51 protein-coding genes and 1 pseudogene (2 of these 52 only partly in view) are annotated in these 57,154 nt (G+C 63.7%); 41 read left to right on the forward strand and 11 right to left on the reverse strand.

What is annotated here, in order from left to right; genetic code table 11:
* The 3 genes from SOP95_RS13375 to cysD all read right to left on the reverse strand — a co-directional run.
* Positions 1–656, reverse strand: partial view of a DUF1214 domain-containing protein gene (locus SOP95_RS13375; protein WP_274074659.1) — the 5' portion only. 457 nt of this gene lie to the left of the window's left edge; the window shows 656 of its 1,113 coding nt (coding positions 1–656); its start codon is at positions 654–656; its stop codon lies off the left edge, out of view.
* Positions 657–725: 69 nt separating this feature from the next.
* A complete protein-coding gene (gene cysN / locus SOP95_RS13380; protein WP_274074660.1) occupies positions 726–2,639 on the reverse strand; it encodes a sulfate adenylyltransferase subunit CysN in 1,914 nt (637 codons plus the stop codon).
* Positions 2,639–4,231 carry a sulfate adenylyltransferase subunit CysD gene (cysD, locus tag SOP95_RS13385; RefSeq protein WP_323607353.1) on the reverse strand — a complete coding sequence of 531 codons (1,593 nt, stop codon included), beginning with the start codon at positions 4,229–4,231 and terminating at the stop codon, positions 2,639–2,641. Before cysD ends, cysN begins: the two co-directional genes overlap by 1 nt.
* A 438-nt stretch (positions 4,232–4,669) precedes the next feature.
* Here cysD and cysQ point away from each other — a divergent pair, with 438 nt between their 5' ends.
* Positions 4,670–5,434: a 3'(2'),5'-bisphosphate nucleotidase CysQ gene (gene cysQ / locus SOP95_RS13390; RefSeq protein ID WP_323607345.1), complete on the forward strand. Its 765-nt coding sequence runs from the start codon at positions 4,670–4,672 to the stop codon at positions 5,432–5,434.
* Positions 5,435–5,505: 71 nt separating this feature from the next.
* Here cysQ and SOP95_RS13395 read toward each other — a convergent pair whose 3' ends face one another.
* Positions 5,506–5,940, reverse strand: a complete 435-nt coding sequence (locus SOP95_RS13395; RefSeq protein WP_274074662.1) for a nuclear transport factor 2 family protein — start codon at positions 5,938–5,940, stop codon at positions 5,506–5,508.
* Positions 5,941–6,429: 489 nt separating this feature from the next.
* Positions 6,430–7,758 carry a spinster family MFS transporter gene (locus SOP95_RS13405; RefSeq protein ID WP_274074663.1) on the reverse strand — a complete coding sequence of 443 codons (1,329 nt, stop codon included), beginning with the start codon at positions 7,756–7,758 and terminating at the stop codon, positions 6,430–6,432.
* Positions 7,759–8,012: 254 nt separating this feature from the next.
* On the opposite strand from SOP95_RS13405, the gene SOP95_RS13410 reads away from it, so the two are divergent.
* The 11 genes from SOP95_RS13410 to SOP95_RS13460 all read left to right on the forward strand — a co-directional run bounded on the left by SOP95_RS13410 (position 8,013) and on the right by SOP95_RS13460 (position 22,911).
* Complete coding sequence (locus SOP95_RS13410; protein ID WP_274074664.1) at positions 8,013–9,098, forward strand: alkene reductase; 1,086 nt, start codon at positions 8,013–8,015, stop codon at positions 9,096–9,098.
* Positions 9,095–10,948, forward strand: coding sequence for a long-chain-acyl-CoA synthetase (locus tag SOP95_RS13415; RefSeq protein ID WP_274074665.1), 1,854 nt, complete (start codon positions 9,095–9,097; stop codon positions 10,946–10,948). The genes SOP95_RS13410 and SOP95_RS13415 overlap by 4 nt, the downstream gene beginning before the upstream one ends.
* Entirely contained in the window at positions 10,941–12,026 is a 1,086-nt protein-coding gene (locus SOP95_RS13420; protein WP_274074666.1) for an MBL fold metallo-hydrolase, read from the forward strand. The genes SOP95_RS13415 and SOP95_RS13420 overlap by 8 nt, the downstream gene beginning before the upstream one ends.
* A 67-nt stretch (positions 12,027–12,093) precedes the next feature.
* Positions 12,094–13,761, forward strand: coding sequence for a DUF1302 domain-containing protein (locus SOP95_RS13425; protein WP_274074667.1), 1,668 nt, complete (start codon positions 12,094–12,096; stop codon positions 13,759–13,761).
* Positions 13,762–13,854: 93 nt separating this feature from the next.
* On the forward strand, positions 13,855–15,066 hold the full coding sequence (locus SOP95_RS13430) for a thiolase family protein (RefSeq protein WP_274074668.1): 1,212 nt from the start codon (positions 13,855–13,857) through the stop codon (positions 15,064–15,066).
* Positions 15,067–15,070: 4 nt separating this feature from the next.
* The gene (locus tag SOP95_RS13435) at positions 15,071–16,021 is read left to right on the forward strand and encodes a bifunctional OB-fold nucleic acid binding domain-containing protein/MaoC family dehydratase (protein ID WP_274074669.1); all 951 of its coding nucleotides are present in this window, start codon (positions 15,071–15,073) and stop codon (positions 16,019–16,021) included.
* Between the two features lie 324 nt (positions 16,022–16,345).
* A complete protein-coding gene (locus SOP95_RS13440) occupies positions 16,346–17,332 on the forward strand; it encodes a WD40/YVTN/BNR-like repeat-containing protein (RefSeq protein ID WP_274074670.1) in 987 nt (328 codons plus the stop codon).
* Positions 17,333–17,347: 15 nt separating this feature from the next.
* Positions 17,348–19,780: an efflux RND transporter permease subunit gene (locus SOP95_RS13445; RefSeq protein ID WP_274074671.1), complete on the forward strand. Its 2,433-nt coding sequence runs from the start codon at positions 17,348–17,350 to the stop codon at positions 19,778–19,780.
* Between the two features lie 148 nt (positions 19,781–19,928).
* Entirely contained in the window at positions 19,929–21,164 is a 1,236-nt protein-coding gene (locus SOP95_RS13450) for a helix-turn-helix transcriptional regulator (RefSeq protein ID WP_274074672.1), read from the forward strand.
* Positions 21,165–21,297: 133 nt separating this feature from the next.
* Positions 21,298–22,065, forward strand: coding sequence for an SDR family oxidoreductase (locus SOP95_RS13455; RefSeq protein ID WP_323607346.1), 768 nt, complete (start codon positions 21,298–21,300; stop codon positions 22,063–22,065).
* A 12-nt stretch (positions 22,066–22,077) separates the two neighbouring features.
* On the forward strand, positions 22,078–22,911 hold the full coding sequence (locus tag SOP95_RS13460) for an SDR family NAD(P)-dependent oxidoreductase (RefSeq protein ID WP_274074674.1): 834 nt from the start codon (positions 22,078–22,080) through the stop codon (positions 22,909–22,911).
* Between the two features lie 148 nt (positions 22,912–23,059).
* Here the strand turns inward: SOP95_RS13460 and dmpG are convergent, their stop codons facing one another.
* The 4 genes from dmpG to SOP95_RS13480 all read right to left on the reverse strand — a co-directional run bounded on the left by dmpG (position 23,060) and on the right by SOP95_RS13480 (position 26,697).
* On the reverse strand, positions 23,060–24,088 hold the full coding sequence (dmpG, locus tag SOP95_RS13465; protein WP_274074675.1) for a 4-hydroxy-2-oxovalerate aldolase: 1,029 nt from the start codon (positions 24,086–24,088) through the stop codon (positions 23,060–23,062).
* Positions 24,089–24,098: 10 nt separating this feature from the next.
* Positions 24,099–25,025, reverse strand: a complete 927-nt coding sequence (locus SOP95_RS13470) for an acetaldehyde dehydrogenase (acetylating) (protein WP_274074676.1) — start codon at positions 25,023–25,025, stop codon at positions 24,099–24,101.
* 31 nt (positions 25,026–25,056) lie between these two features.
* On the reverse strand, positions 25,057–25,848 hold the full coding sequence (locus tag SOP95_RS13475) for a fumarylacetoacetate hydrolase family protein (protein WP_274074677.1): 792 nt from the start codon (positions 25,846–25,848) through the stop codon (positions 25,057–25,059).
* 75 nt (positions 25,849–25,923) lie between these two features.
* On the reverse strand, positions 25,924–26,697 hold the full coding sequence (locus SOP95_RS13480) for a glucose 1-dehydrogenase (RefSeq protein ID WP_323607347.1): 774 nt from the start codon (positions 26,695–26,697) through the stop codon (positions 25,924–25,926).
* 416 nt (positions 26,698–27,113) lie between these two features.
* Here SOP95_RS13480 and SOP95_RS13485 point away from each other — a divergent pair, with 416 nt between their 5' ends.
* The 5 genes from SOP95_RS13485 (at position 27,114) to SOP95_RS13505 (ending at position 34,052) form a co-directional block, all read left to right on the forward strand.
* A complete protein-coding gene (locus SOP95_RS13485; RefSeq protein WP_274074679.1) occupies positions 27,114–28,301 on the forward strand; it encodes an acyl-CoA dehydrogenase family protein in 1,188 nt (395 codons plus the stop codon).
* A gap of 78 nt (positions 28,302–28,379) precedes the next feature.
* Positions 28,380–29,402, forward strand: coding sequence for a ferredoxin--NADP reductase (locus SOP95_RS13490; protein ID WP_274074680.1), 1,023 nt, complete (start codon positions 28,380–28,382; stop codon positions 29,400–29,402).
* A gap of 31 nt (positions 29,403–29,433) precedes the next feature.
* Positions 29,434–31,050 (forward strand): FadD3 family acyl-CoA ligase, encoded by a 1,617-nt coding sequence (locus SOP95_RS13495; protein WP_274074681.1) that lies wholly within the window; start codon positions 29,434–29,436, stop codon positions 31,048–31,050.
* 51 nt (positions 31,051–31,101) lie between these two features.
* Positions 31,102–32,748, forward strand: coding sequence for a DUF1302 domain-containing protein (locus SOP95_RS13500; RefSeq protein WP_274074682.1), 1,647 nt, complete (start codon positions 31,102–31,104; stop codon positions 32,746–32,748).
* Positions 32,749–32,822: 74 nt separating this feature from the next.
* Positions 32,823–34,052 (forward strand): NADH:flavin oxidoreductase, encoded by a 1,230-nt coding sequence (locus SOP95_RS13505; protein WP_274074683.1) that lies wholly within the window; start codon positions 32,823–32,825, stop codon positions 34,050–34,052.
* A 557-nt stretch (positions 34,053–34,609) separates the two neighbouring features.
* On the opposite strand, the gene SOP95_RS13510 is transcribed toward SOP95_RS13505, so the two are convergent.
* Positions 34,610–35,443, reverse strand: coding sequence for an alpha/beta fold hydrolase (locus tag SOP95_RS13510; protein ID WP_274074684.1), 834 nt, complete (start codon positions 35,441–35,443; stop codon positions 34,610–34,612).
* Between the two features lie 266 nt (positions 35,444–35,709).
* Here SOP95_RS13510 and SOP95_RS13515 point away from each other — a divergent pair, with 266 nt between their 5' ends.
* From SOP95_RS13515 to SOP95_RS13620, 21 genes and pseudogenes are all read left to right on the forward strand, one after another.
* The gene (locus tag SOP95_RS13515; protein ID WP_274074685.1) at positions 35,710–36,444 is read left to right on the forward strand and encodes an SDR family NAD(P)-dependent oxidoreductase; all 735 of its coding nucleotides are present in this window, start codon (positions 35,710–35,712) and stop codon (positions 36,442–36,444) included.
* 14 nt (positions 36,445–36,458) lie between these two features.
* Positions 36,459–37,232, forward strand: coding sequence for an SDR family NAD(P)-dependent oxidoreductase (locus SOP95_RS13520; protein WP_274074686.1), 774 nt, complete (start codon positions 36,459–36,461; stop codon positions 37,230–37,232).
* Positions 37,232–37,867 (forward strand): nuclear transport factor 2 family protein, encoded by a 636-nt coding sequence (locus tag SOP95_RS13525; protein WP_274074687.1) that lies wholly within the window; start codon positions 37,232–37,234, stop codon positions 37,865–37,867. The genes SOP95_RS13520 and SOP95_RS13525 overlap by 1 nt, the downstream gene beginning before the upstream one ends.
* Before the next feature lie 228 nt (positions 37,868–38,095).
* Positions 38,096–38,986 (forward strand): VOC family protein, encoded by an 891-nt coding sequence (locus SOP95_RS13530; protein WP_274074688.1) that lies wholly within the window; start codon positions 38,096–38,098, stop codon positions 38,984–38,986.
* 12 nt (positions 38,987–38,998) lie between these two features.
* Positions 38,999–39,874: a CoA transferase subunit A gene (locus SOP95_RS13535; RefSeq protein ID WP_274074798.1), complete on the forward strand. Its 876-nt coding sequence runs from the start codon at positions 38,999–39,001 to the stop codon at positions 39,872–39,874.
* A 12-nt stretch (positions 39,875–39,886) separates the two neighbouring features.
* Positions 39,887–40,684, forward strand: a complete 798-nt coding sequence (locus tag SOP95_RS13540) for a CoA-transferase subunit beta (protein ID WP_274074689.1) — start codon at positions 39,887–39,889, stop codon at positions 40,682–40,684.
* Positions 40,685–40,700: 16 nt separating this feature from the next.
* A complete protein-coding gene (locus tag SOP95_RS13545) occupies positions 40,701–41,609 on the forward strand; it encodes an enoyl-CoA hydratase (RefSeq protein ID WP_274074690.1) in 909 nt (302 codons plus the stop codon).
* Entirely contained in the window at positions 41,606–42,718 is a 1,113-nt protein-coding gene (locus SOP95_RS13550; protein ID WP_323607348.1) for an NAD(P)H-dependent flavin oxidoreductase, read from the forward strand. The genes SOP95_RS13545 and SOP95_RS13550 overlap by 4 nt, the downstream gene beginning before the upstream one ends.
* On the forward strand, positions 42,715–43,467 hold the full coding sequence (locus SOP95_RS13555; RefSeq protein WP_274074692.1) for an enoyl-CoA hydratase family protein: 753 nt from the start codon (positions 42,715–42,717) through the stop codon (positions 43,465–43,467). The genes SOP95_RS13550 and SOP95_RS13555 overlap by 4 nt, the downstream gene beginning before the upstream one ends.
* Positions 43,468–43,476: 9 nt before the next feature.
* A complete protein-coding gene (locus SOP95_RS13560; RefSeq protein ID WP_274074693.1) occupies positions 43,477–44,640 on the forward strand; it encodes an acyl-CoA dehydrogenase family protein in 1,164 nt (387 codons plus the stop codon).
* A 9-nt stretch (positions 44,641–44,649) separates the two neighbouring features.
* Positions 44,650–45,708, forward strand: a complete 1,059-nt coding sequence (locus SOP95_RS13565; protein ID WP_274074694.1) for an acyl-CoA dehydrogenase family protein — start codon at positions 44,650–44,652, stop codon at positions 45,706–45,708.
* A 3-nt stretch (positions 45,709–45,711) separates the two neighbouring features.
* Entirely contained in the window at positions 45,712–46,863 is a 1,152-nt protein-coding gene (locus SOP95_RS13570) for an acetyl-CoA C-acetyltransferase (protein ID WP_274074695.1), read from the forward strand.
* A gap of 61 nt (positions 46,864–46,924) precedes the next feature.
* Positions 46,925–47,803, forward strand: a complete 879-nt coding sequence (locus SOP95_RS13575) for an SDR family oxidoreductase (RefSeq protein WP_274074696.1) — start codon at positions 46,925–46,927, stop codon at positions 47,801–47,803.
* A gap of 117 nt (positions 47,804–47,920) precedes the next feature.
* Positions 47,921–47,998: pseudogene (locus tag SOP95_RS13580) on the forward strand (outer membrane lipoprotein carrier protein LolA); the annotation flags it as partial.
* 258 nt (positions 47,999–48,256) lie between these two features.
* The gene (locus SOP95_RS13590) at positions 48,257–49,042 is read left to right on the forward strand and encodes an SDR family oxidoreductase (RefSeq protein ID WP_274074799.1); all 786 of its coding nucleotides are present in this window, start codon (positions 48,257–48,259) and stop codon (positions 49,040–49,042) included.
* Positions 49,043–49,052: 10 nt separating this feature from the next.
* Positions 49,053–49,523: a MaoC family dehydratase gene (locus SOP95_RS13595; RefSeq protein ID WP_274074697.1), complete on the forward strand. Its 471-nt coding sequence runs from the start codon at positions 49,053–49,055 to the stop codon at positions 49,521–49,523.
* A 7-nt stretch (positions 49,524–49,530) separates the two neighbouring features.
* Positions 49,531–50,739 carry an acetyl-CoA C-acyltransferase gene (locus SOP95_RS13600; protein ID WP_323607349.1) on the forward strand — a complete coding sequence of 403 codons (1,209 nt, stop codon included), beginning with the start codon at positions 49,531–49,533 and terminating at the stop codon, positions 50,737–50,739.
* Positions 50,740–50,814: 75 nt separating this feature from the next.
* The gene (locus SOP95_RS13605) at positions 50,815–52,017 is read left to right on the forward strand and encodes a helix-turn-helix transcriptional regulator (protein WP_274074699.1); all 1,203 of its coding nucleotides are present in this window, start codon (positions 50,815–50,817) and stop codon (positions 52,015–52,017) included.
* 101 nt (positions 52,018–52,118) lie between these two features.
* Complete coding sequence (locus tag SOP95_RS13610; RefSeq protein ID WP_274074700.1) at positions 52,119–53,492, forward strand: DUF1329 domain-containing protein; 1,374 nt, start codon at positions 52,119–52,121, stop codon at positions 53,490–53,492.
* Positions 53,493–53,668: 176 nt separating this feature from the next.
* A complete protein-coding gene (locus SOP95_RS13615) occupies positions 53,669–54,709 on the forward strand; it encodes a Rieske 2Fe-2S domain-containing protein (RefSeq protein ID WP_274074701.1) in 1,041 nt (346 codons plus the stop codon).
* 93 nt (positions 54,710–54,802) lie between these two features.
* The gene (locus SOP95_RS13620) at positions 54,803–54,976 is read left to right on the forward strand and encodes a hypothetical protein (RefSeq protein ID WP_274074702.1); all 174 of its coding nucleotides are present in this window, start codon (positions 54,803–54,805) and stop codon (positions 54,974–54,976) included.
* Here the strand turns inward: SOP95_RS13620 and SOP95_RS13625 are convergent.
* The gene (locus SOP95_RS13625; protein ID WP_274074703.1) at positions 54,963–55,124 is read right to left on the reverse strand and encodes a DUF2986 domain-containing protein; all 162 of its coding nucleotides are present in this window, start codon (positions 55,122–55,124) and stop codon (positions 54,963–54,965) included. The genes SOP95_RS13620 and SOP95_RS13625 overlap by 14 nt on opposite strands.
* A gap of 161 nt (positions 55,125–55,285) precedes the next feature.
* Between SOP95_RS13625 and SOP95_RS13630 the strand changes: the two genes are divergently transcribed.
* From SOP95_RS13630 to SOP95_RS13640, 3 genes are all read left to right on the forward strand, one after another.
* Positions 55,286–55,807, forward strand: a complete 522-nt coding sequence (locus SOP95_RS13630) for a sigma-70 family RNA polymerase sigma factor (protein WP_046817094.1) — start codon at positions 55,286–55,288, stop codon at positions 55,805–55,807.
* On the forward strand, positions 55,804–56,763 hold the full coding sequence (locus tag SOP95_RS13635; RefSeq protein WP_323607350.1) for a FecR domain-containing protein: 960 nt from the start codon (positions 55,804–55,806) through the stop codon (positions 56,761–56,763). The genes SOP95_RS13630 and SOP95_RS13635 overlap by 4 nt, the downstream gene beginning before the upstream one ends.
* A gap of 96 nt (positions 56,764–56,859) precedes the next feature.
* Positions 56,860–57,154: the start of a TonB-dependent siderophore receptor gene (locus tag SOP95_RS13640; protein WP_323607351.1), read on the forward strand. 2,186 nt of this gene lie beyond the right edge of the window; the window shows 295 of its 2,481 coding nt (coding positions 1–295); its start codon is at positions 56,860–56,862; its stop codon lies off the right edge, out of view.

The following is a 57,154-nucleotide window of genomic DNA, read 5'->3' on the forward strand; positions in this document are numbered from 1 at the left end:
TCGACGAAGCTCGATACCCGCGCCAGGCCTTGTTGGAACGTCGCCGGGTCAAGGGCCAGTGGCTTGGCATCGGTGCCGATGCGTTCAATGCTCAACTTGGCCGGCACTTCGCTGCGACGGTCCAGAAACGTCTGGCGGACGATCAAGGCGTTGGTGGCGCCTTCCATTTTCAACCAGTTGCCCGCTTGCGGTTCGCGGCTGAGGATGATTTCGAAGTTGCCCTGGTCATCGAGTTGTAACTGGCTGGCATCGATGAAGCCGGTCTGGATCAGGGTGCCGTCGGTTTCATAACCGCCTTTCTGGGTGCCAAAGCTCAGGTAGGCGACACTGCCGCGCTGGCCTGTGATGCGATAGTCCAGCGAGCCGTCCAGGCGCGAGTACTCGTAGAGATTGTCCGGGTTGTCGGCACCGATCTTCGCGGTCTCGTGGGAGGTCTTGAAGAAACTGGGAAACGCCGGGTCGGCAAACTCGATGTGCATCTCCAGGCCGATGCGCAGCAGGCGTGTGAGGTAGCGGAAGCCTTCGGCGCGGGTGGCCGCATCGGCAGGTGCTTCGGGACGCAGGATCTGCTCGCCGCAGCGCTTGAGGTGATCGCAGAACGTGGCCCAGGTCTGGCCACTCGACAGCTGTTGTTCGTCAATAGAGCTGATTGTCATTGTTGGACTCTCTTGATGGGGTGAGCCCAGCTCGAGCGCCTGTGCAGAGGCGTGAACCGGGCGTCGGGGCTAGCGTTCCTGACCGATGAAACCGCGCTCGGTCAGCACCTCGATGATCCGGTCCACTGCACCCTCCGGCGTCAGCTTGCTGGTCTGGATATGGATGTCCGGCTTGCTCGGCACCTCGTAAGGTGAGTCGATGCCGGTGAAGTTTTTCAGCTCGCCGCGGCGGACTTTCTTGTACAGGCCCTTGGGGTCGCGTTCCTCGGCCACCGCCAGCGGCGTGTCGACGAAGATCTCGATGAACTCGCCATCCTGCAGTAGCCCACGCGCCATCTCGCGCTCGGAGCGGAACGGCGAGATGAAGGCGGTCAACACGATCATCCCGGCATCCACGAATAACTTGGACACCTCGGCCACCCGGCGGATGTTCTCCACCCGGTCGGCATCGGTGAAGCCCAGGTCGCGGTTCAAGCCGTGACGCACGTTGTCGCCATCGAGCAGGTAGGTATGGCGGCCGCGGGCGTACAGGCGGGTTTCCAGCAGGTTGGCGATGGCCGACTTGCCGGCGCCCGACAAACCGGTGAACCACAGCAGCACCGGCTGCTGGCCCATCTGTTCGGCGCGTGCCTTCTTGTTCACATCCACGTGCTGCATGTGGATGTTCTGCGAACGGCGCAGGGAGAACTCGATCAGGCCGGCGCCGACGGTGGCGTTGCTCAGGCGGTCGATGAGAATGAAGCTGCCGGTTTCGCGGTTGTCCTTGTAGGGATCGAAAGCGATCGGCTGGCTGGTGAAGAGGTTGCACACGCCAATCTCGTTCAGCGCCAGTTCCTTGGCTGCCAGGTGCTCCATGGTGTTGACGTTGATCTTGTACTTGGGCACTGCCAGGGTGACCGGCAACGTCTTGCCGCCGATCTTCATCAGGTAGGGGCGGCCGGCGAGCATGGCCTGCTCGTGCATCCAGATCAGGCTGACCTGGAACTGGTCGGCGACGCTGGCCGGATCTTCTGCGGTGGACAGGACATCGCCACGGCTGCAATCGACTTCGTCGGTCAGGGTGAGGGTAATGGACTGGCCGGCCACGGCTTGTTGCAGGTCGCCATCGAGGGTCACGATGCGCGAAATCCGGCTCTCTTGCCCGGCCGGCAACACACGCACACGGTCGCCGGGACGAATCATGCCGCTGGCGATGGTGCCGGTGAAACCACGGAAATCCAGGTTGGGGCGGTTGACCCACTGCACCGGCATGCGGAACGCCAGTTTCTGCTGGTGCGCCTCGTCGATCTCGACGGTTTCCAGGTAGCCCATCAGCGTGGTGCCGCGATACCAGGGCATGTGCTCGCTCTGCTCGGTGATGTTCTCACCGCGCAGCGCGGACATCGGGATCGCGGTGACATCCTGAAGATTGATCTGCTTGGCGAACGCGCGGTAGTCATCGACGATGGCGTTGAAGACTTTTTCCGAGTAGTCCATCAAGTCCATCTTGTTGACGGCCAGCACCACCTTGCGAATGCCGATCAACGAAGCCAGGTAGCTGTGACGCCTGGACTGGGTCAGCACGCCGCGGCGGGCGTCGATCATCACCACGGCCACGTCGGCGGTGGAGGCACCGGTCACCATATTGCGGGTGTACTGCTCGTGGCCCGGGGTGTCGGCCACGATGAACTTGCGCAGTTCCGTGGAGAAAAAACGGTAGGCCACGTCGATGGTGATGCCTTGTTCGCGCTCGGCGGCCAGGCCGTCCACCAACAGCGCGAAGTCCAGTTCGCCACCCTGGGTGCCGTCTTTTTTCGAGTCGGCTTCCAGCGCTTCCATCTGGTCTTCGAAGAGCATTTTCGAATCGTAGAGCAGGCGTCCGATCAGCGTGCTCTTGCCATCGTCCACGCTGCCACAGGTGATGAAGCGCAGCAGGCTCTTGTGCTCGTGGGACTTGAGGTATTGCCCGATATCCTCGGCAATCAGGTCGGATACGTGTGCCATTAGAAATACCCCTCTTGTTTTTTCTTCTCCATCGATGCGGACGCGTCGTGGTCGATCATTCGCCCCTGGCGCTCGGACGTGCGGGTCAGGAGCATTTCCTGAATGATCTTGGGCAGGGTGTCGGCATCGGACTCCACGGCACCGGTGAGCGGGTAGCAACCCAGCGTGCGAAAGCGCACGTTGCGCATCATCGGCACTTCACCCGGGTTCAGCGGCATGCGTGCGTCATCGACCATGATCAGCATCCCGTCACGCTCGACCACCGGGCGCGGCGCGGCGAAATACAGCGGTACGATCGGGATGTTTTCCAGGTAGATGTATTGCCAGATGTCCAGCTCGGTCCAGTTGGACAAAGGGAACACGCGGATCGACTCGCCCTTGTGTTTGCGCGTGTTGTACAGGTGCCAGAGCTCCGGGCGCTGGTTCTTCGGGTCCCAGCGGTGCTGGTCGGAGCGGAAGGAGAAAATCCGCTCCTTGGCCCGGGATTTTTCCTCGTCGCGACGTGCGCCGCCGAAGGCCGCGTCGAAACCGTAGTGATCGAGCGCTTGTTTCAGCCCCTCGGTCTTCATGATGTCGGTGTGGATCTGCGACCCGTGCTTGAACGGGCTGATGCCCATTTCAATGCCTTCGGGGTTGGTGTGGGTCAGCAGGTCGACGTTGAGCTTGGCCACCATCTGATCGCGGAAGCGATACATCTCCTGGAACTTCCAGGTGGTGTCGACATGCAGCAGAGGGAAGGGCGGCTTGGCCGGGTAGAAGGCCTTCATGGCCATGTGCAGCATGACCGCACTGTCCTTGCCGATGGAGTAGAGCATGACCGGGTTGTCGGATTCGGCGACAACCTCGCGCATTGCCTGGATGCTTTCCGCTTCCAGTCGTTGCAGATGGGTAAGCGTCATGGATTTGCCTCTCGCTTTTTGTTGTTGTCGTTTATCAACGTACAACCGCTGCGATTCGGACTTATGCGCGACTTGATGTTTTAACATCAGGCGCAGCATCTGCAGCATGGGGTTACGGGGCGGGGTGCTGGCAACCGCGGCAGGTGTGTCGTCAGGGTTGACGTGGGCGGCTTGCTGACCGATCTGGGTCGCCAGTTCGCGGGCACCGCTGAGCATTGCGCTGGCTTCGGGCAGATGAAACAGCTGCAGCCGCTCAGCGCGTTCGCCGGCCCAGGTGATGAAGGTCGCGGCGCGTTGCCAGTGCATGCCCGAGAGCAGGGCAAACACTTTGCGGTCTGCCGAGCGATGCAGGCGGTCGAAGAACGCTTGCAGGTGGGGCGCGCGCAAGCCGTCTTCATAAGGCAGCCAGAGCACCTTGCCGCGATTGCTCACCGCGCGCAGCACCCCGTGACTGAGCTTGCCCTGATCGTTGCGGGCACCGTAGTCATCGATCCAGTGGATCTCGCCATTCTGCGTACGAGCCTGTTCGAGGATGTCCCGGTAGGTGCTGCGGTACCAGCGCTGTACCGCCAGCGAAGCATTGGCGACACGCTTGGCCGGGCGCTCGGCATTGAGCTGCCAGCGTTGCAGATAATGGGCGGCGGTGCGTTCGGGCAAGTCGATGTCGTGCAGGCGCTTGACCAGTGCCTGCATCGCTTCCAGGTGCCAGAGCAGGAACGGTAACTGGTGCCGTTCCGGCGGCGTGCTCACCAACAGCTGGTAGATGTTCTGTTCCTGCTCGGCAGACAGGCTGCGGCCTTCACCTTGCTTGCGCCCGCGCTCGCGCACGGGTACCGCCTTCCATCCACCGGCTTGCCACGCCTTGTAGGCAGCGATGATGGTCGGCGAGGAGAGTCCGGTGTCCTGGCTGATCGCTTTGAGCGTGCTACCGGCGATGCGCAATTGCACGGCACGCAGGCGAAGCTTGTTGATCTGTGGAACGGACAGCTGATTGCCGTGGGACACGGGAGCTCCTGTTAAACATCCATTTGCGCAGTGGCGTTGGAGTGGATGTCTGTACTGTTCCCGGATCCGGAAAATCGCGCATAGGCCGAATGGACCATGGGAAGAACAAAAAACAGGAGAATTGCCATGAACGAGTCAATGACTGTTCTGCTTGAAGACGTCATCGGGATTGCCCGCCAGGCGGGCGAACTGGTGTTGGAGGTGTACCGTTCGGATTTCGAGGTGCGCGGCAAGGACGATGCGTCGCCAGTGACCGAGGCTGATGAGCGTGCCGAGGCTTTGATTCTGCAGGCCTTGGCGGCGCTCACGCCGCAGATTCCGGTGATTTCGGAAGAGGCTGCCGCCGCAGGCAAGGTGCCCGAGGTCGGCAGGCGTTTCTGGCTGGTGGACCCGCTGGACGGCACCCGGGAGTTCATCAAGCGCAACGGTGAGTTCACCGTCAATATCGCCCTGATCGACAACGGTGAGCCGGTGCTTGGGGTGGTTCTCGCACCTGCGCTTGCGCGACTGTTCGCCGGTGCCCGTGGTTGTGGAGCCTTCATCGAACAGGCCGGGCAGCGCCAGCCAATCAACTGCCGTGCAGTGACGCAAGAGGGCCTGGACGTGGTCGCCAGCCGCTCCCATGGCGATGCCCAGGCGCTGGATAAATTCCTCGACGGGCGCCAGGTGCGATCACTGAAAAGCGCAGGCTCGTCGCTTAAAATTTGCCTGGTCGCTTGCGGTGAGGCCGACCTTTATCCACGCCTGGGGCGCACCATGGAATGGGATATCGCCGCGGGGCATGCGGTGCTGGTGGCTGCCGGTGGACAGATCCGCACCCTTGGCGGCGATGCGTTGAGTTATGGCAAGCCCGGCCTGGACAACCCGCATTTCTATGCTCACGGGTTATAGCCGCAATTTGCTTGTGCATGGGCCTGTTTCCGGGGATGGGAGCAGGCCCTTTGTGTTGGCGATTGCGCGATCTACATCGACAGATGCGCGCTCAAGTCCCCCATCATGTCCAGATGCGAATAATCACGAAAGCTGAAGCGCCAGACGCCGTCCATGCGTTCAAACTCATCAAAGTAGCGCCCGCTGGCGATGGGTTGCAGGGGAAGGGTGTCGGTGGCTTGCAGCACGGTGTAGCAGGAGCGCACCTTCGCGGTGCCTGCGACTTCGTCGAGGTCGATGATCGGGTTGCTGATGATGTGTCGGGTGCGGGGTGTGCCGCAGGGGTAGCGCTTGATTCGTTGTTGCCAGACGCCCAGCAAAGCGCTGTGATCGAGGAAGGCGTCCTGGCTTTGCAGCTTGATCCGGGCATGACGAAACAGCTCGGCCGCCTCGACCAGTTGGCCGCTGTCCAGGTATTCAGCGTAACGGTAGAGCAGGTTGCTGATCTGTATGGCGCTGGTGCTCATGGTGATCCTCTTTTTTGTAGGAGCCGGCTTGGCAGCGAAGGCGGCCTGGCAGCCAACCAATCTCTCGCGGCTATACCCAATCCATTGTGGGAGCTGGCCTGCCGGCGATGGCGGCCTGACAGCCAACCCATCTCCCACGGCCTCACTCGATCCACTGTAGGAGCTGGCTTGCCAGCGATGGTCGTCAACGATGACGCGGGGAACCTGACACCCCACGGTGCTCTCAGGTTTTTCGCGAGCAAGCTCGCTCCTACAGAAACCCACTGTGCTGAACAGGAACGAAGACCGTGTAGGAGCAAGCTTGCTCGCGATGGAGGTCAACGATGACGCGGGGAGCCTGGCACCCCGCGGTGCTCTCAGGTTTTTCGCGAGCAGGCTCGCTCCTACAGAAATGGCGTCATCCAAGTTTCCCGCCAATACGTGAGGAACCATTAAAAAGCCGCTGCAACCGGGCAAGGGTTGCAGCGGCGTGGTGATGCGCGAAGGCGGTCAGGCAGTCACGGGCCGGATCACCGCGAGGGACGCAGCGGGGCTCTTCATCTGTTGACGATAACGCGGCAACGCCAGGGCCAGGAATACGCTGGCCAGCGCCAGCATCGACACCGATGAGGCCAGGGCGTAGCGCAACGATTCACTGCCCAGGGTGGGCACGAAGAAATCGCTGAGCATGCCAACGAAAAGCGGCCCGATACCCACGCCCAGGAGGGTCATGGACATGACGAAAATCGCCGTGGCCTGGGCCAGGCGTGTCGCCGGGAAAAGATGGGTAATGGCGCTCAGGCAGGGTGTTGCCCACCACACGCCAAAGAAGGCGAACGCGCTGTAGAACAGGAACGCCTGCGGCACGGCGATGCTGCCGATATGGAACGCCGTGCCTTGCGGCCAGAGGAAGTACGCCAGGGCGAACGGGATGCTGATCAACGTGCCCAGCAGCGGCACGCCGATTTGCCAGCCGACATCGCGCCGTGCCATGCGGTCGGTGAGCATGCCGCAGACCAGCGTACCGATGGCCGCTCCACCGCCGCCTACCACGCCGACCAGGAATCCGGCCTGTTGCATGTTCAGACCGTGGGAACGGATCAGGAAGCTCGGGCTCCAGGTACCGATGGCGTAGCCGGCAATCGCCGCCGCGCCGCCGGTGAGCACCAGCCACAGGAACGAGGGCATGCGAAACAGCTCAGTGAGGGTCTTGAGCCAGCCGTCATGTGGCAATGTGGCGCTGCTCAGCGGTACGACTCGCTTGGGCGTACGCACAGTCAACAGCAGTAGCAGGCCGAGGAAAATGCCGGGAGCGCCGATCAACAGGAAGGCGTAGCGCCAGCCATGGTGTTGGGCGATCCAGCCGCCCAGCCCCAGGCCGACAACCGCCCCCAGGCTGGAACCGAGCATCAGGAATGCCAGGGCTGTGGAGCGGCGATTGGCCGGATACAAATCCGAGACCATCGCCACCGATGGCGCCGTGCCGCCGGCCTCACCCACAGCCACGCCGATCCGCGCCAGCACCAGGGTCAGAAAGTTGCCGGCCATGCCGCAAAGCATGGTCATCAGGCTCCAGGCGATGCAACTGAAGGCGATCACCGGCTTGCGCCCGATGCGGTCCGACAGGCGTCCCAGCGGGAAGCCGAACACGGTGTAGAACACCGCGAAAGTCACCCCCGACAGCAAGCCGATGCCGGTATCGGAAATGCCGAACTCGAGTTTGACCGGCTCGATCAGGATCGCCATCAACTGACGGTCGATGTAGTTGAACACATAGATGCTGGCGAGCACGAACAGCGCGTAGTGCGTTCGCCATGTGACGGGGGTGGACTGGTTCACTGCGGGTGCTCCCGGTTTTGTTCTAGTTGGCGCGATGCTCTACGTGCACCGGGTTTTTTTCATCGTCCATTCAGACCATTTTCGGCTTTGCAGGCAAGCCGCCGCGCACGTTGGCAAACCTAGTCTTGTCGGACGATGTTTCGCTCGCGCCCAACGTCAATCATTCAGCCCGTATCCGCTGCCTTGCCAGCGTTTGCCCACGTTGTGGCAAGCCCTGGGACAGCCTGAAAACAATAAGAAGCTGAGGAATTGAAATGAGCGTCTTGTTCGAGCCGATCGCCCTGGGCGAACTGCAATTGGCCAACCGCATCGTCATGGCCCCCATGACCCGCAGCCGTGCCCTTGCCGATGCGATACCCGGCGGCGATATGGTCGAATACTACCGCCAGCGGGCCGGTGCCGGCTTGATCGTGGCTGAAGGCACTGCGCCGTCCGCCAGCGGCCTGGGCTATTGTCGCACCCCGGCCATCTACAGCGACGAGCAGATCGTCGGCTGGCGACGGGTCACCGAGGCGGTGCATGCCGAGGGTGGGCGCATCGTTTTGCAGCTGATGCACGTCGGCCGCGCCGCCAGCCGCCACAACAAGCCGGCCGGGGCGGCCACGGTAGCACCTTCGGCATTGCGTGCACGCACCCAGGTGTTCAGCGACGCTGCCGGGCTGGTGGACACTGACGAGCCACAGGCGCTGACCCTGCAAGGCATCGGTGAGGTCATCGAAGATTACCGCCAGGCTGCATTGAATGCGCGCCTGGCCGGCTTCGACGGCGTTGAACTGCACTGCACCAGCGGTTACCTGCCGATGCAGTTCATGTCCTCCGGCAGCAACCAGCGCAGCGATGTCTACGGCGGCGATGTGACGGGGCGGGTGCGTTTCGCCAAGGACGTGATCGAGGCCATGGCCAGCGCCATCGGCGCCGGCCGTGTCGGTTTTCGCCTGTGCCCCGGCAACCCCTACAACGACATCGACGACCGCGATCCGGCCGAGACGGCGGCCGCCCTGTGCGAAGCCGTGGCACCGTTGGGCCTGGCGTACCTGCACATCATGCGCTCGCCCCTGGCCGAGCTCGATGCCTTCGCCCTGGCGCGCCAGCACAGTCCCCATGCCTTGATCCTCAACGATGGTTTCGACGGCCCTTCGGCCAGTGCCGCTCTCGCGTCGGGCGAGGGGGCTGCCGTGTCGTTTGGTCGTCACTTTATTGCCAACCCCGATCTGGTGGAGCGCTTGCGGCGTGGCCTGCCGCTGTCGGGTTTCAACCGCAAGACCCTGTACACGCCGGGCCCGGCGGGCTACTCGGATTACAGCACCTATCAAGCCAATGCCCAGGAGGTGGCGCAATGAACCTGAATGACTTGAGCCACGGCCTGCCGACACGCGCGGTCCCACGGGAACAGACCCAGGCACTGCTCGACCAGCGCTCGGCCGCCGCCGGGCTGATCAAGCCGGGTGATCACTACACCGTGGCCGACCGCCTGGAACAACGGGCGAGCGAGCAGGGTGAGCGCACGTTTCTGATCTACGGCGAGCAGACCCTGAGCTACGCCGAGGTCGATGCCCGGGCCAACCAGATGGCCCACACCTTTTATGCCAATGGCCTGCGCGCCGGCGATGTCTGCGCCCTGGCCATGGAAAACCGCCCGGCGTTCTTCTGCACCTGGTTCGGCCTGGTCAAGCTCGGGGTGGTGGTGGCCTTCATCAATACCCAGGTCAACGGCCGTGCGCTGTTGCATGCGTTGCAAACCACCGACGCCAGGGCGTTGGTGATCGGCGAGGAATGCCTGGCGAATGTGCAGGCCACCGAAGGTTTTCCGGACCTGCCGTGCTGGCTGATTCGCGACGCGGAAAATCCCTGGAGCGGCCCGCTGCCCAAGGGCATCGACGGGCATTTCGCTGCACGCCTGGAGAAAGCCCCGCGCACGCCGTTTCCCCGGGATATCCGCGCGCGCATCGAAGCCCAGGCCGCGATGCTGCTGATCTTTACCTCGGGCACTACCGGCTTGCCCAAGGCTGCGCGCTACAGCCACATGCGCTGGATGTCCTCGGGCGATGTGATGGAAGTCACCCTGCAAGCCACCTGCAAGGACGTGTTCTATTGCTGCCTGCCGCTGTACCACGGCGCCGCGGCCACCTCGGTGACCTCTACCGCGCTGCGCGCAGGTGCCGCCATCGTGGTGCGCCGCAAGTTCAGCGTGCGCGAGTTCTGGAAGGATGTGGCGCGACACCAGATCAGCATCTTCCAGTACATCGGCGAGATCTGCCGCTATCTGCTCAATCAGCCGGTTCAGGCGGGCGAGCGCGAACACAGCCTGCGCTGCATGCTCGGCGCCGGGCTGTCGCCGGACTCCTGGCAGCGCTGGCTGGAACGCTTCGGCCCGATCCAGGTGTACGAGGGTTGGGGTGCCACCGAAGCCAATTCGGCACTGATCAACGTCGACAACTATTTTGGTTCCTGCGGACGGGTGCCGGACTGGAACAAGACCAACCTGCGGCTGGTGCGTTACGACATTGAAAACGACTGCCATCCACGGGATGAAAACGGCTTCTATCAAGTCTGCAAAGTGGGTGAGGTTGGCGAGGCCATGGGCTTTATCGTCGATCACCCAGAGATCGGCGGCGGGCGTTTCGAGGGTTACACCTCGGCCGAGGCGACCGAGAGCAAGATCCGCCGCAATGTGTTTCGCGAAGGCGATGCCTACTGGAGTTCCGGCGACCTGGTGCGTGAGGACGCCGACGGTTACTGCTACTTCGTCGACCGCATCGGCGATACCTATCGCTGGAAAAGCGAAAACGTTTCGACCCTGGAAGTGGCCGACGCCCTGGGCGATCTGGCGGGCCTGGAGCTGATCAACATCTATGGCGTCCAGGTGCCGGGCCATGAAGGACGCGCCGGCATGGCCGCCGTGCTGATGCAGGCAGGCCAGGTTTTCGATCCCGCCGCCCTGTACGCCCTCAGTGAAGCGCGCCTGCCGCGTTATGCGGCACCGGTGTTCGTACGGGTCACCCAGGCGGCAGACCTGACGGCCAGCTACAAGCTGCGCAAGGTCGATCTGCAGCGCCAGGGTTACTGCCCGACTCGATGCAGCGATCCGCTGTTCATCCGCGACGAACAGGCCCGCAGCTATGTGCCCTATTCGCCAGAAGCCCTGGCTCGTGCCGGCCTGACCCCCTTCGCGGTGGCCGACCATGGCTGATCTCGACGCCAACGGTCACGAACTGCGCAGCGGCCTGCGGTACCCCTGGCCGCAGGCGCCGGACTCCGGGCAGGTGCGTGAAGTGGCGCCGGGCGTGTGGTGGCTGCGCATGCCGCTGCCGTTTCGCCTGGACCACATCAACCTCTATCTGCTGCGCCATACCGATGGCTGGGTGGTGGTCGACACCGGCATGAACACCGCGCAAACCCGGGAGGTCTGGGACCGGGTGCTCAGTGAAGTGTGCGGCGGGCTGCCCGTGCTGGCGGTGGTCTGCACCCACTTTCACTCCGACCATGCCGGGGTCGCCGCCTGGCTCAGCGAACGTTTTCATTGCCCGGTGTACATGACCGCCAGCGAGTTCCACTCACTGCATCTCAAGTTTCCCGCCGAACAGCCACCGGGCTGGGATTTCCTCGATTTCTACCGCAAGGCCGGCGTGACCGACGAGCACAGCAGCGAGATGTTCGCGGTGATGAGCAATGCGCATTTCCTGCCGGCGCCACTCAACCATTACCGCCGTTTGTGCGAGGGCAGCGTCCTGGCTATCGGGGGCCGCACCTGGCAGGTGGTCATCGGTCGCGGCCACTCGCCGGAACATGCCTGCCTGTACGCCGCCGATGACGGCTTGCTGATCTCCGGCGACCAGGTGCTGCCGCGCATTACCTCCACCGTCGGCGTGCATGCCACGGAGCCGTTGGCCAACCCGCTGCGTGACTGGCTCGATTCCATCGAGCACCTGCGCAGTTTGCCCGACAGCGTGCTGGTGCTGCCGGCGCACGAGCGGCCGTTTTTCAATTTGCATGAGCGCCTGGATCAACTGCATGCCCACCACCAAGGGCATCTGGCGCAGGTGCTGGCCAACTGTGACGAGCCGCGCACCGTGCTCGAACTGATGGCCGTGTTGTTTCCCAAGCTGTCGGGTCGTTTCGACGAACTGATGGCGCTGGGCGAAACGTTGGCCCATGCCAACTACCTGGTGGCCGAAGGGTCGCTGGAACGGGAAGAGGACCGGGGGCGATATCGCTTTCGGCGTGCTGTAAGGGGAGCGTGCGCTGTTACCCCGCTCAAGGTTTTTTGAGCGGGCAGCACGGCAGCAGTGTTGAACATTCCAGGCAGCCAGCCGGTTGTCATTGAGGAGAGTCAGTGTGATCAACAAGAACAACAATAACTCCACGGTCATCGGTTCGCGTGCGTTTGAGCTCACCAGCCTGGCGGCGGCCATTGCGCTGGTGTCAACACCGGTGTGGGCGGGCGATACGATCGAGTTCGACAATGGCGCGACCATCGACTGGTCGGTGACCACCAGCTACGGCATCGGTGTGCGCACTGGCAGTCAGAGCGATCGCTTGCTGACGGTCAACGCCGACGATGCCAACCGCAACTTCGACAGTGGCAGCCTGACCACCAACCGCGTGGGTGCGCTGGCGGAAATGATCCTGCGCAAGGACAACTACGGCGCCGTGGTGCGCGGCAGTACCTTCTACGACGACGTCTACCACCGCAAGAACGATAACGACTCGCCTGCCACTGTGAACAAGAACGGCGACAACGACGAGTTCACCAGTGACACCCGCTACTACAGTGGCGGCCGCAGCAAACTGCTGGACGTCTATGTGTTCAGCGGCTGGCGCTTTGACAACGACACCATGCTCGACGTCAAGGCCGGGCGGCACATCGAATCCTGGGGCGAGAGTCTGTTCTACCCGGGTGTGAACGGCGTACAAAACCCTTCCGACGCGGTAAAAGCGTCGCAGCCGGGTGTCGAGGTCAAGGAAGTCCTGTTGCCGGTGGGCCAGTTCTCCGGCTCGTTCCGACTGAACCCCCAACTGACCTTCGGTGCCTACGTGCAATACGAATGGAAGGGCACGGAACTGCCGCCGGTGGGCAGCTACCTGTCGGGAAGCGACGTGGTTGGGCCAGGTCGCGAGTTTATCTACGCCAACGGCCAGAAGATCGCCTACCGTGGCACCGACAAGCCGAGTGATGGTGGTCAGTGGGGCGTGCAGATGCGCTACCGCCCGGTACCGGCCCTCGAGCTGTCGCTGTTTCACGTCAACTACCACGACAAGAACCCGGCCACCGCCCTGGTCGGCTACGACCCGCTGCCAGTGGGCGGTGGCCGCAACGCCTTCGTCAGCAATGGTTACGAGATCAAGTATTTCGAAGACATCAAGCTGACCGGTATCAGCGCCTCGACCAAGATTGGCGACACCCAGGTCGGCGCCGAATGGTCGTACCGCGACGGGGCGCCGGTGATGGTCAATACCGGCCTCGGCGCGGTGCCGGCCAAGGGCAAGGGCCAGCAGATGCAGTTGTCGGCGATCCGAATCCTCGGCGATCGCCCGTGGGCCAGCCAGACCAGCCTGACTGCCGAAATCATCCGCGTGCAGGTCGACAGCGTCGAGTCCACTTCGGCGGCGCCCAACCTGCAAGGCGTCAACCTGTTACCTTCCCTGGCACCCCTGGTGGCTCCTTCCGATGACTATACCTACAGCACAGCCGCGGGTTACCGCACCAAGTCTTCAAGTGCCTACACCGTGGGCGCATCGTTCAGTTATCCGGGAGTTTTCCAAGGCTGGGATCTGGAAGTCCCCCTCAGCTTCTCCAACGTCTTCAGCGGCTCCACGCCAATGGCCGGAAGCATCTCCGGCGTCGCCGGCGACCGACGCCTGAGCGCGGGCACGACCTTCAAGTACCTGGGCAACCTGGAACTCGGCTTGAGATACATCGCCTACCTGGGTGAAGCCGATGCGATCGACCGTCCGTTCGCCGACCGCGACTACGCCACGTTCTCGATGAAATACACCTTCTGACCGACCACTCAAGCTCCGCGGCGCTCGATGGCGCCCGGACCTCAAATACAACCTGGAAAAAGCCGCAGCGTAACGCTTCGGCATGGAGGCACTATGGGGCTCAAGGGGCATGCGGCCATTGTTGGCAGCGCACAGTACAAACCGGAGAAGTACTCCACCGCACCCAAGATGTTTCACCTTGAACAAGTCGCCGACCTCGCGGCCCAGGCGCTGCGCGATGCCGGGCTCAAGGCCTCGGACCTCGACGGGCTGGTGATCAACGGCCCGCATTTTCATGAAGCCTCGGTGTTCGTACCGGCTATGGCTGCCGAGTACCTGGGCCTGCGCCTGAACTTCGCCGAAGTGGTGGACCTGGGTGGCTGTACCTCGGTGGGCATGGTCTGGCGCGCCGCCGCCGCCATCGAACTGGGGTTGTGCCAGGCCGTGCTGTGCGTCATCCCCGCGCGCATGGCGCCATTTGGCCCCGACGAGGATCCTGGCTGGATGGCCCGCTCCATGCGCTTTGGTGGGCACAGCACGGCATTCGGTGCGCCCGAAGCCGAATTCGACCTGCCATACGGGCACATGGGCCAGAACACCGGCTACGCCATGATCGCCCAGCGTTATGCCGCGCAGTACGACTACGACCAGCGGGCGATGGCCAAGATCGCCGTCGACCAGCGCACCAACGCCCTGGCCAACCCGCAAGCGATGTTCTATGGCCAGCCGTTGACCATTGAGCAGGTGCTGGCCAGCAAAATGGTCGCCGACCCGTTGCACGTCCTGGAAATCGTCATGCCGGTGGCCGGTGGTGCCGCGCTGATTATCACCAGCAAGGAAGTGGCGGCGAGGGCGCGCAAGCGTCCGGCGTTCATTACCGGGTTTGGCGAACACCTGGCATTCAAGTCGCCGTCCTATGCCGAGGACATGCTGCACACGCCCATCGGCCCGGCTTCGCAGCGGGCCTTTGCCATGGCCGGGCTCAAGCCCAAGGACGTCGATGCCGCGCAGATCTACGACTGCTACACCATCACCACGTTGCTCACCCTGGAAGATGCCGGTTTCTGCGGCAAGGGCGAGGGTATGGCGTTCGTGCGCGAACACGACCTGACCTGGCGTGGCGATTTCCCGATGAACACCCATGGCGGGCAGCTCAGTTTCGGCCAGTCGGCCTCCGCCGGTGGCATGAGCCAGGTGATCGAGGCGGTGACGCAGATCGCCGGCACCGCCGGTGAACGCCAACTGGGCCGCTGCGACAGCGTCTACGTCTCCGGCACCGGTGGCGTGATGAGCGAGCAGGGCGCATTGATACTTCAGGGAGCATAAGCACATGTCCAACAACAAACCGATGCCGGTTGCGACGCCGATTTCCGCGCCCTTCTGGGAGGGCCTGAAGGCTCGCCGCCTGCTGATCCAGCAATGCAACGCCTGTGCGCACTGGAACTTCTACCCGCGCCGGCATTGCCCGGTATGCCTGGAGCATGACCTGGCCTGGCGCGAAGTCGACGGCGCCGCAACGCTGTACAGCTACACCGTGACGCGCATCGCCACCTTGCCCGACTTCATCGATGAGATGCCGCAGAAACTGGCGGTGGTCGAACTGGCCGAAGGGGTGCGCATCAACACCAACCTGGTCGGCCTCGACGAAACCGAGATCCGCATCGGCATGCCCTTGCGGCCGGTGTTTGCCGAAGTCGACGCCAAGGGCAATCGCCTGCTGCGCTTTACTGGCGTGGACAAGGAGGCAGCAGCATTTGAGCCCCTGCCTGCGCAGGACAGTGAACCGGAACCTGCGACCTCGCAACAGCCTGTCGCCCGGCAGATTGACCTCAACGATGGCCCGGCCCTGCAAGAGTTGGTCAGCGAGCAGTTCAGTGACTGGAGCAACGTGGTGGTGGTCGACCAGGCACTGATCGACGCCTTCGCCCAATTGTCGGGCGACGATTACTGGATCCATACCGATCCGGAGCGGGCGCGCCTGCAAAGCCCGTTCGGCGGCACCATCGCCCATGGCGCGCTGGTACAGGTGCTGCAGTCGCGGATGAAACTGGCGCTGGGCTTCGAGATCAGCGGTTTCAGCACCCAGATCAACTACGGCTCCGACCGCCTGCGCTTCCCGGCGCCGGTACCGGCCGGCTCGCGCATCCATTCGCGGGCGCGGGTGAAAAAAGTCGAAATCCTCGCCCGTGGTACCCAACTGACCCTGGAGCTCAACATCCATGTGGTGGGCCAGGACCGGCCGTCGGTGATCAACGATTTGGTGATCCTGTACATGGCCTGATTCCCGCCGAAGATCCCCTGTAGGAGCCGGCTTGCCGGCGATGGCATCCGTAGACCAGTCGGCAATGATGCAGGCAGGTATGGCCCCATCGCGAGCAAGCTCGCTCCCACAGTTGTCCTGCGCCGAACACAACATCCCACCCCACGCCATTCCCGCCATTGCATAAGCCATTTGGACGATGTGCCCCCCCTCCCTTGCGCCGACTATTGCCCCAGAGGCAACGCCCATCTCGATTGCCTCGCATGCCCTGGCGCGTGACAAAAACAAGAGGATCGGCCCTATGACTTGCCTTATCCACGCCAACCCCGAGCAGGAGCGCTGCCCATGCGCTCGGTGATCGGCTACGCGGTTTGCCTGGTGGTCGCCTTGACCATTGGCTACACCTTCTCCCCCAAATCCCCACCGCAAGCGGAACTGCTGGCCACGCGCCCGGACCGTGTGCAGATCAACGGCCTGCTCAATCTTGGCGCGCGCGTGGTCGCCGTGGGCGAGCGGGGCAGCGTCCTGCTCAGCGATGACCAGGGCGTCAGCTGGCAGCCTGCGAGCGTCGCCACCCAGCGCAACGCCACCCTGACCGCCGTGGTGGCACTGGACGACAAGCGCTTGCTGGCCGTCGGGCATGACGGCTGGATCCTGCGTTCCGAGGATGCCGGCAGCAACTGGCAGGAAATGCGCTACGACAGCGACCTGGGCGAACCGCTGCTGGGTATCTGGACCGGCGGTGGCGACAGCGTCATGGCGTTCGGCAGCTTCGGCAAGTTCTATCAATCGGCTGACGCCGGGAAGACCTGGACGCCGCAATCCCTGGACATCGACAACGCCCACCTCAACAGCATGGCCGGTGGCGACGATGGCCGGCGCATGCTGGTGGGCGAGCAGGGCCTGGTCCTGCGCACTACCGACGCCGGCCAGCACTGGCAGAGCTTGCCGGCGTTCTACAGCGGCTCGCTGTTCGGCATCGTGCGCTTGAGCGCGAAGGACTGGGTGACCTATGGCATGCGCGGGCACGTGTTCGTCAGCCACGACTTCGGCGATAGCTGGACCCAGGTCAAGGTCGGCAATCAACTGCCGTTGTATGGCCATGCATTGCTGCCCGACCAATCGGGCCTGGTGATCGTCGGTGCCGGCAGCTCGGTGGTGCGCCTGGATGCACAGGGTGCGCTGGTCGGCGTCGGACGCCTGGCCGGCCTCGGTACGTTGACCTCGGCGACGATGGTCGGCTCGCGGCTGCTGGTCGGTGGCGAGCGCGGCGTATTGCAGGGTTCAAGTGGCAGCGTCGCTGCCCTAGTGGCCACACAGGCCACCCAGTAAATGAGAGGCGGGGCAATGAATCAAGGTAAACACTGGGTGACGCGCTGCGTCGAAACGTGCGCGGACTACCTGATGGCCTGGCGCAAGGGACTGCTGTTGCTATTCGTTCTGGTAACGCTGGGCCTGGGCTACAGCGCCACCCACACGCAACTGGATCCGGGCTTCAACAAACAGATCCCGGTACGTCATGACTTCATGATCAACTTCCTCAAGTTCAGCCATTACTTCACCGGCGCCAACCGCTTCCTGGTGAGCGTACGCTGGAAGGGCGAGGGTGACATTTACAACACCGAGTACCTCGAGACCCTGCGCAAAGTCACCGACGACGTGTTTTTCATCTCCGGGGTCAGCCGCCCCAGTGTGACGTCGCTGTTCACCGCCAACGTGCGCTACATCGAAATCACCGAGGAAGGTTTCTTCGGCGACGTGGTGGTGCCACCGCGCTTCGCCGGCACCCCGGAGGACCTGGCGCAGGTGCGCAGCAACACCGCTGCCTCCGGACAGGTCGGTCGCCTGGTGGCCAACGACCTCAAGTCGGCCATGGTCCGCGCCGACTTGCAGGACATCGACCCCAAGACCGGCCAGCCGGTGTCCTATGTCGAGATCGCCAAGCGCCTGGAAGACATCCGAGCCAAATACAACAGCGCGGATATCGAGATCAACATCGTCGGCTTCGCCAAGCTGGTGGGGGATGTGGTCGAAGGGCTGAACACGGTGATCGGCTTCTTTGTGGTGGCCTTCGTCATTACCGGGTTGCTGCTGTGGCTGTATTCGCGCTCCCTGCGCCTGACGGTGGTGGCGCTGGTGGTGGCGTTGCTGCCGGTGGTCTGGTTGCTCGGCCTGTTGCCGCTGCTGGGCCTGGGTATCGATCCGATGTCGATCCTGGTGCCGTTCCTGATCTTCTCCATCGGCGTGTCCCATGCGGTGCAGATGACCAACGCCTGGAAGCAGGACGTGCTGGCCGGCAGTACATCGAAGGACGCGGCGCGATCGGCGTTCTGCAAGATCTTCATCCCCGGTTCCCTGGCCTTGCTGATGAACGCCCTGGGCTTCGCGGTGATCATGTTGATCGACATTCCCATCGTTCACGAACTGGGGGTGACGGCCTGCATCGGCGTGATGTTGATGATCATCACCAACAAACTGATGCTGCCGGTGATCATTTCGTACTTGCGCCTGGAACCTGCGCTGTTGCGTCGGGCGCAATCGCGTCCGGCGGGCAGGCACCGCCTGTGGTGGCGCCTGTCGGCGCTGGCCGAACCGGGGCCGGCCCTGGGGGTGTTTGTGGTCAGCCTGTTGCTGCTGGCGGCCGGGGCCTACAAGGCCCGCGACCTGGCGGTGGGCGACATTGGCGCCGGTGCGCCGGAGCTGCGGGCCGATTCGCGCTACAACCAGGACAACGCCAGGATCATCAGCAGCTACTCCATCGGGCTTGATGTGATGTCGGTGTTCGTCCAGGTCAATGGCGTCGAAGAAGGTTGCCTGTCGCCGGATGTGATGCGTGCGGTGGAAGCTTTCGATTTCCGCATGCGCACGGTCACCGGCGTGCAGTCGATCCAGAGTGTGGCGGACATGGGCAAGCGGGTGATCGCCGGCAATAACGAAGGCAACCCGCGCTGGGCGGCGATTCCGGGATCGCCCAGGGGCCTGAGCCAGGGCGCGCGGGCCTATATGCCGGATGACGGACTGGTTACCGACGGTTGCCAGCAGATGCAGATCCTGGTGTTCCTGGCCGATCACGAAGGCAGCACCGTCAGCCATGCGATCGCCGAAGCCAAGCGGATCATTGCCGAAGTCAGCTCGCCGCAAGTCGAATTCCTCCTGGCCGGCGGCAACGTCGGGGTGATGGCGGCCTCCAACGAGGCGGTCAAGCGCGCCGAAGTGATCATGCTCGGCGCATTATTCGGATCGGTGGCATTGTTTTGCTGGCTGACCTTCTTGTCGATCCGCGCGGTGCTGTGCATTCTGGTGCCGCTGGCGATTGTCGCGATCCTGTGCAACGCGTTGATGACAATGCTCGGGATCGGCCTGAAAGTCGCAACCTTGCCGGTGATGGCGTTGGGGGTGGGCGTGGGCGTCGACTACGGCATTTACCTGTACGAACGTATCCAGCACGAGATGCTGCGCGGCGCCAACCTGCGGGAGGCGTTCTACGAGGCCATGTGCCAACGCGGTACTGCGGCGGTGTTCACGGCCGTGACCATGTCGATCGGCGTCTGCACCTGGGCGTTCGCACCGCTGAAGTTTCAGGCCGACATGGGTGTGCTGTTGTCGTTCATGTTCCTGGTCAACGTGCTGGGAGCGATTTTCCTCCTGCCGGCATTGGCCGCCTGGTTCAATCGCGGGCGCCCACTGGTGACTGAACGGGTACACGCGCCTGCGCCGGCACAAGGGCAGTTCCGCCTGAAAAACAGCCCGGCGGCGCGTGATACCGCGCACGAAAAATAAACCTGCCGGACCTATTGTGGAGTCCGCAGGCGCTAGTGAAAACTGGCAGGCAAGTAGCAGTCGAGAGGGGGGAACCCAGGGTTCCCCCGGCCGAAATTATAAAAATAACAAGGGAAGGGCGCAGTCCTTACCCGAGCGAGATAAGACTATGCAGAACGCTGACTTGACCCATGAAGCCCTGGCCAGTCTTGGCCTCGACCTCGTGCGCTACAACCAGTTGGTGGGCGAAATCTACGAAGGCGCCCTCGATCCGAAACTTATGGCCACGGCCCTCAGGAGCTTTCTCAAACTCTACGATGCCAACTTCGTCACCCTGATCCTGCGGGTGCCGGATCAACCCGATGTCGGTGTGATGATCATCGTCGGCGACATCGAAGGTGCCGGCGATGTCTGCTACATGACCTACCCGCAAACCAATTCGCCTTTCTCCAATCAGCCGCTGGACCACGTATTCACCGTGGACGACATCATGAGTTCCTCACAGTGGGAGCAGAACGGCTACTTCAAGACATTCTGCGAGCCCCATGACGTGTACCACCTGATGCTGGCCGACATTTCAACCCCGGACGGGGGCAAGCTGCGCTTTCGCATAACCCGCCCGAAACGGGCTCCCAACTTCTCGGCCCATGACCGGGCAGTGTGCGCCAGTTTCCTGCCACACCTGAGGCGTGCCTCGCAGTTGCATAACCTGCTGGATCGCAGCGAATCGCTGAGTGAGTTGTACTCCCAGGCCATCAGCCGCTTATCGGTGGCGACCCTGGTGCTCGACGAGAGCGGCAGCGTGTTGCAGATCAACCCGGTGGCCCAGGAAATCCTGGCCCGCTCCGACGGCTTGAAACTGGTGGGCGGGCGCCTGGAAGCGACGTATCCCAGCGACAACCGTGAATTGCAGCGCCTGATTCGCGGCGCATTCTGCCCGGACGCGCCGAAAAGCGCCGAGGCCATGTCGGTAACGCGGCCGTCGGGGCTGGTCAACCTTGGCGTGGTGGTCGAATCGATTCCGTCCCTGGACTGGGCCGAGGAGAAGGGCCAGCCGGCGGCGCTGGTGTACATCCGCGATGCCTCGAGCAAATCCCTGGCCAGCGAAGTGGTGACCAAGCAGCTGTTCAACCTGACCAAGGCCGAAACCGCCCTGGCCATGGAGTTGGCCAACGGTTTGTCCCTTGAGGAAGCGGCCGAGGTCCTGAATATCCGCCGTAACACTGCGCGGGCGCACTTGCGCTCGATCTTCTCCAAGACCGGCGTGCGGCGCCAGACCGAACTGGTGCGCATCATGCTCAACAGCGTGGTGGCCTTGGGCAAGCCGCAACTGGCATTGAAAATGACCGAGAAAATCAAGGTGCCCCCGCTGCAACTGGCCGTGCCGATCTATCGCCAGGCCTGAGCCTGCAGACCCGCCGCCGGGCCATCCTGCCCTGCGGCGCGGTCGTTGACGCCGCTTGATTTTAGTCCGCACGGACGATGCCGTCCCGTGATCGCCCTGTCGATACTGGGCGGACCCATCACGGAGAACCACCATGCCAATTACAGCCATCACCGGCAGTGCCTCGGGAATCGGCGCCGCCGTATCCGCCGCCCTGCGCGCCGCCGGCCACCAGGTCATCGGGATCGATCGCAGCAACGCCGAAGTCATCGCCGACCTGTCCACCGCCCAAGGGCGCGACGCCGCCATCGGGCAAGTGCTTGAACTCAGCGGCGGGGTCCTCGACGGGTTGGTCTGCTGCGCCGGCGTCGGTGTCACCGCGCCAAACTGCGGCCTGATTCTGGCGGTCAATTACTTCGGCGTCAGCGGGTTGCTCGACGGCCTGCAAGGGGCGTTGGCCAAGGGCCAACAACCGGCGGCGCTGGTGATCGGTTCCGTTGCGGCGACCCATTCGGGCCCCGACGGCCAACCGCAGATCGAAGCGATGATCGCTGGCGATGAGGCCCAGGCGCTGGTTTTGGCCAACACCCTCGGCCAGCCTCACGTCGCTTATGCCGCCTCCAAATATGCCATCAGCCAGCATGTGCGCAGCCTGGCGGTGAGCTGGGGAAAGCTGGGCCTGCGATTGAACGTGGTGGCGCCGGGCGCGGTAGAAACCCCGTTGCACCAGGCCTCGCTGGACGATGCCCGATTTGGCCAGGCGACCCGCGATTTCGTCGCGCCCCTGGGCCGCGCTGGGCACCCTGAAGAAGTTGCCGCAGTGGTAGCCTTCCTGCAATCGCCCCAGGCATCTTTTGTCCATGGCAGCGTCGTGTTCGTCGACGGCGGCATGGACGCCATGGTCCGCGCCCCACGCTTCTAAAAAGGAACTTGCATGAACAAGGTGGCATTCATCACCGGCGCCAGCCGTGGCATCGGTCGCGAGGCGGCGCTGGCGTTCGCCCGCGCCGGTTTCGACCTGGCGATCAGCGCCCGTACCCTCAACGAGGGCGAACAACATGAGCATGCCCTGCGCGATGCCGCGGGAGCACCGCTGGCCGGTAGCCTCAACGGCACTGCCCAGACCTTGCGCGAGCTCGGTTGCCGGGTGCTCGTAGTGCCGATGGACCTGCTCGACAGCGATTCGGCGCTGCATGCCTGCCAGGCGGTGCTGGCCGAGTACGGGCGCATCGACGTGCTGATCAACAATGCGATCTACCAGGGCAGCGACCTCAACGCCGAGTTCATGGACCTGCAGGCCCAGACCCTGGAGCGGATGTTCAAGGGCTACATCCTCACCCCGTTCCTGCTGACCCGGGCGGTGGCCGAACACATGGTGACCCGCGGTGGCGGGGTGGTGATCAACGTCACCTCCGGCGCCGGCGAAAGCGACCCACCGGTGGCGGCGGGCAAGGGTGGCTGGGGTTACGCCTATGGCGCGGGCAAGGCGGCGGTGTCGCGGTTGTCCGGGGTATTGAGCACGGAACTGGGCGAGGCTGGCGTGCGCGCCTATACCCTCAATCCGGGCGTGGTGACCACCGAATCGCTCAAGGCCACCATCGGCGACAAGGGGCTGATTGCCTTACGCGCCGGCAGTGCGCCGCCCCATGTACCGGCGGCGGTGATGTTGTGGCTGGCTACAGACGAACAGGCACCGGGGTTTCAGCGGCGGACCATTGCGGCGCAGCCGTTTGCGTTGGAGCACGGCATCGTCGCCGATTGGCGTTGACGAAAGCGGTGTGCCAGTCGCCCTGGAGGGTGACTGGCATGGCCTCTTCGCGAGCAAGCCCGCTCCCACAGGAGGTTTGTGTCGTGCGCCGCGAATCAAATGTGGGAGCGGGCTTGCTCGCGAAAGCGGTGGATCTGCCAGCAGGGTCTTATGCCTGCCGCCGCTGCCGGGCCAGGGTCATGGCGGTGTCCTCGATCATGTCCTCCTGACCGCCGACCATGCCGCGGCGACCCATTTCAACGAGGATCTCCCGGGCCGACACGCCGTACTTCTTCTCGGCGCGCTTGGCGAACAGCAGGAACGAACCGTAGACCCCGGCGTAACCCATGGTCAGGGCATCGCGGTCGCTGCGGATCGGGAAGTCCATGATCGGCACCACCAGGTCTTCGGCCACGTCCTGGATACCGAACACACTGACGCCGGTGTCGATGCCCATGCGGTCACATACCGCCACCAGCACTTCCATCGGCGTGTTGCCGGCACCGGCACCGAGGCCCGCGCAGGCGGCGTCGATGCGGTTGGCCCCGGCGGCGATCGCGGCGATGGAGTTGGACACGCCCATCGACAGATTGTGGTGGCCATGGAAACCGATCTCGGTTTCCGGCTTGAGGGCCGCGCGCATCGCCGCCACACGGGCGCTGACGTCGTGGGGCAGCAGGTAACCCGCCGAGTCGGTCAGGTAGATGCAGTTGGCGCCGTAGCTTTCCATCAGCAAGCCCTGCTTGACCAGGCCTTCAGGGTTGTTCATGTGGGCCATCATCAGGAAGCCGACAGTGTCCATGCCCAGGCCGCGGGCGTGGGAAATGTGCTGCTCGCTGACGTCAGCCTCGGTGCAATGGGTGGCCACGCGAATGGTGTTGACCCCCAATTCATGGGCCATTTTCAGGTGATCGACGGTGCCGATCCCCGGCAGCAGCAGGGCAGAGACCTTGGCCTTTTTCATCAGCGGGATCACCGCCGACAGATACTCCTCGTCAGTGTGGGCCGGGAAACCGTAGTTCACCGAACTGCCGCCCAGGCCGTCGCCGTGGGTGACTTCGATCAGCGGAACGCCGGCATCGTCGAGGCCGCAGGCGATCTCTTTCATCTGTTGCAGGCTGATCTGGTGGCGCTTGGGGTGCATGCCGTCGCGCAGGCACATGTCGTGAACGGTGATGCTTTTGCCGCGAAGATCCATGGTCGGCTCCTTATGCGTGGGCGGGTTGGACGGTGGCTTGCAACACCAGCTCGCCCTTGAGGATTTCCTCGGCGAACATCTCGGCGGTGCGCGCCGCGGCGGCGGTCATGATGTCGAGGTTGCCGGCGTACTTGGGCAGGTAGTCACCCAGGCCTTCGACCTCCATGAAGATCGACACCCGGTTGCCTTCAAACACCGGGCCGTTGACCAACTTGTAGCCGGGCACGTAGCGCTGCACTTGCACGATCATGGCCTCGATGGCGGCGGTGATCGCCGGCTGGTCGGGTTCGCTCTCGGTCAGGCAATGCACGGTGTCGCGCATTATCAGCGGCGGCTCGGCGGGGTTGATGATGATGATCGCCTTGCCTTTCTTCGCGCCGCCGACTTTCTCCACGGCGCTTGAGGTGGTGCGGGTGAATTCGTCGATGTTTTTCCGGGTGCCGGGGCCGACCGATTTCGACGCGGCGGTGGCGATGATCTCGGCGTACTCCACCGGCTGCACGCTGGACACCGCGGCCACCAAAGGAATGGTGGCCTGGCCACCGCAAGTGACCATGTTGACGTTCATCACGCCCAGGCCCAGTTGCGCCTTGAGGTTGACCGGTGGCACGCAGTACGGGCCGATGGCTGCCGGGGTCAGGTCAATCATCAACACGCCCAGGGCATTGAGCTTGCGCGAGTTCTGCGCGTGCACGTAGGCCGAGGTGGCATCGAAGGCGATCTGGATCTGGTCTTCGAGGACATGGGGCAGCAGGCCGTCGACCCCGTCGGCGGTGGTTTTCAGGCCCAGCTCGCGGGCCCGTGCCAGGCCTTCGGAGGTGGCGTCGATGCCGACCATCCACACCGGCTCCAGCACCTCGCTGCGCATCAGTTTGTACAACAGGTCGGTGCCGATGTTGCCCGGCCCGATCAGCGCGCATTTGATCTTCTTGCTCATGTTTTTCTGGCTCCTGGAAAGGGAAGGGCGATCACGGGACAAAGCGCAGGCTGGCTTCGCCGAGCCCGGTCATGGACAGGCTGATATGGTCGCCGGCGACCACAGGCACCAGCGGCGCCAGGGCACCGGACAGAATGATTTCGCCACGGCGGAACGGGATGCCCAGCTCGCCCAGGGTATTGGCCAGCCAGGCCACTGCCGCGCAGGGATGACCCTGCACCGCCGAGCCCAGGCCGGAACCCGCCGGTTGGCCGTTCTTGCTCATTTGCATGTGCACGGCAGCGAGGTCCAGCGAGCGCGGGTCGATGTGCTGGCTACCGAGGGCGAACACGCCGCAGGAGGCGTTGTCGGCGACGGTGTCCTGAATGCGGATCTGCCAGTCGTCGATCCGCGAATCGACAATCTCGAAGCACGGCACGACCCATTGGCTGGCGGCCAGCACGTCTTCGGCGCTGATGCCCGGGCCTTGCAGGTCTTCACCGAGGATGAAGGCGATTTCGCCTTCGGCCCGCGGCTGGATCAGGTTGTAGAGGGCCAGGCTGACATCGCAGCCGTCCTCGACCTGCATGGCGTTGGTGAGGAAGCCGAAATCCGGTTGGTGGACATCGAGCATTTCCTGCACGGCGCGGCTGGTGACCCCGATTTTCTTGCCGATCACTTGCTCGCCGAGGGCTTCGCGGCGTTGCAGGAAGTGCAGGGAAATCCGGTAGGCCTGCTCCAGGGTGATCTGCGGATAACGGCGGGTCAGGGGGGCCAGCGTCTGCCGGCTGCGCAGGGCGTTGAACAGTTCGTCACCGAGCGCGGTGATCAAATGGGCGTCCATGGCGAGGGCTCCAGTGGGGTGGGAGAAAAAAAAGGCCCGCCCCGACATCATCAGGGGCGAGCCCAAAGGAGTGGTTCAGCCGGGCCACACCGACGAGTCGGCACCGCCATCGACATCGATGATCTTGCCGGTCACCCAGGCCGAAGCGGGGCTGGCCAGGTACAGCGCGGCGGCGGCGATGTCCTGCGGGGTGCCCAGGCATTTGAGCGGGGTGTTGGCTTCCATGGCCTCGCGCATGGCGGTGGGCATCACGCCGTTCAGTGCTTCGGTGAGGGTCGGGCCGGGGGCGACGGCGTTGACGCGGATCTGCGGCGCGAAGTCCTGGGCCAGCAAGCGGGTCAAGTGGCTGAGGGCCGCCTTGGCTGTACCGTAGGCGCTGAAATGGCGTTGGGCATAACGCGCCGCCACCGAGCTGATATTGATGATGTTGCCGCCACCGGCCTCGCGCATCAGCGGCACGCACAACTGGCAGAAGTCGTAGCTGGTGGTCACGTTGAAATTCAGCACCTGGGCGAACTGCTCAGGGGTCATTGCCAGCGGATCGTTGGGACCGCCGCCGCCTGCGTTGTTGACCAGATGCGTGATGCGGCCCATTTGCTCGACGCTGTGGCGCACCAGTGCCTGGCGTTGCCCGGCATCGTTGACGTCACAGGCGATGGCCAGCGCGCGCCGGCCCAGGCCGCGAACCTCCTCGGCCACGGCCTCTACCTCGTCCAGCGAACGCGCCGAGCACACCACATCGGCGCCGGCTTCGGCATACGCCAGGGCAATCGCCCGCCCGATACCCCGGCCGCTGCCGGTGACGATGGCGACGCTGCCGTGCATCTGGAAACGCTGCAAAATACTCATGGGCCCTTGCTCCGTGGGGTCGATTGTCGATGGATTGAATATCGCCGCAACGGCCGTGGCCAGCATCGTCTCAATGGACTAGCGGGCGGTGTGTGCATATCCATTCCTGCGGTAACGGCCACCCAGGGTTTCGCCCTTTGTAGGAGCGAGCTTGCTCGCGATGGAGGTTAACGATGACGCGGGCAGCCTGACACCCCGCGGTGTTCTCAGGTTTTTCGCGAGCAAGCTCGCTCCTACAAGTGACCCGCCGTCAGGGCGCAACCATGAGCCGTCGTTACCGAAGAAACGGATATACCCGCCAAACCCCGATACCCAACCCCACCCCTAGTCCGCTTTGACGATGAAGGATTACCCGCTCGATCCGATGATCCGTCTCAACTCGCGCAGTGGCGCAGTGAGATCGGGAGAATTGAGTGATGCACAGCATGCGAGAAAAGACCCAGGACGAACATGATCTGCTGGAACGTGCACGCAGCCTGGTGCCGGCACTCAAGGCGCGCACGGCGCAGGCCGACAAGGACTTGAAGGTGCCGGTGGAGAGCGTCCTCGAGTTGCAGTCCGCCGGCTTGTTGCGGGCCTTGCAGCCAAGGGCGTTCGGCGGTTATGAAGTGGATCCGCGGACCTTCTTCGAAATCCAGACCATCCTCGCCGAGGGTTGCATGTCCACGGCGTGGATCTACGGCGTGATGGGGGTTCACCCCTGGCAACTGGCGCGTTACCCGATCGAAGCGCAGCGCGAAGTCTGGGCCGATGACCACAATGCGCTGATCTGCTCGACCTACATGCCGGCGGCCAAGGTCACGGTGGTTGAAGGTGGTTACCGCATCAGCGGGCGCTGGGGTTTCTCCAGCGGCAGCGAACACTGCCAATGGGTGTTCCTGGGGGGCATCCTGCCGCCCGATGGCGACATGCCCGCCGAGCACGGCACCTTCCTGCTGCCGCTCAGCGACTATCAGATCGAACGCAACTGGGACGTGCTGGGCCTGCGCGGCACCGGCAGCCATGACATCGTGGTCGAGGATGTATTCGTCCCGGCCCATCGCGTGCAACGCACCAACAACTGCACCCTCGAAGCGACTCCCGGGCGTCTGGTCAACACCAATCCGATCTACGCGATCCCGTTCGCCCAGGTGTTCTCCCGCGCCGTCTCGACCTCGGCCCTCGGTGCCCTGCAGGGCGCGATCAACGAGTTCCGAGACAACGCCGCCAAACACATCGGCAAGCACGGCGCCCGGACCGCTGACGATCCGGTGGCGCAAACCGCCGTGGCCGAAGCGATGATCACCGTCGACAGCCTGCGCCTGGTGCTCGAGCGAAACTATGACCACCTGATGAGTCTGGCACGTGCCGGCGAGTACCCGGACACCGAGACCCGCCTGCTGTATCGCTACCAGTCGGCCTATGTGACCAACATCTGCGCCGAACGGGCCAACGACCTGCTGCGCAGCATGGCCGCCTCCGGCCTGTACAACACAAACCCGGTGGCGCGGCTGTTCCGCGACCTGCACCAGGCCCGCGGGCACATCGCCAACAACTACATGGCCTACGGGCGCAGCTACGGCGCGGTGCTGCTCGGCCTACCCAACCCGGACCCTTACGTCTGAGGCCATGGCGAGCGTTTCGACACCCCTGGTTTACACCTGTCCGTGCTGCACGGCCAGGTGGTCATGAGTAGCTGACCTATGAACAATTATCTTGCCCTGCGCGTGGCCCGCGTGATCGAGGAAACCGCCGATGCGCGTTCCCTGGTGTTCGACGTGCCGGAGCACCTGGGCGAACGTTTTCGCTATCAACCAGGCCAGTTCCTGACCTTGCGCGTGCCTTTCGAGGACGGCTGGCTGCCCCGTTGTTATTCATTGTCCAGCACGCCGTTGCTGGATGAGCCGTTGCGGGTAACGGTCAAGCGCGTGCACGAGGGCCGCGCCTCGAACTGGCTGTGCGGCGAGTTGCAGGCCGGCCAGACCCTGGAGGTGCTGCCACCGGCCGGGGTGTTCGTGCCGCGCAGTCTCGACGGCGACTTGCTGCTGTTTGGCGGCGGCAGTGGCGTGACCCCGGTGCTGTCGATCCTGCGTTCGGCGTTGCTCGCGGGAACTGGTCGGGTGCTGCTGATCTATGCCAACCGCGATGAGTCCTCGGTGATTTTCAAGGACGAACTCCGCCAGCTGGCCAGCGCTCATCCGCAACGCCTGCAGATCGTCCATTGGCTCGATTCGGTGCAGGGCATCCCGAGCGTCGGGCAACTGGCGGAGCTGGCGCGGCCGTTCATCGATGCTCAGGCATTCATCTGTGGCCCTGGCCCGTTCATGGACGCGGCGGTCAGCGCGCTCAAGGGCCTGGGCATGCCGGATCGCCGGGTGCACGTCGAGCGCTTTGTCTCGCTGCCCGGTGAAGGCGAGCTGCCGCTGGCGACCAGCAGCGAAGCGGCCGTGGCCGCGCAATTGGCGGTGCGCCTGGACGGAGAAGACCACCAACTGGCCTGCGACAGCGGCGAGACCGTGCTGGCCGCCATGGAGCGTGCCGGCCTAAACCCGCCCAGCGCCTGCCGAGTCGGTGGCTGCGCCTCGTGCATGTGCACCCTGGTAAGCGGCGAGGTCGAGCTGCTGCACAACGATGCACTGGACGCGGGCGACCTGGCCGAAGGCTGGATCCTGGCCTGCCAGGCGGTGCCCACCAGCGCGCAACTGCGTATCCGCTTTCCCGATTGATGCCTTCAATTATGCCCAGCGCGAGCCCACGATGAATCAGAGCCTGAACCTTGCCGCGCCCCTGAGCGCCGCCCCTGCCACCCTTGCCCAATTGGTCTTCAGCAGTGCCGAACGTTTTGCCGGGCGCACGGCCATCGAGGACAACGGCCAATGCATCGACTACGCCGAGCTGCCCGAGCGCGTCATGGGCTTTGCCCGGGGTTTGCTGGCCCTGGGCATCCAGGCCGGCGACCGGATTGGCATCTGGGCGCCGAACAGCGGCGACTGGATCCTCGCGGCGCTGGGCATCCAGTGCGCCGGGGCGGTGCTGGTACCGATCAACACGCGCATGAAGGGCCTTGAGGCCGCCGATGTGCTGGAGCGCAGCGGCTGCCGAGTATTGTTTGTCCAGCAGCGTTTTCTCGACGTGGACTACCCGGCGTTGCTCGCGCCCCATCGGCCGGCCAGCCTCGAACACCTGGTGCTGCTCGATGGCGACACCCCCGGGTTGCCTTCGGACCTGAGCCTTGCCCAGTTCCTGCTCGGCGCGGCGACCATCGATGCAGACAGCGCCAGGCGCCGGGCCATGGAGATCAAGCCCGAGGCCATGTGCGACCTGTTGTTCACCTCCGGCACCACCGGCAAACCCAAGGGCGTGATGAGCGGCCATGGCCAGAACCTGCGGGCCTTCACCGAATACGTCAAGGTCATCGGCCTGCTGCCGGAAGATCGCTACCTGATCGTCAACCCGTTCTTCCATGCGTTCGGCTACAAGGCCGGCTGGCTGACCTGCCTGATCGGCGGAGCGGCCATCCTGCCCCATGCGGTGTTCGACGCCGAGCAGGTGTTCCAGCGCATCGCCCGAGAACGCATCAGCGTGCTGCCCGGTGCTCCGACCCTGTATCTCTCGCTGCTGGCCCATCCGCAGCTGCAGCAGACCGACCTGTCGAGCCTGCGCATCGCGGTGACCGGTTCGGCGAGCATCCCGCCGAGCCTGATCGAGCGCATGCGCAACGAGCTGGGGTTCGCCGTGGTGACCACCGCCTACGGCCTGACCGAATGCGGCGGGCTGGCGACGATATGCGATCCCCAAGACTCGGCGAAGGTTATTGCCGGCACCAGCGGACGGCCGATCGCCGGCACCGAAGTGAGCATCCGCGACCCGCACAACCAGGTGCTGGAGGCCGGGCAGACCGGCGAGATCTGCCTGCGCGGGTTCCACATCATGCAGGGTTATTTCCAGAACCCCGAAGCGACCCGCGAAGCCATCGACGCCGAAGGCTGGCTGCATACCGGCGACGTCGGGCGACTGGACGAGGCGGGCAATCTGATCATCACCGACCGCCTCAAGGACATGTACATCGTCGGCGGCTTCAACTGCTACCCGGCGGAAATCGAAGCCGCGCTGATCAGACACCCGGCCATTGCCCAGGTGGCGGTGATCGGCATCGCCGATGAGCGCATGGGCGAGGTCGGCTGTGCCTGTGTGGTGCTGCGTGAAGGGCGGCAACTCGACGAGGCGCAACTGATCGCCTGGAGCCGGGAGCAAATGGCCAATTACAAGGTGCCGCGCCAGGTGCGTTTCTTCGACGCCTTGCCACTTAATCCGTCGAGCAAGGTGGCGAAGAACGAACTGCGCGCGGCGCTGGCCAACAGCGTTCCGGCGTAAGGCGCAGCCATCTCGCCAACACGAAAAAAACAACAACAAAAGGAGAGGAGCATGTTCACGGGAAATACTGTCGCGCGCCATTCGCGGAACCTGAGCGGTGGCCGCTGCCTGTTGGCAACGGCCATCACCATCGCCAGCGCCACGGCCAGCGCCGCACCGAGTATCGAACTGGGGGAGAACACCACCCTGGATTCGTCGCTGACGGTCAACTACACCGCCTCCATGCGCACTGCCAAGCAGGCCAGTCAATACCTCAACGACCCGAACAACGACGACGGCACACGCAACTTCAAGCGCGGCTCGCTGATCAACAACCGCCTGAGCCTGTTCGGCGAGTTGCAACTTCGGCACGACAACCTGGGGGCGGTGCTGCGCGGCAGTCAGTTCTACGACGATGTCTACAACCAGAAGAATGCCAACGACTCGCCGGAAACGGTGAACAAGACCGGCCACAACGACGGCTTCAGCGACGAGACCCGGCGCATGAGCGGCAGCGCGGCGCGACTGCTCGATGCGTATGTGTACGGCAACTTCGAGCTCGGCGAGACCCAGTACCTGTCGCTCAAGGCCGGGCGGCACCTGGTGGCCTGGGGCGAGAGCCTGTTCTGGGCCAACATCAGCCAGGGCCAGGCCCCGGTGGATGCGACCAAGTTCAACGTGCCGGGCACCGAGGCCAAGGACTCGTACCTGCCCGTGGGGCAGGTGTCCGGATCATGGTCGCTGAATGAAGACCTGGCGCTGGTGGGCTACTACCAGTACGAGTGGGAAAAGACCCAGCTCAATCCAGTGGGCGATTATTTCGGCAGCGACACCTTCGGTCCCGGCGCCGAGTTTTTCCGTCTGGGTGCCGGCCAGGTCGACCGTCTGCCCAACGGCCTGGCAGTCGGCTACGCCGGTGAGAAAGACGCCAAGGACAGCGGCCAATGGGGCCTGGGTGTGCGCTACCGGATCACCGAGAACACCGAAGTCGGGCTGTTTCATTACCGCTATAACGAGCGCGTCGGCTCGCTGTTCTTCGACTTCACCGGCACCACCCAATACTCCTCGCTCAAGGGCATCGGGCATGACGGCACTGCGCCGTCCTATCGCCTGGGCTACTTCGAAGACGTCAAGCTGACGGGTGTCAGCTTCAGCTCCAAGGTCGGCGATTCGGTGCAGTACGCCGGTGACCTGAGCTATCGCGATGGCGCCTCGGTCTACCTCAACAATGGCGCGCCGACCACTGGGCAGATCTGGCAGGGCAACCTCAACGCCTCGTACATCCTCGGCCCCAGCCTGCTCGCCCAGCAGACCACCTTCATGGGTGAAGTGGTGCATCAACACATCGACGGAGTGGACAGCCTGACGATCACCGGCGGCGGAGTCGGCGTGGATGGCACCTTCGACCAGTTCGAATCGAAGACCCAGACCCGTGGCTCGACCCTGCTGGGCGTCGGCGCCTACATGGACTACCCGTCCATCGCCACGGGCCTGGACCTGAACACCAAGGTAGTGTGGACGCAGAACGTCGACGGCAGCGCCTACCAGGGCCTGGGGCGCGACGAGAAGCGCCTGACCGTGGGTGGCGACTTCAAGTACCTGGGCAACTTCCAGGTCGGCATGACCTATGTCGCCTACCTGAGCTCGCCGGACGTCGCCCAGGGCCGCTTGCTGGCCGACCGCGACTACCTGTCGTTCAACGCCAAGTACACCTTCTGATGATCATGGCTGCGTCGCGATCCGGTGCCGCAGTCGTTCGCTTTTAGCCTGATAACAATAAAGAGAGGCCTGTCATGAATCCTCGTCCGACGCCATCACCGTTCAGCCCGATCGCAATTGGTCCGTTGACCCTGAAAAACCGTTTCATCAAGGCCGCCACCAACGAGGGCATGAGTGCCCAGGGCGTGCCGTCCAAACAACTGGTCAAGCTGCACTCGGCCCTGGTCGCAGGCGGCACCGCCCTGACCACTGTGGCCTATTGCGCGGTGAGCAGCGATGGTCGCACCTTGCCCAACCAGTTGACCCTCAGCCAATCCAGCCTGCCGCACTTCAAGGCCCTGACCGACGGGGTGCATCAGGCCGGTGGCCTGGCCAGCGCACAGATCACCCATGGTGGTTGCTTCACCTTCATCCGCGAACGCTCGACCAAGCGCCCACTGTCAGCCAGCGGCGGCTTCAACAAGATCGGCTTGATGAGCGGCATGTTCCTCAAGCAGGCGATGAACGAAGACGACATGCGACAAGTGGTGCGCGACTTCGCCCAAGGCGCACGCCTGGCGCGTCAGGCGGGTTTCGATGCCGTGGAGATCCACATGGGCCACGGCTACCTGCTCAGTCAGTTCATTTCGCCGATGTATAACAAGCGTCGCGACCAATACGGCGGCAACCTGGAAAACCGCCTGCGCTTTCCGCGTCGGGTGTTGCGAGCGGTGCTGGATGCAGTCGGCAAGGAGATGGCGGTCATCTGCAAATACAGCGTGACCGAAGGCGTGCGCGCCGGTAACAGCGCCGAAGACGGCGCGCAGATCGCACGCATGCTGGAAGAGGAGGGCGCGCACCTGCTGGTGCTCAGCGCGGGGATGAATGCCGAGTCGATCACCACCATGTTCGGTTCCTCCTTCCCCAAGGAAAACCGCGTGCAGCAGAAGAACAAGATCATCGCCCTGGCCATGGCTATCCAGCGTCGCAAGGAGCCGACCGTGGAATTCCGCGAGCTGTATCTGCTGGAACATGCACGCAAGGTACGTGCGGCGGTGAAAATGCCGTTGGCCTATCTGGGCGGTGCCAAGAGCCTGGCGAGCATCGAGAAAATCATGGCCGAGGGATTTGACCTGGTCGCCATGGGTCGGGTATTGCTGGCCGAAAACGACTACGTCAACAAACTCGCCACTGGCGCCAGCCGCGACTCGATCTGCACCGCCTGCAACCGCTGCGTGGCCATGATGTATACCCCCGGCGGCACCTCCTGCGTACTGGGTAAGCCCGGCGACGCAGTGTTGAACAGCCAGAAGGCGGCAGGGTAACAGATACACCAGGGTTTGGTTTGCCTGTGGGAGCCGGCTTGCTGGCGATGCGATGGTGGCCGTTACGCCGTCATCGCTGGCAAGCCAGCTCCCACAGGTTTTGCGGGGGTATGTTGGGTTCGTGGTGTGACTCACATCTGTAGGAGCCGGCTTGCTGGCGATGCGGTGGTGGCCGTTATGCCGTCATCGCTGGCAAGCCAGCTCCTACAGGATTGCGGGTGTACGCGGATTGTTGGCGGTACGAAAATCTGTAGGAGCCGGCTTGCTGGCGATGCGGTGGTGGCCGTTACGCCGTCATCGCTGGCAAGCCAGCTCCTACAGGTTTTGCGGGGGTATGTTGGGTTCGTGGTGTGACACACATCTGTAGGAGCCGGCTTGCTGGCGATGCGGTGGGGGCCGTTATGCCGTCATCGCTGGCAAGCCAGCTCCTACAGGTTTTGTGGGGGTATGTCGGGTTTGTGGTGTGACACACATCTGTAGGAGCCCGCTTGCCGGCGATGGCGGTGGTGACGCTTATGCCACCATCGCTGGCAAGCCTCGCACAACGCGTCGCCGGTTCAACCGTGCTGCAGAAACTCAATGCAGCTACGGTTGAACAATTCCCGATGCTCCACCTGAACCCAATGCCCACACCGGTTGAGCACGATGAACCGCGCATTCGGTGCGCCGTCGATGATGCGCTGGGCGCCACTGATTGGGTTGAAGTGGTCGTTGCTGCCCCAGAAGCCAAGGATCGGGCACTGGATCTCGCCCAGGCGCGCTTCCATGTTCGGCACCATCATCGTGCTGAACAGGTTCTTCGGCTGTGTCACCGCCACCGCCACGCGTTCCTGCAGCAGGCTTTCCGGCAGGATCGACGCATCGAACAACTGCAAGCTCATCATGCTGCGCATCTCCTCCATGCCGATGGGGCCGGCGCTGAACAGGCTGACCATGCGCACGATGCCCTCCATCTTGAAGTAGGTCTCGCGCTCCTCGACACCACCCGGTGCCAGCAGGATCAGGCTCTGGGCAAGTTGTGGAAGGCGCAGGGCCAGGCCCAAGGCGATCGCGCCGCCCAGCGAATTGCCCAGCAGCGTGCAACGCCGCACACCGACGGACTCCAAAAACGCCGCCACGCAGTCGACGAAGAAGTCCAGGTTGTACTGCACGTCCTCGGGTTTGTCCGAACGGCCGAAACCCGGCAGGTCGAGCACGATATTGCGATAGCCGGCAGCGACCAATTGCGGGTAGTTGCCCTTGAAGTTGCTGAAGCCACTGGCGCCCGGCCCGCTGCCGTGCAGCCACAGCACCACGGGGCCGGCGCCCTCATCCAGATAGTGCAGGCGCAGGCCGTTGGGCAGGGTCGCGTAATGGCCGACGGGCAGGGGCAGGTCTACGGGTTGGTTCATGGGGTTCTCCATTGTCTGCGGATTCATGAGGCACAACCGCACCAGGCGCTGCGGCAGATTGCTGCAGTGAATTGAAGGGGAATACAGCGCCTGGCGTGGTGCGCGCTAGCGAATGCTGGGCGCTGACGCCGTCATTTACATCGTCCGTTCAGACCACGCGGCGCTAGTCCCATCGGACGATGTGGGCCGAGGCCCTGGCCGCTAATCATGCAAGTGACGGCTCCATTACAGCGGGCCGCAGCGTATTCGCACACTTGGAGATTGCTATGAAGTTACTCGATAAAGTGGCCTTCGTGACCGGTGCCGCCCAAGGCATGGGCCAGGCCATCGTGCGTGGTTTTGTCGCCGAAGGCGCGAAGGTGGTGGCTGTTGACCTGCACCAGGCGGCCCTGGCCGAGAGCCTGGCAGACTTGGGCGACAAGGTGCTCGCCCTGGCCTGCAACGTCGGTGACGGCGCCTCCGTGGCCGATGCCATGGGGCAGGCCGAGGAGCACTTCGGTGGCCTCGACATCCTGGTCAACAACGCCGGCGTGGGCGGGCTGGACAGCTTTCTCGAAACCACGGACGAGAGCTGGGCGCGGGTGATCGGTGTGAACCTGGGCGGCACCTTCCTGTGCTGCCGTGAAGGCGCCAAATTGATGGTCAAGGGTGGCCGCAAGGGCGCGATCATCAACCTCTCCAGCACCGCCGCGCTGACCGGCGAAGGCCCGAGCCACTACTGCGCCTCGAAAGCCGGGGTCATGGGCCTGACCCGTTCGATCGCCCGTGAACTGGCCGCCTGCGGCATCCGCGTCAACACCCTGGTACCAGGGCCGACCAACACCCCGATGATGGCCGGCATTCCCGATGACTACATGCAGGCGCTGCTGAAAAACGTGCCCCTGGGCCGTATGTGCGAGACCGACGAGATCGCCAGGGTCGCGGTGTTCCTGGCTAGCGAAGACGCCAGTTTCATGACCGGGCAGAACATCGCCGTCAACGGCGGCATGGCCTTTATCTGATCAGGGAGTCACTCATGAGCAAGCGTCTACAAGGAAAAATCGCCTTCGTCACCGGCGCCGGTTCCGGCATCGGCGAAGCCACTGCGCTGCGGTTCGCCGAAGAGGGCGCCACGGTGGTGCTGTGCGGGCGGCGCATTGAGCCGCTGCAAGGCGTGCAGGAGAAAATCCGTGCCCAAGGCGGGCAGGCCGAGATTGCCGTGGCCGACGTCAGCGATGAACAGGCCTACGTCGGTGCGCTGCAAGCCACCGCGCAACGTCACGGTCGCCTGGACATCCTGGTCAACAACGCGATGGCCTACACCTGGGGCGGTATCGACAGCATGACCACCGCCGACTGGCACGCCAACTTTGGCACCACCGTCGACGGCACCTTCTGGGGCACCCGCACCGCGATGCAGTTGATGAAAGCCCAGGGCGGCGGTTCGATCGTCAACATCGCGTCGATCTGCGGCCTGTTCGGCACGGCCTGGATGGCCGGTTACTCGGCGGCCAAGGCGGCGGTGATCAACTTCAGCCGGGCGGCGGCCAGCGAAGGCGCACCGCACAACATCCGCTGCAACGTGATCATTCCCGGGGTGGTCGACACCCCGGCCACGGCCGGCATGCTGGCCGACGCCAAGACCCGCAGCAACACCGAAAAAGTCATCCCGATGAAACGGGTCGGCCTGCCGGTGGAGCTGGCCAACGCCATCGTGTTCCTGGCCAGCGACGAGGCTTCGTATGTCACCGGTGCCAGCCTGGCGGTGGACGGCGGACGCGGTTCGGACCTGTACACGGTGCTCGACTGATGAGCCAGGACGCCAACGCTTTACTTGAGCGCATCGATCGCCTGGAGTCGCTGGACGCGATCCGCCAACTGGCCGGCAAGTACGCCCTGGCCCTGGACATGCGCGACATGGATGCCATGGCCAACTGCTTCGCCCCGGATGTGCGCGTGGGTCGCGACAAGAGCGGTCGTGTGCACCTCAAGGCATGGCTGGACGAAACCATGCGCAAGCAGTTCCATGGCACCTCCCATCACCTGGGGCAGCACATCATCGAGTTCAGCGATGCCGATCACGCCACCGGCGTGGTCTATTCGAAGAACGAACATGAGACCGGTCCCGAGTGGGTGATCATGCAGATGCTGTACTGGGACGACTACGAACGGATCGACGGGCGCTGGTGTTTCCGTCGCCGCTTACCGTGCTACTGGTACGCGACCGACCTCAACAAACCACCGATCGGCGGCCTGAAAATGCGCTGGCCAGGGCGCGAGCCGTACGCCGGCAGCTTCCACGAGCTGTTTCCGTCCTGGGATGCCTTCTGGGCGCAACGCCCGGACAAGGACGCCCTGCCGCAAATCGCCGAACCCGCACCGCTGGAGGGCTTCCTCAAGACCCTGCGCCGCGGGGCGGATGACCCGAAGATTCGCGTGCGCTGAACGGCAGCGAAGGCGTCCGTCCTGGCAACTCATGTGTTGCCTGACCCGGCGCTTTCGCTGCGATGCGGCGACCCGACAAGCCAGCTCCTACAGTGGGCGTCCATCCTGCCCGCCAATGTGGCATCTGCCCACGCCTTCGCCTGCTTAGTCTCAACGGACGATGAAGCCTCGGCCAGTGCTTCGCACAATGCTCCCCACAAAAGTCATTCAGCCAACGAGGACCCAGGCATGATCGACATTCGCGGTTTGAGCTATTTCGTCTCGCAGATCGAAAACCTCAGTCATTGGCAGCGTTACGCCGAAGACGTGCTCGGCATGCAAGTGAACCCGGCGCCGGGCGGTGGCTTGTACGTGAAAATGGACGAGCGTCCGTTTCGCATGCTGATCGTCGAAGGCAGCGAGGCGCGTTACCTGGCCTCTGGCTGGGAGTTGGCCAACGAGACAGCCTTCACGGCCGCCCTCGAGCACCTGAGCGCTGCCGGCATCGAATGGCAGCCAGGCTCCGCCACCGAGATCGAGCAGCGCGGCGTCCAGGCGCTGGTCAAGGTGACCGACCCGTCGGGCAACTGCCATGAGCTGAGCTGGGGCCATCGCTCCGACTGCCTGCCGTTCGTGTCGCCCCAGGGCGTGCCGCGTTTCATCACCGGCGACATGGGCCTGGGCCACACCGTGCTGCCGGCGCCGAACTTCGACGCCACCCTGGCGTTCGCCAAGGATGTGCTCGGCTTCGAGTTGTCGGACATTTTCAACTTCCGTCCCGACCCTTCGGTAGCACCGATCCGCATTCACTTCCTGCATTGCCAGAACGCTCGCCACCACAGCCTGGCACTGGCCGAGTACCCGGTGCCGTCCGGTTGCGTGCACGTGATGGTCGAGGTCGACTCGATGACCGAAGTCGGCCGCGCCCACGACCGTCTGCACGCCCATGCGGTGAACCTGTCGGCCACCCTCGGCCAGCACCTCAACGACCGCATGACCAGTTTTTACATGAAGACACCGTCCGGCTTCGATCTGGAGTACGGCTTTGGCGGGTTGCTAGTCGACTGGGCCGAGCATTCGGCTTTCGAGTTCACCCGCGTGAGCATTTGGGGGCACGACTTTTCGGTCGGCCAACACTAAGGAATTGTCATGATGAACAAACAACTGACAGCGGCCGATGCGGTTGCTCAATTGCGCGATGGCATGACCATCGGTTTCGGCGGCTGGGGCCCGCGGCGCAAGCCGATGGCGATCGTGCGCGAGATCCTGCGCTCACCGGTGAAGGACCTGACCGTGGTCGCCTACGGCGGTCCGGAAGTGGGCATGCTGTGCGCCGCCGGCAAGGTCAAAAAACTGGTGTTCGGCTTCGCCACCCTCGATGCCATTCCGCTGGAACCCTACTACCGCAAGGCCCGCGAAGCCGGCGAGCTGGAGTTGATGGAGCTCGACGAAGGCATGTTCCAGTGGGGCCTGCGCGCCGCCGGCATGCGTTTGCCGTTCCTGCCCACCCGTTGCGGCCTGGCCACCGACGTGACGCGCCTGAACCCGGCACTCAAGACCATCCAGTCGCCCTACGCCGATGGCGAGGTGCTGCTGGCGATGCCGGCGCTCAACCTCGATGTGGCGTTCCTGCACGTCAATGTCGCCGACCGCCTGGGCAACTGCCTTGTGACCGGGCCGGACCCGTATTTCGATCATCTGTTCGCCCGCGCCGCCCAGCAGTGCTTTGTCTCGTGCGAACGCCTGGAAGACCGCCTTGCGCTGAACGCCGAGCAGGCCCGTTTCAACACCTTCGAGCGCTATCTGGTCAGCGGCGTGGTGCATGCACCTCTGGGTGCGCATCCGACGCTCTGCGCCCCTGACTACGGCTGGGACATGAAGCACCTGAAGGGCTATGTCGCCAGCAGCCAGGCGGAAAACGGCTGGCAGGACTATGTGCAGACCTGGATCGCCGGTGGCGAGCAGGCCTATCAGGCACAGAACGGCGGTGCCGACTCCATGGGCGCCTTGCCCCTTCCCGTGTTCTGAGGATTATCGACCATGTCTGCAACCTGTGATTTCACCCTGGCTGAACTGATGATCGTCGCCGCCTCCGAGGCCTGGCGTGGCAATGGCGAGGTGATTGCCTCGGGCCTGGGCGTGATCCCGCGCCTGGGCGCCAGCCTGGCCAAACTGACCCACAGCCCGGAACTGTTGATGACCGACAGCGAGGCGTTCCTGGTCGAAGAACCGATCCCGCTGGGCCCGCGTGGCGACTACGTTGCGCGTTATTCGGGTTACATGTCGTTCGAACGAGTATTCGAATGCGTTTGGGGCGGGCGCCGTCACGCAATGATCGGGCCGACCCAGATCGACCGCTGGGGCCAGACCAACCTGTCCTGCGTCGGCGACTATCAAAAGCCCAAGACGGCGATCCTCGGCGTGCGCGGCCTGCCAGGCAACAGCATCAACCACCTCAACTCGTTCTTCGTGCCCAGCCATAACAGCCGGGTGTTCGTCAGCGGCGAAGTGGACATGATCTCCGGTGTCGGCTTCAAGGCCGAGCGCTGGCCCGAAGGCGCGCGTCGCGACCTGATGGACATCCGTTGCGTGGTCAGCGACCTCTGCGTCCTCGATTTCGATGGCCCGGACCGTGCGGTGCAGGTGCGCTCGTTGCACCCCGGCGTGACTTTCGAACAGGTCCAGGACAACACCGGCTTCCCGTTGCTCAAGTCGGCGCAATTGCGCGAGACCGCGCACCCCACTCAAGAGCAGTTGGCGCTGATCCGCCGACTCGACCCCCACGATTACCGCGCCACGGCGATCAAGGGCAACCCGCCCGGCATCCGTACGGCCTGAGGCAAGGACAGCGACCATGCACAGCAGCGACAGTGAATTCATCGTCCGCCAGGACAACGCCGTCTACGAGACGGACACCCCGGTGCTGTACAGCGTGGGCGAGGGTATTGCCACGCTGACGCTGAACCGGCCGACCTTCAACAACGCGCAAAACTCGCAGATGACCTACGCCCTGGACGACTTTTTTCGCCAGGCGGTGAACGACGACAGCGTCAAGGTCATCGTCCTGCGTGGCAACGGCAAGCACTTCTCGGCGGGCCACGATATCGGCACGCCGGGGCGCGATATCGACAAGCCGTTCGAGCGCGCACACCTGTGGTGGGACCACACCAACAAACCCGGTGGCGAGCAGCTGTATGCCCGCGAGCAGGAGGTGTACCTGGGCATGTGCCGACGCTGGCGCGAACTGCCCAAGCCGACCATCGCCATGGTCCATGGCGCGTGTATCGCAGGTGGCCTGATGCTGGCCTGGGTCTGCGACCTGATCGTCGCCAGTGACGACGCGTTCTTCCAGGACCCAGTGGTGCGCATGGGCATTCCGGGCGTGGAGTATTTCGCCCATCCCTATGAAATGAACCCGCGCATTGCCAAGGAATTCCTCTTCACCGGTGATCGCATGAGCGCCAACCGGGCCTGGCAGGTGGGCATGGTCAACCGCCTGGTGCCTCGTGATGAACTGGAGCAGGCCACCTATGCCCTGGCTGCCGGCATTGCCCGTCAGCCGCGCATGGGCCTGGCCCTGACCAAGCAGGCGATCAACCACGTCGAGGACCTGCAAGGCAAGCGCACGGCGATGGATGCGGTGTTCGCCTGGCACCACTTTGCCCATGCCCATAACGAGCTGTTGTCCGGCGACAAACTGGGCGGTTTCGACGCCAAGGGCATGGCCCGGGCCAACAAGCAGGCCGAGGATAAAAGCCAATGAACCGCTGGCTCGAAACGCCGCTGACCGAGGCCCTCGGTTGCCGTTATCCGATCGTGCAGACCGCCATGGGCTGGGTTGCCGACGCCAACCTGGTGATCGCCTCGACCCAGGCCGGGGGCTTCGGTTTCCTGGCCGGGGCGACCATTGCGGCTGCTGAACTGGAAGGCGAAATCCGCAAGGTGATCGACGCCACCGGTGGCAGCAATTTCGGTCTCAACTTCCATATGTTCCAGGACAACGCCACGCAGTGCGTCGACCTGGCGATCAAGTATCGGCTGCGCGCCGTGAGTTACGGGCGCGGTCCGGACAAGCAGACCATCGCGCGCTTCAAGGCGGCCAAGGTGCTGTGCATTCCCACCGTCGGTGCCTTGAAGCATGCGCTCAAGGCGGTGGAGCTGGGTGCCGACCTGATCACCATCCAGGGCGGCGAGGGCGGCGGCCATACCGGCGGCGTGCCCAGCTCGATCCTGCTGCCCCAGGTGTTGGCGGCCGTGAAGGTACCGGTGATCGCTGCCGGCGGATTCGCCACCGGCCGTGGCCTGGCCTCGGTGCTGGCCGCCGGTGGCGCCGGCATCGCCATGGGCACGCGGTTTCTCATGACCCGCGAATCGCCGACCCCGGCCGCGACCTTGGAACGCTACCTGAAGGTCAACGATCCGCAACGGGTGCGCGTGACCACGGCGGTGGATGGCATGCGCCACCGCATGATCGAAAACCGCTTCATCAATCACCTGGAGCAGGCGGGCCCCTTCGGTCGCCTGCGCATTGCCCTGGGCAGCGCCTGGCAGTGGAAGCAGCAGACCGGTATGAGCCTTGGGCACATGGCTTCTGTCTTCATCCGCGCGTTGCGTGAAGACCCGTCACAGCTGTCGCAAGTGGTGATGGCCGCCAACCAGCCGGTGCTGTTGCAGCGCTCGATGATCGACGGCGCCCCGGACGAGGGCATCCTGCCCAGCGGCCAGGTCGCGGCGGCCATCGGCGAGTTACTCAGTTGCCGCGAAGTCATCGAAGGCATCGCCAGCGAGGCCCAGCAGTGCCTGGACGCGCTCCTGGCCCGCAGCCAGACCCTCCCATCGAACCGTCCCGCCAGTATTGGAGAACCCCTGTGAACCAGGCATTTACCACACAACTCAATCAGGGGATCGCTGAACTCGTGATCGCCAAGCCACCGGTCAATGCCCTCGACAGCCAGCAATGGCACGCCCTGGCGCGGGAGATCGACGCCCTTGGGGCCAACCCCGAAGTGCGGGTGATCGTGATCCGCGCCGAAGGCCGGGGCTTTTGCGCCGGTGTCGACATCAAGGAGCTGGACCAGTACCCGGAGCGGATCGTCGAGGTCAACGCCGGTAACTACGCCACCTTCAAGGCCGTGCACCGCAACCCGGTGCCGGTGATTGTCGCGGTCCATGGTTTCGTCCTCGGCGGCGGCATCGGCATCACCGGTGCGGCGGACATCGTCGTCGCCTCTGACTGCGCGACCTTCGCCCTGCCGGAAGTCGACCGCGGCGCCATGGGCGGCGGTGCGCATCTGCAGCGCCTGTTCCCGGTGCAGAAAGTCCGCTACCTGTTCTTCACCGGCGACAGTATCGGCGCTCCAGAGGCGCTGCAATACGGCTTTATCGAGCGCGTCGTCAGCAAGGACCAGTTGCGCGAAACCGCCCTGGGCATCGCGGCGAAAATCGCCGAGAAGAGCCCGGCGATGATCCGCATCGCCAAGGAAGCCTTGAACGGCATCGAAGACGGCAACCTGGAAGACAAATACCGCTGGGAGCAGGGCTTCACCATGCAGGCCTACAGCAGCCCGGATTCTGCGGAAACGCGGCGGGCCTTCGTCGAAAAACGCGACGCCAAGTTCTGAGAGATCGCCATGGACCTGACTTACACCCCCAAGCAAAACGCCTTCCGCGCCGAAGTACGGGCCTGGCTGGCGGACAATCTGCCAAGTGAGCCCTTCGCCAGTTACGACAGTCGCGAAGGTTTTGAACAGCACCGCGCCTGGGAGGCCAAGCTGTTCGAGAGCCGTTGGTCGATGGTGATGTGGCCGGCCGAACTGGGCGGTCGCGGTAGCGACTTGATCGAGTGGCTGATCTTCGAGGAAGAGTATTACGGTGCAGGCGCACCGATGCGCATCAACCAGAACGGCCAGCTGTTACTCGGCCCGACCCTGATGGAGTTTGGCACCCAGGAGCAAAAGCAGCGTTTCTTGCCACGCATGGCCGAAAGCCTGGACATGTGGGCGCAAGGCTGGTCGGAGCCCAACGCCGGTTCCGACATGGCGGCGATCACCAGCAAGGCGGTACTCGACGGCGACCATTACGTGATCAACGGGCAGAAGACCTGGTCGAGCCGGGCGAACTTCGCCGACTGGCTGTTCGGCCTGTTCCGCAGCGAGCCGGGATCAACCCGTCATCACGGCCTGTCGTTCATCATGGTGCCGCTCAATACGCCGGGGGTGAGCATTCGCCCGATCAAGGCACTCAACGGCAAGGAAGCCTTCGCCGAGGTGTTTTTCGATGACGTTCGGGTCCCCGTGAACAACCTCATCGGTACCCAGGGGCAGGGCTGGCACGTGGCGATGGCCACCGCCGGCTTCGAGCGTGGTTTGCTGCTGCGTTCACCGGCGCGCTTCCAGTCCACGGCACGCAAGCTGGTCGAACTGTACAAGGCCCATCGCGTCAGTGCCGACCGCGACCCTGGTCTGCGCGATGCCGTGCTGGAGACCTGGATGTGCGCCGAGGCCTATGCGATGTCGGCTTACTACACCGTAGGACGCCTGAGCCGGGGCGAGCAGATCGGCGCCGAGTCGAGCATCAACAAGATCATCTGGTCGGAGCTCGACCTGAAGATGCACGAGACCGCCATGCGCATTCTCGGCACCCGTGGCGAGCTGGTCACAAAGGGCGCGTCAGCGGGCGATGCGGCGGGCTGGCTGGAAGGTTTTCTGTTTGCCCAGTCCGGGCCGATCTACGCCGGCACCAACGAAATCCAGCGCAACATCATCGCCGAGCGCATGCTCGGTTTGCCGAAATAAGGAACCGCCATGGACTTCACTTTCAACGATGACCAGTTGGCGTTCCGCGAAGCCATCAGTCGTTTCCTGATGACCGAAGCCGCGCCGGAGATGCTCCGGGAAATCTGGGAGACCGATGCCGGGCGCTCCCGGGACCTGCGCAACAAGATTGCCGGCCAGGGCCTCACCGCCTTGTCGGTGCCCGAGGCCGAAGGCGGCCTGGGCATGGACGATGTGACCTGGGCATTGATGACACAGGAGCTGGGCTACTACGCCATTCCCGACTCATTGGCCGACACCGCCTATGTCGCCACCGGCTTGCTCGCCGGTCTGCCTGCGGTGCATCCGGCGCGTGCCGACCTGCTGCCACGGATTGCCGACGGCAGCTTGCGGATGGCGATCAGTCATCCGGTCAATGCCTTGGTCAGCGATGCACAACTGGCCGAAGTGCTGATCCTCACCCACGGCGACGAGATCCATGTGGTGCCGCGCTGCGAAGTCAACGTGGACAACCACCTAAGTATCGATGCCTCACGCCGCCTGGGCCAAGTGACCTGGACTCCGTCGGCGCAGACCTGCATTGCCAGTGGCGAGCAGGGCCGTGCCTTGCTGGAGCGCATGCTGGACCGTGGTGCGCTGTCGGTGGCCGGGCAATTGCTGGGGCTGGCGCAGCGCATGCTCGACCTGTCGGTGGACTACGTGGCCCAGCGCAAACAGTTCGGCAAGCCGATCGGCAGTTTCCAGGCGGTCAAGCATCACCTGGCCGATGTCGCCCGTTATATCGAGCAGGCCAAGCCGGTGCTTTATCGCGCCGCCCATGCCCTGGCCCGGGGCGACGTCAACGCCGGTGTCCGGGTTTCTCAAGCACGCCTGGCGGCGAACGAGGCGAGCTGGATCGCCGCGCGCAAGGGCATCCAGGTGCACGGGGCGATGGGGTACACATGGGAAGTGGACCTGCAGATGTTCATGAAGCGCGCCTGGGCCCTCGATGCGTCCTGGGGCGACCGCGGCTTTCACAAAACCCGTGTCAGCGACTACCTGTTCGCCGACGCCACTGGCCTGGAGCCAGGGCATACTTTCGAGGAATGAGTCATGGCCCAGGCCTACATTGTTGATGCACTGCGCAGCCCCACCGGCAGGCGCAAGGGCTCTTTGAGCGAGATCCACGCGATAGACCTGGGCGCCCATGTGCTCAAGGCCCTGGTCGCGCGCAACGTGATCCCCGCGGAGGACTACGACGACGTGATATTCGGTTGCGTCGACACCATCGGTTCTCAGGCCGGCGACATCGCCCGTACCAGTTGGCTGGCCGCCGGCCTGCCGCTGACGGTGCCCGGAACCACCGTGGATCGCCAGTGCGGTTCGTCGCAACAGGCGCTGCATTTCGCCGCGCAGGCGGTGATGAGCGGCACCCAGGACGTGGTCGCGGTGGGCGGGGTGCAGACCATGACCCAGATCCCGATTTCCTCGGCGATGCTCGCCGGCCAGCCCCTGGGCTTTGCCGACCCGTTCTCGGGCAGCGTCGGCTGGCGGGCGCGGTTTGGCCTGCAGCCGGTCAACCAGTTCTATGCCGCGCAGCGGATTGCCGATCACTGGCAGATCAGCCGCGAGCAGATGGAAGCCTTTGCCCTGCAGAGCCACGAACGTGCCTTGGCGGCCATCGCCAGCGGCCGGTTCGCCCGGGAAATCGTCAGTTGCCAAGGGTTGGCGGTGGATGAAACGCCGCGCCACAGCAGCCTGGCGAAGATGGCCGAATTGCAACCGGTGGACCCGCAGTTCCCGTCGATCACCGCCGCCGTGTCCAGCCAGACCTGCGACGCTTCGGCAGCATTGCTGGTGGTGTCCGAGGCGGCACTCACACGCTACGACCTGACGCCACGGGCGCGGATTCATCACCTGACGGTGCTCGGCGACGATCCGATCTGGCACCTCACCGCACCGATTGCCGCCACCCGCCGGGCCCTGGCCAAGAGCGGCCTGAGCATGGCTGACATCGACCGGGTCGAGATCAACGAAGCTTTCGCCTCGGTGGTCATGGCCTGGGCCAAGGAGCTCGACTACGACCCGGCGCAAACCAACGTCAATGGCGGCGCGATTGCCCTGGGCCATCCGTTGGGCGCCACTGGCGCACGATTGATGACCACGCTGCTCAACGAACTGGAATGCAGTGGTGGTCGCTACGGCTTGCAAACCATGTGTGAGGGCGGCGGCCAGGCCAACGTGACCATCATCGAACGCTTGTAATTTTCCATGCGGGGGCCGCCACTTCGGGCGAGCAGCTACCCACTATTTTGAGGAGTCAAACATGGCTATCTGTGCAGACCGCACCGTGATCATCACCGGGGCCGGCGGCGGACTCGGTCGCGCCTACGCCCTGGCATTCGCCGCGCAAGGGGCCAATGTCGTGGTCAACGATATTCGCGCCGAGGCCGCGGAGGATGTGGCGGGGGAGATTCGCGCCAACGGTGGCCAGGCCATCGCCAACAACGACGACATAACCACCCTGGCCACGGCGCAGCGCATCGTCGATGCGGCACTGGCGGCGTTCGGCGAAGTGCATGTGCTGATCAATAACGCCGGCGTGTTGCGCGACCGCATGTTCATCAGCCTCAGTGAAGAGGACTGGGACATGGTCATGCGCGTGCACCTCAAGGGTCATTACTGCCTGGCCAACATCCTTGGTCGGCGCTGGCGCGACCTGGCCAAGGCCGGCACGCCGGTGGACGCGCGAATCATCAACACCAGCTCCGGCGCCGGGTTGCAAGGCTCGGTGGGGCAGTCCAATTATTCGGCGGCCAAGGGTGGCATTGCCTCGCTGACCCTGGTGCAAGCGGCGGAACTGGCGCGCTACGGCGTCACCGCCAACGCGCTGGCACCGGCCGCCCGCACTTCGATGACCGAGGGTGCGATGCCCGACGTAGTGAAAAAACCCGAGGACGGCAGCTTCGACGCCTGGGCCGCGGAAAACGTCGCGCCGTTGGTGGTCTGGTTGGGCAGCTCGGCCTCGGCCCACGTCAGCGGGCAGGTCTTCGAAAGCCAGGGTGGACGTATCTCCCTGGGCGAGGGCTGGCGCACGGGCGTCACCTGCGACAAGGGCGCGTTGTGGAAAGTCGAAGAGATCGGCGCGGCGGTGGACGCCATCCTTGCCGAAGCGCCGAAGCCACAGAAAGTCTGGGGAGGCTGAAACCCCGACCACTGGGGGAGCCGGCCTGCCGGCGATGGCGTCCTGACAGCCGACCCATCTCCCACGGCCGTACCCGATCCACTGTAGGAGCAGCCGGTCGACGCTCGATTGCTCGCGATGGAGGTCAACGATGACGCGAGGATCCTGACACCCCGCGCTGCTCTCAGGTTTTTCGCGAGCAAGCTCGCTCCTACAAGGGAACCCGGTCACCTGTAGGAGCAGCCGGTCGACGCTCGATTGCTGGCGATGGAGGTCAACGATGACGCGAGGATCCTGACACCCCGCGCTGCTCTCAGGTTTTTCGCCAGTAAGCTCGCTCCTACAGGGGGAACCCGGTCACCTGGAGCTGCCGCAGGCTGCGATCTTTTGATCTTCATACCCCATTTTGACGATGCGTCCGCATCGCTCCCTCCGTACAACTGCAGCGTATTGATTTCTTCGGAGGTAGACGCTGTGAAACAAGCCCCCCCTTATGTTCCCGGTCATCAATTGCTGGCCGGCAAGTCGGTGTTGATTACCGCGGCGGCAGGTGCCGGTATCGGTTATTCGGCGGCACGGCGCAGTGCTGAGGAAGGATGTCGGGCGCTGATGATTTCCGATGTGCATGCACGGCGGCTGGAGGAGGCTGTGGAGCGTCTCAAGGCCGAGACCGGGTTGCAGGCGATTTATGGCCAGCTGTGCAATGTCACCGTCGAAGACGAAGTCCAGGCCCTGGTGGCCGCGGCCGAAGAGGCGTTGGGCGGGGTTGATGTGCTGATCAACAACGCCGGCCTGGGTGGCCAGAAACGCGTGATGGAAATGAGCGACGAAGAGTGGTTGCGGGTGCTCGATGTGACTCTGACCGGCACCTTCCGCATGACCCGGGCGATGTTGCCGCACATGCAGCGCCGTGGCGTCGGGGCCATCGTCAATAACGCTTCGGTGCTCGGTTGGCGGGCGCAGAAGGAACAGGCCCATTACGCCGCCGCCAAGGCCGGGGTGATGGCGCTGACCCGCTGCAGCGCCCTGGAAGCCGCCGAGTTCGGCGTGCGCATCAACGCGGTGTCGCCATCGATTGCCCTGCACGATTTTCTCAAAAAAGCCTCCAGCGAAGAGTTGCTCGCCAGCCTGGCCGGGCGCGAGGCGTTTGGCCGCGCCGCCGAAGTCTGGGAGGTGGCCAACGTCATGATGTTCCTGGCCAGCGACTATGCCTCCTACATGGTCGGCGAAGTGCTGTCCGTCAGTTCACAACAAGCGTGAGGATGGGCACATGAGTCACGTATTCAACAGCGCCCAGGCGCTGCTTGCGGCCGAGGGCCTGGACCTGGGCCACACCGAATGGCTGACCATCAGCCAGCAACGCATCGACCTGTTCGCCGAAGCCACCAGCGATCACCAGTGGATTCATGTCGACCCGGTGCGCGCCGCCAGCGGCCCGTTCGGCTCCTGTATCGCTCACGGCTACCTGACCCAGTCCCTGGCCAATCTGTTCATGCCGCAGTTGCTGATCCTTGAAAACATGGCGATGGGCGTGAATTACGGCAGCGACCGGGTGCGTTTCCCGGCGCCGGTCAAGGTCGACTCGCGGGTGCGCGGCAGCGGCCAGATCCTGCGTGCCGAACAACTGGGCGACGCCGTGCAACTGGTGGTGCGCATGACCATGGAAGTGGAAGGCCAGGCTCGCCCCGGCTGCGTGATCGACACCATCAGCCGCTACACCTTCAATGCCATTTCCGAGTGAGTTAGCCATGGACCAGAATGAAGTCGTCATCGTCGCCACCGCCCGTACCGCGTTGGCCAAGTCGTTTCGCGGATCGTTCAACGATACTGAGGCCCCGGTGCTGGGCGGCCATGTGGTGCACGCGGTAGTCGAGCGCGCCGGCATCGAGCCTGCCGAGGTCGAGGATGTGATCATGGGCGCGTCGGTGCAGCAGGGCACCCAGGGTTTCAACATCGGTCGGCTCTGCGCCTACACCGGCGGTTTGCCGGACAGCGTGCCGGGCATGGCCGTGGATCGCATGTGCGCTTCGGGCCTGATGAGCATCGGCATGGCCGCCAAGGGCATCATGACCGGCGAGATGAACATCGCCATTGGCGGCGGTGTGGAGTCGCTGTCGCTGACCCAGACCAAACACAAGAACGCCTATCGCGCCCGTTCCGAAGCCGTACTGCAGGTGATGCCCAGCGCCTATATCCCGATGATCGAGACGGCCGAGATCGTCTCGCGTCGTTATGGCATCAGCCGCGCCGCCCAGGATGAATATTCGCTGCTTAGCCAGCTGCGCACCGCCGCCGCTCAGCGAGACGGCCTGTTCGACGATGAAATCGTCGGCCTGACCGTGGATAAACTGCTGTTCGCCGCCGATGGCCAGCCCAATGGCCATGAACGCGTGCAAGTGGTGAAAGACGAGTGCAACCGGCCCAATACGCGCCTGGAAGACCTGGCGGGCTTGAAAACGGTGTGGAAGGACGGCGCCTGGATCGAGCAGGGCGAGTACGTCACCGCCGGCAACGCTTCGCAATTCTCCGACGGCGCCGCGGCCAGCCTGCTGATGAGTCGCGCCGAGGCCAAGCGCCGCGGGCTGACGCCACTGGGCATCTACCGCGGCATTGCCGTGGGTGGCTGCGCGCCTGAGGAAATGGGCATCGGCCCGGTGATCGCCATTCCCAAGCTGCTCAAGCGCTTTGGCCTGGGCGTCAAGGACATCGGCCTGTGGGAGATCAACGAGGCCTTCGCCAGCCAGGTGCTGCATTGCCGCGATGCGCTGCAGATCCCGACAGATCGCCTGAACGTCAATGGCGGGGCGATTGCCATCGGTCACCCGTTCGGCATGTCCGGCGCGCGCATGGTCGGCCATGCCTTGCTCGAAGGGCGACGTCGCGGCGTGCGGTATGTGGTGATTGCCATGTGCATCGGTGGCGGCATGGGCGCCGCCGGCCTGTTCGAGTTGCCATGAAGCGAGCGGGGCAGCGCCGTCCGCTCGATTAAATCCATGGGGCCCGAGACTCGGGCCCCCTGCTGGGGAATGGTTATGCAAAGTTGTATGCCCAATGCACAGGTCCTGGCGCTCATGGGCCTGGAGTTGGCCGAGTACGAACGGATCATCGGCAACATCTACGATTCGGCGATGGATACCCGCAGCTTGAGCGACGCGTTGCGCGAGGTACGAGCGTTGTTCAAGGCCAATTTCGTCACTTTGATCCTGCGGGTCCAGGACGAGCCGCTGTTGTCGCCGATGGTGGTCGCCGGAGATGTCGAACTGGGCAAGGGCGGTATCAACCACTACGCCTACTACGCCAAATCCACCCTGTTCGACGGCTTGCCCACCGACACGGTGTTCACCGTCGACGAACTGATCAGCGACAGCGAATGGGCCAGCTCGGCGTTTTACCTGTTGTACTGTCAACCCTACGATTGCTACCACATGCTCGGAGCCGATATCCGCATGCCGGATGGCGGCACGGTGCGTTTCCGAATCAATCGACCACGGGCCCAGCCACGGTTCAGTGACGCCGAGCGGGCCATGTGTGCCATGTTGTTGCCCCACCTGCGCCGGGCCTTGCACATGTATTCGCTGCTCGACCGCAGCGAGTCGCTGGGCAGCCTTTATTCACAGACGATCAGCCGCCTGGCGGTGGCGACCATCGTGCTCGATGAGCACGGCACTGTGGTGCAACTCAATCCCGTGGCCCGGGAAATCCTCGACAGCCAGGACGGCCTCAAGGTTGTCGGTGGGCGGCTGGAAGCGACTTACCCCAGCGACAATCGGGAGTTGGCGCGGCTGGTGCGCAATGCCTTCCAGCGCGCCAGGCAGGGCGCCAGCAGAGGGGTGCAGGTGGCCGAGGCGACCTCGATTTCCCGTCCATCCGGGCAGGTCAGCCTGGGCGTGGTGGTGGAGTTGATTCCCTCGGGGGACCTGCTCGAAGGCAATGGCAAACCCACGGTCGTGGTGTATGTGCGCGATGCCGTGAGCAAGTCGCTGGTGAGCACGGTGCTGACGTCGCAACTGTACAACCTGACCCCGGCGGAAACCACGCTGGCCCTGGAACTGGCCAACGGCCTGTCGCTGGAGGAGGCCTCGGAATTCCTGAATATCCGCCGCAATACCGCGCGTGCGCACCTGCGCTCGATTTTTTCCAAGACCGGCGTGCGGCGCCAGACGGAGCTGGTGCGGATCATGCTCAACAGTGTGGTCGCCCTGGGCGCGCCGCAGCCGGCGGCGGCGCGGCTATGACGAGGGGGCGTACCAAAATGCGTTAGTCCGTGCGGACGATGCTGCCGGGTTACCGGGCTGTCGATACTGGGCCACCGTTGTCGAACCTAAGGAGAATAAAAATGACCGGCAGTAATCAGTCCCCTGGCTGGGCGTTGGCGTTGATATTGGGCTGTGCCATCGGCACGGTGAATGCCGCACCCGAAGATGCCTCCCGCCTGGGCACAGACCTGACGTGCGTGGGCGCGGAAAAAGCCGGCAACGCCGACGGCAGCATTCCAGCGTTCAGCGGCAAATGGCTGGGCGCACCGCCCCACGTTGATTTCAAGGGCACTGGTAACCACCCGGTAGACCCGTACCCGGACGAAAAACCGCTGTTCGTGATTACCGCGCAGAACATCGCGCAGTACAACGACTACCTGTCCGACGGCCAGAAAGCCCTGTTCAAGCTGTTCCCGGGCACCTACAAGATGCCGATCTACCCCTCGCACCGGGATTTCCGCTTCGACGACGCGGTTTGCAAAGCCACCCGCGAGAACGCCAGCATTGCTCGCCTGGTGGATGAGGGTGAAGGGGTAGTGGGCAAAACCGGCGGCACAGCCTTTCCGGTACCGCGCAGCGGCCTGGAACTGTTGAAGAACGCCTCGGCTTTTACCCTGCGTGCCTGGACCGAGGAATACACCTCCGACAACGCCTACGTGCTCAAGGATGGCAACATCAACTGGGGACGCGTGCATTCGCGCAACCTGGCACCGGCGCTGGAGCCGGGCAGGATTGGCGAGACCACCGGCAACTCGTCGTTCTATCTCAACGAAACCCTGCTGCCGCAACGGGACAAGGGCGAGATCAATACCGGCACCGAGTTCTGGAATGACAAGACCGAACCGCGCCAGGCCTGGCGTTACGATCCGGGTACGCGGCGGGTGCGCCAGTCGCCCGGCTATGGCTTCGACATGTCGTTCCCTGGCAGCGGCGGCTCGATCACCGTCGACGAGGTGCGCCTGTTCAACGGTTCCGGGCAGCGTTACGACTGGAAGATCGTCGGCAAGCGCGAGATGTTCATCCCCTACAACACCTACCGCCTGCACGCGGCCAACCTCAAGTACGCCGATCTGCTGACGCCGGGCCACATCAATCCCGATGCGATGCGTTATGAGCGCCATCGGGTGTGGGAGCTCGAAGGCACCCTCAAGCCGGGTTATCGCCACCTGTATGGCAAGCGCAAGTTGTATATCGACGAGGACACCTGGTTCCCGATGCTCGCCGACAACTATGACAACCGTGGCGAGCTGTGGCGGACCTCGATGCTGAATTACTTCTACGCCTACGAAAGCCAGCGGCCTCAAGCGGGCGTCGGCCTGTACTACGACCTCAACGCCGGCAGCTACCTGGCGTTCAACCTGATCAACGAACAGCGCAATGGCTACCTGCTGAACAAAACCGGCTTCAGTCCCCGGGACTTCGGCCCGGAGGCTGCCCGGCGCTTCGGCCAGTAACCGTCCAGTGCGGCGCCCCTGGTGACTGGGGCGCCCATTGAGAGTGGATCGCGTTTGATCTAGTCCAACTGAAGGATGACCTGCCGGCGCGGCTACCCAATGATGTCGGCCATGGGATCACCCTGTATTTCTTGGGGGCATTGCCTGCCCAAGTCTGCAACCGAGGAACAACAACAATGACCAAACTCGCTGAAATCAACATCGAGAACGCCCAGCGTACCCACCGTTACGCCCGCGGCTGGCACTGCCTGGGCAATGCCAGCGATTACCGTGATGGCAAGCCCCACACCCTGGAAGTCTTTGGCACCCGCCTGGTGGCCTTCGCCGACAGCCAGGGCAACATCAGCATCCTCGATGCCTATTGCCCGCACATGGGCGCCGACCTGTCCCAGGGCACCATCGAGAATGACCGGCTGGTATGCCCGTTCCACCACTGGAAGTACGACACCGGCGGTAAATGCGTGGAGATTCCCTACTGCAAGCGCATCCCACCCAAGGCCAAGACCCGCAGCTGGTTGACCTGCGAGGAAAACAACCTGCTGTTCGTCTGGAACAACCCCGAAGGCCGCGCGCCGAAGGAGGGCGTGGTCATTCCGCACCTGCCCGAGATGGACGATCCGGACTGGGTGCACGACTGGAACATCGACACCATGCACATCGAGACCAACCCACGGGAGCTGGTCGATAACCTGGTGGACGCCCAGCACTTCGGGCCGGTGCACGGCACGCCGACCAAGTATTTCGCCAACGTCTTCGAAGGCCACATCGGCCATCAGATTTTCCATGGCGACTCCGAGCGCCTGGGCGGCGACTTGATCGCGCCGTCGGCCTACTACGGGCCGGCGACCCACTTCACCCACATCAGCTCGATGTTCGGCGACGTGCGCATCCACGCCATCCTGCTCAACAGCCACGTGCCGGTGACACCGAACAGCTTCGACCTGCGCTTTGGTTGCATGGTCAAGCGGGTGCCGGGCTGGACCGAAGAACAGAACCAGGAAGTGGCCAGGGCCTATGTCCAGGGCAACCGCGACTCGTTCTACCAGGACGTGGTGATCTGGAAGCACAAGATCCGCATCGACAAGCCGGTACTGGCCGAAACCGATGGCCCGGTCTACCAGTTGCGCGAGTGGTACGAGCAGTTCTTCACCAATGAGGACGACGTGCCGGCATTCATGGCAGAACGTCGCGAGTTCATCACGGTGGACGAGCGCTGACAGCGTGACAGGGCGCCTTCGCTCACTCGAAGGCGCCTCTACAAAGGGGACTGCCCACGCAGTTTCGATTCAAGGGCCACGAGCGCACTGACAATGAAAATAAAAAGTCATCTCGCCTATTACGTACCGTTCTTGATCCTGTTTTTCCTGGTGTTGACCGTGCTGGTGTCGGTGCCGCCGGAGCCTGCCAGCGTCAAGGCCTGCAAGCGTTACGCGAGCTGTGTGGCGATGAGTTCGAGCGCGCCGAACTGGATCAATTTTCGCTAGGGGAATTGATCGAGGCGTCACCGGCTTCAGCCGCCAGTTTCAATCGGTCAGCCTTGCTGATGTATTTCGGTTTTTTCGGTGCCAGTTTGGCGCTGGCCTTCTTGGCCTTGGCCTTGAACAACTGCTGCAGCTTTTTTTGACGGTTCATGTTTTCTACCCGGCTTGTAAGTACTTGAATGATATCAGCGTAGCCGTTGCCTGGCCCCACCTTCCAGTGCGGCGAGGCGGGTTGGCCGTTGTGGCTATTGCAAATTACCCTGCGCACGACTGACAATGCGAGTCATTATCACTCGCGAACTATTCCACCTCATGTCCGCCAACGATTTATCCCTGCGCAGCGCCGTCAATGATCTGTATTGCGAGCATCACGGTTGGCTCAATGGCTGGCTGCGCCAGCGCCTGGGCAATGCGTTCGATGCGGCGGACCTGGCGCAGGACACCTTTGTGCGGGTGATCAAGGCGCGAAATGCGCTGGAGATTCGTGAGCCGCGACCTTACCTGTCGATGATCGCCAAGGGCTTGCTGATCGATCTGTTTCGCCGTCGCTCGCTGGAACAGTCCTACCTGGAAGCCTTGGCCGCCATGCCTGAGTGGCAGCAGCCTTCGCTGGAGGAACAGGCGATCCTGCTGCAGGCCCTGGTGGAAATCGACCGCCTGCTGCAAGGGTTGGGGACGAAGGTCAAGCAGGCGTTCATCCTGTCCCAGTTCGACGGCCTGACTTACCCGCAGATTGCCGAGCGCTTGAATATCAGCACCCGCACGGTCAACAACTACATGGCCAAGGCCATGGAGCATTGCTGCCTGATGCAGATTCAGTTGCAACTGGCATGAGCCTTTCGCCCGCCGAGTTACAGGCGATTGGCACCGCCGCCCGCTGGTATGCCCGACTTCGTTCGGGTATCGCCAGCGATTCCGACCTGGCCGCCTGGAACGACTGGCTGGCCGGTGATCCTGCCCATCGCCAGGCCTGGCAACGCATGGTCGACGTCAGCGAGCAGATGGCGAGTGTGCCGGGTTCCCTGGCGTCGCCAGCGTTGCGTGGCGCTGATCGCTCCCGGCGCCAGGTGTTGCGCAGTGTGTTGGTGCTCGCGTCAGCCGGTTCCCTGGGCTGGCTGGGCTTGCGCAGTGAAACTTCCAGCAACCTGTTTGCCGATTTCCGCACCGCCGTGGGTGAGCGCCGTGAGTTTCGCCTGGCCGACGGCAGCACGTTGCTGCTCAACACCGACACCTCGGTCAACCTGCGTTTCGACGGTCGTCAACGTGTGCTCGAACTGTTGCGCGGCGAGATCCAGGTGACGACTGCGGTCGATCCCTTGAAACGGCCGTTCAAGGTGCTCACCCATCATGCCGAGGTGCTCGCGCTCGGCACGCGTTTTCTCGTCCGCTCCAATGGGCAGGGCGGTGGGGTGGCGGTACTCGAGAAGGCCGTGGAGGTCCGTTCCGCCGGCTCGATGGTACGTCTGGAAGCCGGCCAGTCCCTGGACTTCGATGGCCACTCATTGGGGGCGGTACGGCGCAACGATGCGTCGGTGGGAGCCTGGCAACAGGGCAGCGTCATTGCCATCAATCGTCCCTTGAGCGAGTTGCTGGCCGACCTTTCGCGATATCGCACCGGCGTGCTGCGCTGCGATCCAAGTATCGCGCAGCTGAAGGTGTCCGGCGCTTTCCCCATTGATGACACCGACCTGGCGCTGGCTGCGCTGGAGAGTGGCTTCTCGCTACGGATCACCCGCTACAGCCGATATTGGGTCGATGTGTCGGCGCCTGCCAGTGCGCTTTCACACTGAGTTGAAAAAAGTTTGTCTGCCTTTGCACTTTTCATACGCAACGTTCGGCTCATCCCTCAATGAGTGTTTACCGATTGTTTTTGGGGGAGGGCAAGCATGTTTCGGGTGTACAAACCGGGTCGTTTGACGACCGCAGTAAAGGTCGGGTTCTTGGCGGCAACGACGGCGGGCGTCTGGTCAACGGTAACCATGGCGGCACAGCCGCTGGAGCAACAGCACAGCTCAATCAAGTCCTTTGACATTGCCGGCGGCAGCCTGACCGAAGTCCTCAGTCATTTCGCCAGCGCGGCGGGGGCTGCGCTGTCGTTCGATGCGCGCCAAACCGACGGGCTGAAATCCCCCGGGCTCAAGGGTGCGTTTGGCGTCAGCGAAGGCTTTGCGCGGATCCTGG

Source organism: Pseudomonas sp. YuFO8, assembly GCF_035065025.1.
GTDB classification, from domain to species: domain Bacteria; phylum Pseudomonadota; class Gammaproteobacteria; order Pseudomonadales; family Pseudomonadaceae; genus Aquipseudomonas; species Aquipseudomonas putida_AE.

What these genes read in the sequence shown, in the direction of transcription:
- cysN (WP_274074660.1), bottom strand. Translation starts at nt 2,639, where the DNA reads ATGGCACACGTATCCGACCTGATTGCCGAGGATATCGGGCAATACCTC.
- cysD (WP_323607353.1), bottom strand. Translation starts at nt 4,231, where the DNA reads ATGCAGGCACTGGTCAAGCGCCTGCACGACATCGACTTGCCCGAACGC.
- cysQ (WP_323607345.1), top strand. Translation starts at nt 4,670, where the DNA reads ATGAACGAGTCAATGACTGTTCTGCTTGAAGACGTCATCGGGATTGCC.
- SOP95_RS13395 (WP_274074662.1), bottom strand. Translation starts at nt 5,940, where the DNA reads ATGAGCACCAGCGCCATACAGATCAGCAACCTGCTCTACCGTTACGCT.
- SOP95_RS13410 (WP_274074664.1), top strand. Translation starts at nt 8,013, where the DNA reads ATGAGCGTCTTGTTCGAGCCGATCGCCCTGGGCGAACTGCAATTGGCC.
- SOP95_RS13415 (WP_274074665.1), top strand. Translation starts at nt 9,095, where the DNA reads ATGAACCTGAATGACTTGAGCCACGGCCTGCCGACACGCGCGGTCCCA.
- SOP95_RS13420 (WP_274074666.1), top strand. Translation starts at nt 10,941, where the DNA reads ATGGCTGATCTCGACGCCAACGGTCACGAACTGCGCAGCGGCCTGCGG.
- SOP95_RS13430 (WP_274074668.1), top strand. Translation starts at nt 13,855, where the DNA reads ATGGGGCTCAAGGGGCATGCGGCCATTGTTGGCAGCGCACAGTACAAA.
- SOP95_RS13435 (WP_274074669.1), top strand. Translation starts at nt 15,071, where the DNA reads ATGTCCAACAACAAACCGATGCCGGTTGCGACGCCGATTTCCGCGCCC.
- SOP95_RS13440 (WP_274074670.1), top strand. Translation starts at nt 16,346, where the DNA reads ATGCGCTCGGTGATCGGCTACGCGGTTTGCCTGGTGGTCGCCTTGACC.
- SOP95_RS13445 (WP_274074671.1), top strand. Translation starts at nt 17,348, where the DNA reads ATGAATCAAGGTAAACACTGGGTGACGCGCTGCGTCGAAACGTGCGCG.
- SOP95_RS13450 (WP_274074672.1), top strand. Translation starts at nt 19,929, where the DNA reads ATGCAGAACGCTGACTTGACCCATGAAGCCCTGGCCAGTCTTGGCCTC.
- SOP95_RS13455 (WP_323607346.1), top strand. Translation starts at nt 21,298, where the DNA reads ATGCCAATTACAGCCATCACCGGCAGTGCCTCGGGAATCGGCGCCGCC.
- SOP95_RS13460 (WP_274074674.1), top strand. Translation starts at nt 22,078, where the DNA reads ATGAACAAGGTGGCATTCATCACCGGCGCCAGCCGTGGCATCGGTCGC.
- dmpG (WP_274074675.1), bottom strand. Translation starts at nt 24,088, where the DNA reads ATGGATCTTCGCGGCAAAAGCATCACCGTTCACGACATGTGCCTGCGC.
- SOP95_RS13470 (WP_274074676.1), bottom strand. Translation starts at nt 25,025, where the DNA reads ATGAGCAAGAAGATCAAATGCGCGCTGATCGGGCCGGGCAACATCGGC.
- SOP95_RS13475 (WP_274074677.1), bottom strand. Translation starts at nt 25,848, where the DNA reads ATGGACGCCCATTTGATCACCGCGCTCGGTGACGAACTGTTCAACGCC.
- SOP95_RS13480 (WP_323607347.1), bottom strand. Translation starts at nt 26,697, where the DNA reads ATGAGTATTTTGCAGCGTTTCCAGATGCACGGCAGCGTCGCCATCGTC.
- SOP95_RS13485 (WP_274074679.1), top strand. Translation starts at nt 27,114, where the DNA reads ATGCACAGCATGCGAGAAAAGACCCAGGACGAACATGATCTGCTGGAA.
- SOP95_RS13490 (WP_274074680.1), top strand. Translation starts at nt 28,380, where the DNA reads ATGAACAATTATCTTGCCCTGCGCGTGGCCCGCGTGATCGAGGAAACC.
- SOP95_RS13495 (WP_274074681.1), top strand. Translation starts at nt 29,434, where the DNA reads ATGAATCAGAGCCTGAACCTTGCCGCGCCCCTGAGCGCCGCCCCTGCC.
- SOP95_RS13500 (WP_274074682.1), top strand. Translation starts at nt 31,102, where the DNA reads ATGTTCACGGGAAATACTGTCGCGCGCCATTCGCGGAACCTGAGCGGT.
- SOP95_RS13505 (WP_274074683.1), top strand. Translation starts at nt 32,823, where the DNA reads ATGAATCCTCGTCCGACGCCATCACCGTTCAGCCCGATCGCAATTGGT.
- SOP95_RS13510 (WP_274074684.1), bottom strand. Translation starts at nt 35,443, where the DNA reads ATGAACCAACCCGTAGACCTGCCCCTGCCCGTCGGCCATTACGCGACC.
- SOP95_RS13515 (WP_274074685.1), top strand. Translation starts at nt 35,710, where the DNA reads ATGAAGTTACTCGATAAAGTGGCCTTCGTGACCGGTGCCGCCCAAGGC.
- SOP95_RS13520 (WP_274074686.1), top strand. Translation starts at nt 36,459, where the DNA reads ATGAGCAAGCGTCTACAAGGAAAAATCGCCTTCGTCACCGGCGCCGGT.
- SOP95_RS13525 (WP_274074687.1), top strand. Translation starts at nt 37,232, where the DNA reads ATGAGCCAGGACGCCAACGCTTTACTTGAGCGCATCGATCGCCTGGAG.
- SOP95_RS13530 (WP_274074688.1), top strand. Translation starts at nt 38,096, where the DNA reads ATGATCGACATTCGCGGTTTGAGCTATTTCGTCTCGCAGATCGAAAAC.
- SOP95_RS13535 (WP_274074798.1), top strand. Translation starts at nt 38,999, where the DNA reads ATGAACAAACAACTGACAGCGGCCGATGCGGTTGCTCAATTGCGCGAT.
- SOP95_RS13540 (WP_274074689.1), top strand. Translation starts at nt 39,887, where the DNA reads ATGTCTGCAACCTGTGATTTCACCCTGGCTGAACTGATGATCGTCGCC.
- SOP95_RS13545 (WP_274074690.1), top strand. Translation starts at nt 40,701, where the DNA reads ATGCACAGCAGCGACAGTGAATTCATCGTCCGCCAGGACAACGCCGTC.
- SOP95_RS13550 (WP_323607348.1), top strand. Translation starts at nt 41,606, where the DNA reads ATGAACCGCTGGCTCGAAACGCCGCTGACCGAGGCCCTCGGTTGCCGT.
- SOP95_RS13560 (WP_274074693.1), top strand. Translation starts at nt 43,477, where the DNA reads ATGGACCTGACTTACACCCCCAAGCAAAACGCCTTCCGCGCCGAAGTA.
- SOP95_RS13565 (WP_274074694.1), top strand. Translation starts at nt 44,650, where the DNA reads ATGGACTTCACTTTCAACGATGACCAGTTGGCGTTCCGCGAAGCCATC.
- SOP95_RS13570 (WP_274074695.1), top strand. Translation starts at nt 45,712, where the DNA reads ATGGCCCAGGCCTACATTGTTGATGCACTGCGCAGCCCCACCGGCAGG.
- SOP95_RS13575 (WP_274074696.1), top strand. Translation starts at nt 46,925, where the DNA reads ATGGCTATCTGTGCAGACCGCACCGTGATCATCACCGGGGCCGGCGGC.
- SOP95_RS13595 (WP_274074697.1), top strand. Translation starts at nt 49,053, where the DNA reads ATGAGTCACGTATTCAACAGCGCCCAGGCGCTGCTTGCGGCCGAGGGC.
- SOP95_RS13600 (WP_323607349.1), top strand. Translation starts at nt 49,531, where the DNA reads ATGGACCAGAATGAAGTCGTCATCGTCGCCACCGCCCGTACCGCGTTG.
- SOP95_RS13605 (WP_274074699.1), top strand. Translation starts at nt 50,815, where the DNA reads ATGCAAAGTTGTATGCCCAATGCACAGGTCCTGGCGCTCATGGGCCTG.
- SOP95_RS13610 (WP_274074700.1), top strand. Translation starts at nt 52,119, where the DNA reads ATGACCGGCAGTAATCAGTCCCCTGGCTGGGCGTTGGCGTTGATATTG.
- SOP95_RS13615 (WP_274074701.1), top strand. Translation starts at nt 53,669, where the DNA reads ATGACCAAACTCGCTGAAATCAACATCGAGAACGCCCAGCGTACCCAC.
- SOP95_RS13620 (WP_274074702.1), top strand. Translation starts at nt 54,803, where the DNA reads ATGAAAATAAAAAGTCATCTCGCCTATTACGTACCGTTCTTGATCCTG.
- SOP95_RS13625 (WP_274074703.1), bottom strand. Translation starts at nt 55,124, where the DNA reads ATGAACCGTCAAAAAAAGCTGCAGCAGTTGTTCAAGGCCAAGGCCAAG.
- SOP95_RS13630 (WP_046817094.1), top strand. Translation starts at nt 55,286, where the DNA reads ATGTCCGCCAACGATTTATCCCTGCGCAGCGCCGTCAATGATCTGTAT.
- SOP95_RS13635 (WP_323607350.1), top strand. Translation starts at nt 55,804, where the DNA reads ATGAGCCTTTCGCCCGCCGAGTTACAGGCGATTGGCACCGCCGCCCGC.